Consider the following 57,042-nt stretch of genomic DNA (forward strand, 5'->3'; position numbering starts at 1 on the left):
AACCGCTACCGCGCCGTGGTCTGGCTCTATCTCGCGGACGAACTACGGCTGTTCGGCGACGACGAGAAGCATGCGGCGCTGCTGACCGGGCGCATGCCCGAAGGGCTGCGCGGTCTGCTGGACTCCGGGATCGACCTGCGGCCCCGCAACTGGCGCAGCAGGCACCTGGGTTTCCTGCTCCGGGAGGCGGAGGGCCCTTGGGCCCGTGCGGGCGCGGTCGCGTCGTTCCTCGACCCGCTGCACGTGGCGCAGGTGGTGCGTGACCCGTACGACCGGTCTCGTCTCCACACGTTCCGCCGCCGTCCCCCCGGCGGTGCGAACCCCGAATCGCCGGGGGCGCGGATCGCGGCGGACCTCATGACGGCCCGGGACGACGACGAGATCGCCTGGCTGCGGGCCGACCTGGCCCGCCTGGTGGACGAGGCCAGGACCCACCACCCGGCGCCCCGGCCGTCCACGTCGTGCCGCCCGACGTCCGCGCCCGAGCCACTTGTGTCCCGCCGGCCGGTACTCGGGCCTCCACCGGCCCGACCCGCCGCGTCAGCTCGCCCGGACACCCCGGCCGCCGCCGACCGCGCCAGACGCCGAGGCCTGCTCACCCGCTGGCGCCACAGGTCCGCCCGGACAGCGACACGTCCGTGAGGCCGGCTGGCTGGTGCCTCGGGGCGCCCGTGACGACTCACCTTGCCGCATCCAGCGGCGGCCGGAGCCGCCGACGGCCCGTGTGCGGACGGGACACCGGATGGCGCGAGTGGCGCGGGACGCCCGTGAACGGGCGACGCCGGGCGGTTCGCTTTGCACTCGGCGGCGGCCGGAGCGGCCGGCGGCCCGCGTGCGGGCGGGACACCGGTGGCACGGGCCGGCCCGGGCGCCCGTCCGCGCGTGCCGCTTGGCGGCACGCGATGCCGCACCCAGGGGCGCCCTGCCCCGTCCAGCGTCCGTTCGCGGGCGGGGCGCCCGTGCCGTGGGTGTCCGGAGCCGCCGCAGCGTTTCGGCGCCCCCGCGCCGTCCGCGGACCTACAGCGCCCGGAAGAGCCCCTCCTGCACGACCGAGACCAGCATGCGGCCCTCCCGGTCGTAGATCCGGCCGCGGGCCAGACCGCGGCCGCCCGTGGCGATGGGGGACTCCTGGTCGTACAGGAACCACTCGTCCGCACGGAACGGCCGGTGGAACCACATCGCGTGGTCCAGCGACGCCATGTCGAACCCGCGGGGACCCCACAGCGGCTCCACCGGGATCCGCACCGCGTCCAGCAGCGTCATGTCGCTGGCGTAGGTCAGCGCGCAGGTGTGCACCAGCGGGTCGTCGCCGAGCGGCCCGACCGCACGCATCCACACCGCGCTGCGCGGCTCCGCGCCCTCGACCTCGTCCGGCTTCCAGCGCAGCCGGTCGACGTAGCGGATGTCGAAGGGCTGGCGGCGCGCCATCCGCTCCAACTGCTCCGGCAGCGCGCCCAGATGCTCCCGGATCTCGTCCGCGACCGTCGGCAGCGACTCGGGGTCCGGCACCTCGCGGGCCGGAGGCAACTGGTGCTCGAAGCTCCCCTGTTCAGGCTTGTGGAAGGAGGCGGTCAGATTGAAGATCGTGCGGCCCTGCTGCACGGCGGTGACCCGGCGGGTCGTGAACGACCTGCCGTCCCGCACACGTTCCACCTGGTACACGATCGGCACCCCGGGCCGGCCCGGGCGCAGGAAGTACGCGTGCAGCGAGTGCACCGGGCGGTCGCCCTCAGCGGTGCGGCCCGCGGCGACCAGCGCCTGGCCGGCGACCTGCCCGCCGAAGACCCGCTGCAGGGACTCCTGCGGGCTGCGGCCGCGGAAGATGTCGACCTCGATCTGCTCCAGGTCGAGCAGGGCGACGAGGCTCTCGGCCGGGTTCGTCATGGGTGCGTCTCCCCTGTGCTCACAGCTGGCCGACGTCGGTGACCCGCACGACGGCGCGGCCCTCGGCGTCGGAGGCGGTCAGATCGACCTCGGCGCTGATGCCCCAGTCGTGGTCGTCGTTCGGGTCGTCGAAGATCTGGCGGACCCGCCACAGCCCGTTCTCCGGCTGCTCGTCGATGATGAGCAGCTTGGGCCCGCGCGCGTCGGGACCGGTGCCGAGTTCCTCGTACTCGTCCCAGTACTTGTCCATCGCCTCGCCCCACGCGTCGGCGTCCCAGCCGGACTCACCGTCCAGCTCGCCGAGCGCGTCCACCTGGTCGAGGGCGGCGAGTTCCACGCGGCGGAACATGGCGTTGCGGACGAGGACACGGAAGGCGCGGGCGTTGGCGGTGACCGGCTTGACCTGGTCGGCCTTCTCCTGGGCCTCCTCGGCGGTCATCTCCTCCGGGTTCGCCAGCTGCTCCCACTCGTCCAGCAGGCTGGAGTCGACCTGGCGCACCGTCTCGCCCAGCCAGGCGATCAGGTCCTCCAGGTCCTCCGACTTCAGGTCGTCGGGGATGGTGTGCTCCAGCGCCTTGTAGGCGCTCGCGAGGTAGCGCAGCACGATGCCCTCGGTGCGGGCCAGCTCGTAGTGGGACACCAGCTCCGTGAAGGACAGCGCCCGCTCGTACATGTCCCGGACCACGGACTTCGGCGACAGCGGATGGTCGCCGACCCACGGGTGGGACTTGCGGTACGTGTTGTACGCGTGGAAGAGCAGCTCCTCCAGCGGCTTCGGGTAGGTGATGTCCTGGAGGCGCTCCATGCGCTCCTCGTACTCCACCCCGTCGGCCTTCATCGCGGCGACCGCCTCACCGCGCGCCTTGTTCTGCTGGGCGGCGAGGATCTGCCGCGGGTCGTCCAGCGTGGACTCCACCACGGACACCATGTCCAGTGCGTACGACGGCGATTCGGGGTCCAGCAGCTCGAACGCGGCCAGCGCGAACGTGGACAGCGGCTGGTTGAGCGCGAAGTCCTGCTGCAGATCCACGGTGAGACGCACGATGCGCCCCTCCGCGTCCGGCTCGTCGAGCTTCTCGACGATGCCGCCGTCCAGCAGCGAACGGTAGATGGCGATCGCCCGCCGGATGTGGCGGAGCTGCTGCTTGCGCGGCTCGTGGTTGTCCTCCAGCAGGTGGCGCATCGCCTCGAAGGCGTTGCCCGGCCGGGCGATGACCGACAGCAGCATGGTGTGGGTGACGCGGAAGCGGGAGGTCAGCGGCTCCGGCTCGGACCCGATGAGCTTCTCGAAGGTCTGCTCGCTCCACGCGACGAACCCCTCGGGAGCCTTCTTGCGCACCACCTTGCGGCGCTTCTTCGGGTCGTCACCCGCCTTCGCCAGCGCCTTCTCGTTCTCGATGACGTGCTCCGGCGCCTGGGCCACCACGAAGCCCTCGGTGTCGAAGCCGGCCCGCCCTGCGCGCCCCGCGATCTGGTGGAACTCACGCGCCCGCAGCGTGCGCACCCGGTTGCCGTCGTACTTGGTGAGCGCGGTGAACAGCACCGTACGGATGGGGACGTTGACGCCCACACCGAGGGTGTCGGTGCCGCAGATGACCTTCAGCAGACCGGCCTGCGCCAGCTTCTCCACCAGGCGCCGGTACTTGGGCAGCATGCCGGCGTGGTGCACGCCGATGCCGTGCCGCACGTAACGGGACAGGTTGCGGCCGAACTTGGTGGTGAAGCGGAAGTTGCCGATCAGGTCGGCGATCTTGTCCTTCTCCTCGCGCGTGCACATGTTGATGCTCATCAGCGCCTGCGCCCGCTCCACGGCCTGCGCCTGCGTGAAGTGCACGATGTACACCGGCGCCTGCCGGGCCTCCAGGAGGTCGGTCAGCGTCTCGGTGAGCGGCGTGTACCGGTACTCGTACGACAGCGGCACCGGCCGGGTCGCGGAACGGACCACCGCGGTGGGCCGGCCGGTGCGGCGGGTGAGGTCCTTCTCGAAGAAGGAGACGTCGCCGAGCGTCGCCGACATCAGCACGAACTGCGCCTGCGGCAGCTCCAGCAGCGGGATCTGCCAGGCCCAGCCGCGGTCCCCCTCGGCGTAGAAGTGGAACTCGTCCATCACGACCTGGCCGACGTCGGCGTCCTTGCCGTCGCGCAGCGCGATCGAGGCGAGCACCTCGGCGGTGCAGCAGATCACCGGGGCGTCGGCGTTCACGGACGCGTCGCCGGTGAGCATGCCGACGTTCTCGGTGCCGAAGATCTTGCAGAGTTCGAAGAACTTCTCCGAGACGAGCGCCTTGATGGGGGCGGTGTAGAAGGTGACCTCGTCCCGGGCCAGCGCCGCGAAGTGGGCGCCCGCGGCGATCATGCTCTTGCCGGAGCCGGTGGGCGTCGAGACGATCACGTTCGCCCCCGACACCACCTCGATCAGCGCCTCCTCCTGGTGCGGATAGAGGGTGAGCCCGCGCTCCTGCGCCCACGACTCGAAGGCTTCGTACAGGGCGTCGGGGTCGGCGTTCGGCGGCAGCTGATCGATGAGGGTCACCACCCCATCTTGCCTGCCCACTCGCCCGATGCGGGAATCGGCTGTCGGCTCGAAGATCACTACCGCTACGCTGTGTCGCCGGCGCAGCGTCAGCGTCCCCGGTCAACCGGGCGGCGGCGAAAGAGGAATGGGGCGGGCACAGGCCATGATGGGACCAGCACACTCACTGTCGGGCGCCGCGGCCTGGCTCGGGGTCGGAGCGGCGACCGCCGCGGCCGGACACCCGATGCCCTGGCCCGTGCTGCTGGCCGGTGCGCTGATCTGCGCCGGGGCCGCACTCGCCCCGGACCTGGACCACAAGTCCGCCACCATCTCGCGGTCCTTCGGCCCGGTCTCCCGCTGGCTGTGCGAGATCGTCGACAAGCTGTCCTACGCGGTCTACAAGTCGACGAGGAAACCGGCCGACCCCCGTCGTTCGGGCGGTCACCGCACCCTCACCCACACCTGGCTGTGGGCGGTCCTCGTCGGCGGCGGCACCTCGGTGCTGGCGATCACCGGCGGCCGCTGGGCGGTCCTGTTCATCTTGTTCGTGCACATGGTGCTCGCGATCGAGGGCCTGCTGTGGCGGGCGGCGCGCGGCTCGAGCAGCGACGTGCTGGTGTGGCTGCTGGCGGCGACCAGCGCCTGGATCATCGCGGGCATCCTCGACGAGCCCGGGAACGGGGCGAGCTGGCTGTTCACCGATCCCGGTCAGGAGTACCTGTGGCTGGGCCTGCCCATCGTGCTCGGCGCGATCGTGCACGACATCGGGGACGCGCTGACCGTCTCCGGCTGCCCGATCCTGTGGCCCATACCCGTGGGCCGCAAGCGCTGGTACCCGATCGGCCCGCCGAAGGCCATGCGGTTCCGCGCCGGCAGCTGGGTGGAGCTGAAGGTGCTGATGCCGGCGTTCATGCTGCTGGGCGGGGTGGGCTGCGCGGCGGCGCTCAACGTCATATAGAGCGCGATTGTCGGAGGGCGGGTCAGCTGCCGCTCGCGCCGCCCTCGCCCCCTTCACCGCCGTAACGGCGCTGGAAGCGGGCGACGCGGCCCTCGGTGTCCACGGTCCTGGCCTTGCCCGTGTAGAACGGGTGGCTCTCCGAGGAGATCTCCACGTCCACCACCGGGTAGGTCTCGCCGTCGTCCCACTCGATGGTCTGCCCGCTGGACGCGGTCGACCGGGTGAGGAAGGCGTAACCGGCGGCCCGGTCACGGAAGACGACCGGGTGGTAGTCGGGGTGCTTGTCCTTCTGCATGGGTGCTCCTCGGGCGGCTGGGTTCCGCGAGCGCGGCCGGAAACGGCGGGGTCAGCCGGGCAGGCTGTCCTCGTCGACGATGTGCACGGCGGCCTCCTCGGCGGAGGCGGCGGCGCCGTCGATGCCCACGTCGTAGGCGACCAGCGCCTCCTCGTCGTCCTCGTGCGCCCCTTCGTCGGGGGCGACGAGCCGGCCGGAGCGTGCCGCACCGACCTCGTTGTCCAGGAGTTCCCCGTCGGTGCCGGTGGAATCACCGACGCCGTCGTCGTCCGGCACGGTCATGTCCGGCAGCTCCTCGGCCAGCCGCTGCTCCAGCGTCTCGCCCTCGTGCTGCTCGGCGGCGGTCACACCGTAGTGCTCCACGGCCAGGGGCCGCTCGGGAGGGGACCAGCCCCGGTCGAGGGGGTCGGCGACACCGTCGGTCTCCAGCGTGTCCTCGGCGTCCAGCAGTCCGGCGTCGTCCTGGATCTCGGACGCGTCGGGCTGGTAGACGTCGTCTCCCCAACCGTCACCGCTGTTCACGGACACCTCCAGGGGGTGGGGCGGGCCGCGTCGCCCGCCGTGGCCCGCACCGGGCCGTCTCCACGGGCATCGGACCCGCCAGGACCCGATCACCGGGCCCGGACGCTCCCGTAGCCGATGCCTGCTTCCAGCCTTCCACCGGATCTCCCGACCCCGCAACGCCACGCGTGACGACCGGCGCGGGCCGGCCCGCTGTCCCGCGCGCCGTCGCCGCCACGCTGTGCGGCGCACGGCAGGTGCCGGCCGGCCCGTTCACGAACCGTGCGCGGGGTGTGGGCCCACCCGCCGACGGCGGCGCGCCACACCGCCGGCCGACGGCGAGGCGCCTCGCCGCTCCGGGAGGCGAGCGACCCCCGTCGCGGGCCGCCTGCCCCGATCACCGGTTGCGGGCCGCCTGCCCCGATCACCGGTTGCGGGCCACCCGCCCCAATCACCGGTTGCGGGTCCCCGCCCCGATGCCTCCGGTCGCGGGTCACCTGCCCCCGGGGCCACCGAACTGCGGGACACCGCGCTCCGAGGTCACCGAGCTGCGGGTCACCGTGCCCCGAGGCCACCGGGTGTAGGGGCCGCGCCCCGCCCCCGGGCTGCCCCGCCCCGAGGACGCCGTGTCATGGGACGCCCGCCCTGAGGACGCCGTGCTGCGGGACGGCCGCCCGAGGGCGCTGTGCTGCGGGGCGCCCGCTCCGAGGACACCCGCCACCCCGGGGGCCGCCCTCCCCCCGGGCTGCCCCGCCCCGGGACGCCGTGCTACGGCACGCCCGTCCTGAGGACGCCGCGCTGCGGGACGCCCGCTCCAAGGACGCCGGGTCGCGGGGCGCCCGCTCCGAGGACGCCGGGTTGCGGGGCGCCCGCCCTGAGGACGCCGCGCTACGGCACGCCCGCCCCGAGAACACCCCCCTGGGGCCGCCCCGTCACCGAAGGTCGCCCTGCCCCTGGGCTGCCCCGCCCCGCGGACCCGCCGCCCGGGACGCCCCGCGATCGAACGGTCCCTCGCCCCAGGACAGCCCGGGGCGCGAGCCCCGGTTACCCGTGCCAGCTGCGCCACAGTGCCGCGTACGCCCCGTCCGCCGCGACCAGTTCCTCGTGGCTGCCCAGTTCGCTGATGCGGCCGTTCTCGACGACGGCGATGACATCCGCGTCGTGGGCCGTGTGTAGGCGGTGCGCGATGGCGACGACGGTGCGGCCGTCGAGGACGCTGGCCAGGGACCGCTCCAGGTGACGTGCCGCGCGCGGGTCGAGCAGCGAGGTCGCCTCGTCGAGGACCAACGTGTGCGGGTCGGCCAGCACCAGCCGGGCCAGCGCGATCTGCTGCGCCTGCGCCGGAGTGAGCGCGAACCCGCCGGAGCCGACCTCCGTGTCGAGGCCGTCCTCCAGCGCCCGCGCCCACGCGTCCGCGTCGACCGCGCCGAGCGCCGCCCACAGCTCGGCGTCCTCCGCGTGGGTGCGGGCGAGCCGCAGGTTGTCGCGGAGGGAGCCGACGAAGACGTGGTGCTCCTGGTTGACGAGGGCGACGTGGGAGCGGACCCGTTCCGCGGTCATGCGGGACAGTTCCGCGTCGCCGAGGGTGACGCGTCCCTCCCGGGGCGCGTAGATCCCCGCGAGCAGCCGGCCCAGCGTGGACTTGCCCGCGCCGGAGGGACCCACCAGGGCCATCCGGGTCCCCGGCGGCACCTCGAGGGACACCTTGCGCAGGACGTCAACGCCCTCCAGATAGCCGAAGTGCACGGTGTCCGCCCGCACCCGCCGCCCCTCGGGCGTCATGTCCGGGTCCCCGGCGTCGGGCTCGATGTCCCGGACGCCGACCAGCCGGGCCAGTGACACCTGCGCGACCTGCAGTTCGTCGTACCAGCGCAGGATGAGCCCGACCGGGTCCACCAGCATCTGTGCGATCAGCGCGGCCGTCGTCAGCTGGCCGACGCCGATCCAGCCCTGGAGCACGAACACCCCGCCGATCATCAGGACCGACCCGAGGACCGTGACGTGGGTGACGTTGATGACGGGGAACAGCACCGAGCGCAGCCACAGCGTGTAGCGCTCCCAGGCCGTCCACTCCCGCACCCGCTGGTCCGTCAGCGCCACGCGGCGCGGGCCGAGGCGGTGCGCCTCCACCGTCCGCCCGGCGTCCACGGTCTCGGCGAGCGCGGCGGCCACCGCCGCGTACCCGGCAGCCTCCGAGCGGTAGGCGCCGGGCGCCCGGCGGAAGTACCAGCGGCAGCCGGCCACCAGCAGCGGCACGGCGACCAGCACCGCCGGCGCCAGTTCCGGCGCGGTGACGATCAGGCCGCCGAGCAGCAGGGCCACCCACACCACGCCGATCGCCAGCTGGGGCACGGCCTCGCGCATGGCGTTGCCGAGCCGGTCGATGTCGGTGGTGATCCGCGACAGCAGATCGCCGGTGCCGGCGCGTTCCAGCACGCCCGGCGGCAGTCCGACCGACCGCACCAGGAAGTCCTCGCGCAGGTCCGCCAGCATCCGCTCGCCGAGCATCGCCCCGCGCAGCCGCACCTGCCGCACGAACCCCGCCTGCATCACGAGGGCGGCGACGAACACCGTCGCAGTGAGTCCCAGATGCAGGTCCCGCGCGCCGGACGAGACCCGTTCCACGAGCCCGCCCAGCAGGTACGGGCCGACCATCGAGGCGATCACCGCGACCGTGTTGACGGCGACCAGCAGCACGAAGGCCCGCCGGTGCCGGCGCAACAGCTCGGCCGCGTACGCGCGCACGGTCGCGGGCGCGCCCACCGGCAGCGTGCTGGCCGCCGTCGGGGCCGCCGGGTCGTACGCCGGTGGCGCGACGCCGATCATGCCGTCTCCTCGATCTCTTCGAGCGTTTCCAGTTCCTCGAGGCCGTCAGGCGCCTCGTCCGTGCGCCGCCCGCCCTCGTCGACGCGGAGCGCGGCGGACGACGCCGTCTCTCCCTCCGTCTCGCGGGTCACCACGGCCCGGTAGCGGGGCTCGGTGCGCACCAGCTCCCGGTGGCCGCCCACCGCGACGACCGTGCCCTCGTGCAGGAACACCACCCGGTCGGCGCGGTCCAGCAGGAGCGGGGACGAGGTGAACACCACCGTGGTGCGTCCGGACCGCAGGCCGCGCACACCCTCGGCGACGCGCGCCTCGGTGTGCGAGTCGACGGCCGAGGTCGGCTCGTCCAGCACCAGCACCTCCGGGTCGGTGACCAGGGACCGGGCGAGCGCGAGCCGCTGGCGCTGCCCCCCGGACAGCGACCGCCCGCGTTCGGTGACGCGGGCGTCCATCGGGTCCTCGGCGCCCAGCGACCCCTGGACCAGCGCGGCCAGCACGTCCTGGCACTGCGCGGCCTCCAGCGCCGCCCCCGGGGCCACCGCGCCGGACGCGGGCACGTCGAGCAGCTCCCGCAGCGTGCCGGAGAGCAGCACCGGGTCCTTGTCCTGCACCAGCACGGCCGTACGGGCGCTGTCCAGCGGCAGTTCGTCGAGGGGCACCCCGCCGAGCAGCGCCGAGGTGCCTTCCTCCGCGGCGTGCCCGCCGAGCCGTTCGGCCAGCCGTCCCGCCGCGTCCGGGTCCCCGCACACCACGGCGGTGAGCAGCCCGGACGAGGCGCACAGCCCCGTCTCCGGGTCGTACAGGTCGCCCGCCGGGGTCTCGGCGGCGCGTGTGCCGGCGGTGTCCGTGGCCCGCTCCAGCGACAGCACGCGCGCGGCCCGCCGGGCCGAGGGGCGCGAGAAGGAGTACGCCATCGCGATCTCCTCGAAGTGCCGCAGGGGGTAGGTCAGGAGCATCACCGAGCTGTAGACGGTGACCAGTTCACCGACGTCGATCCGGCCGTCGCGGGCCAGGCGGACGCCGTACCAGACCACGGTGATCAGCAGCAGGCCCGGCAGCAGCACCTGGACGGCCGCGATCAGCGACCACATGCGCGCGCTGCGCACGGCGGCCTGGCGGACCTCCTGCGAGGCGCGGCGGTAGCGGTCGAGGAACAGGTCCTCGCCGCCGATGCCGCGCAGCACCCGTAGTCCGGCGACGGTGTCCGAGGCGAGTTCGGTGGCCCGTCCGGCCTTCTCGCGCTGGACGTCCGCGCGCCGGGTGGCCCCGGGCAGCAGCGGCAGCACCGCGAGCGCCAGCACGGGCAGTCCCACGGCGACGACGACGCCCAGGGCGGGCTGGTGGACGAGGAGGCCGACGGTGACGACGACGATGGTGACCGCGGCGGCGGTGAACCGGGACAGGGCCTCCACGAACCAGCCGATCTTCTCCACGTCACCCGTGGAGACCGCGACGACCTCGCCCGCGGCCACCCGCCGGGTCAGCGCGGAGCCCAGCACGGCGGCCTTGCGGCCCAGGAGCTGCTGCACCCGGGCGGCGGCGGTGATCCAGTTGGTGACGGCGGCGCGGTGCAGGAAGGTGTCGCCGGCCGCGACGCCCGCGCCGGCCAGTGCCAGCAGCCCGCCCGCCAGCGCGAGCCCCCCGCCGGAGCGGTCGACCGCGGCCTGGACGGCGGCGCCGACGCAGAACGGCAGCGAGGCCACGGAGGCGAAGTGCAGCAGGCCCCAGGCCAGCGCCTTGAGCTGTCCGCCCAGCTGGTTGCGGAAGAGCCACCACAGGAATCGAGGACCCGAACGGGCGTCGGGCGCGCCCGGATCGGGATAGGGAAGGTCGTGAATCTGCATGGTGTCCCAGGGGCTCGGAGCAGGGCCGCGGACGTCCTCGGACGGCGGCAGCAAACCGTGACAGGTTGACTCCGTCACCAGCCCCTGGGCAACTGGTTTTCCCGGCCGCGGCCCGGGTGCGGGACACGTGCATCCCTCCTGGGACGTGTGCGTCCGGGGCGAGCGGGCGTCAGTTCCCGCCGTTGCCCGGCCGCTGAGCCGCGCCCTCCTCGCAAGGCGGTCCCGGCGGACCGTCGACCAGGGTGTTCAGAAGGTCCCCGAGTTGCTCCCGCTCCCGTTCGCCCAGCGGGGCGAGGATTTCCGACGCCGCCGCCCGCCGCGCCGCGCGCAGTTCGCGGAGCGTCTCGCGGCCCTCGTCGGTCAGCTCGATGCGGATCACCCGCCGGTTGGCCGGATCCGGGACCCTGCGCACCTTGCCGTGCGCCTCCAGCCCGTCGACCAGCGTGGTCACCGCGCGGGGCACCACCTCCAGCCGCTCCGCGAGATCGGCCATGCGGGGCGGCGAGCCGTAGTGCGCGAGGGTGCGCAGCAGCCGGGACTGGGCAGGAGTGATGCCGAGCTCGCGCCGCTCCAGATGGCGTTTCTGGATGCGATGCACCCGGCGGGTGAGCCGGAGCAGCTGCTCGGCCAGCAGGCCGTCGGGGTCGGGGGCGGTCATGCGGGAACATTATCAGGATGCCGTTCATTGTGAGTACAGGTAACAATGAATACTGTTCATCGACAACCGCCCCTCGAAGGAGACCATGCACCCCGATCACGCACCCGCGTGGACGCCGCCCGCCGGAGCCGAGCAGGAACCCCGGCAGGTGCGGCGCATCCTGCGCCTCTTCCGCCCCTACCGGGGCCGCCTCGCGATCGTCGGACTGCTCGTCGGGGCGTCGTCGCTCGTGTCGGTCGCCTCGCCGTTCCTGCTGAAGGCGATCCTCGACGTCGCCCTGCCCGAGGGCCGCACCGGGCTGCTCAGCCTGCTGGTGCTCGGCATGATTCTCGGCGCCGTGCTCACCAGCGTCTTCGGCGTGCTGCAGACCCTGATCTCCACGACCGTGGGCCAGCGTGTCATGCACGATCTGCGCACCGCCGTCTACGGGCGTCTGCAGCGCATGTCGCTCGCCTTCTTCACCCGCACCCGCACGGGCGAGGTGCAGTCCCGCATCGCCAACGACATCGGCGGCATGCAGGCCACCGTCACGTCGACGGCGACCTCGCTGGTCTCCAACCTCACCAGCGTGGTCGCGACGATCGTGGCGATGCTCGCGCTCGACTGGCGCCTGACGGTCGTGTCACTCGCGCTGCTGCCGGTCTTCGTCTGGATCAGCCGCCGTGTCGGCAACGAACGCAAGAAGATCACCACCCGGCGCCAGAAGCAGATGGCGGCGATGGCGGCCACCGTCACCGAGTCGCTGTCGGTCAGCGGCATCCTGCTCGGCCGCACGATGGGCCGCTCCGACTCCCTGACCGCGGCCTTCGCCGACGAGTCCGAGCGGCTGGTCGACCTTGAGGTGCGGTCGAACATGGCGGGCCGCTGGCGGATGGCGGTCATCACCATCGTCATGGCCGCCATGCCCGCGGTCATCTACTGGACGGCCGGCCTCGCCCTGCACTCGGGCGGCTCGGGGGTGTCGATCGGCACCATCGTCGCGTTCGTCTCGCTCCAGCAGGGCCTGTTCCGCCCGGCGGTCAGCCTGCTGTCCACCGGCGTGCAGATCCAGACCTCGCTCGCCCTCTTCCAGCGCATCTTCGAGTACCTCGACCTGCCGATCGACATCACCGAGCGCGCGGACCCGGTGCGCCGGGACCGCGTGAAGGGTGAGGTCCGCTTCGAGAAGGTCTCCTTCGGCTACGACGGCAAGGGCGGCCCGGTCCTCGACGGCATCGACATCACCGTCCCGCCGGGCGGCAGCCTCGCCGTCGTCGGTCCGACCGGCGCCGGCAAGTCCACGCTCGGCCACCTGGTGCCGCGGCTCTACGACGTCACGGGCGGGCGCGTCACCCTCGACGGGGTGGACGTGCGCGACCTCGACTTCGACACACTGGCCCGCGCGGTCGGCGTCGTCTCCCAGGAGACGTACCTCTTCCACGCGTCGGTCGCCGACAACCTGCGCTTCGCCAAGCCCGACGCCACCGACGAGGAGCTGCACGCGGCGGCGAAGGCCGCCCAGATCCACGACCACATCGCGGACCTGCCGGACGGCTACGACACCGTCGTCGGGGAACGCGGCCACCGCTTCTCGGGCGGCGAGAAGCAGCGCCTGGCGATCGCCCGGACCATCCTGCGCGACCCTCCGGTCCTCGTCCTCGACGAGGCGACCAGCGCGCTGGACACCCGTACCGAGGCGGCGGTGCAGGCCGCGATCGACGCGCTGTCGGCCGACCGGACCACCATCACCATCGCCCACCGGCTGTCCACGGTCCGAGGCGCCGACCAGATCGTGGTCCTCGACGCGGGGCGCGTCGTGGAGCGCGGGACCCACGAGGAACTGCTGGAGCGCGGCGGACGGTATGCGGCCCTCGTGCGACGGGACGCCCGACTGGAGCCGACAACCTGAAAATATGCCGGGTTTGTGACGGTATGCGGGTTACCGTGCCCGCATGCAGACGAACACTCCGTCACGGAACTCGATCCGACTGACGCGCCGCGGCCGATTCGCCCTGGCGACGCTCGGGGCCGTCGTGGCCGGCACCGCCGTGGCGGTGCCGCTGCTGATCATGGCCGACGAGGAGGAGCCCCGTCCCGAGGCCCTCGTCGTCCCCGCGGGATGGCGGGCGAGCCAGGTCTACGCCGCCATCGACAAGACCCTCGACCTGCCCGCGGGCACCACCAAGAAGTCCCTGGCCAAGGCCGACCTCAAGTTGCCGAACGAGGCCGACGGCAACCCCGAGGGTTACCTCTTCCCGGACACGTATCCGCTCCCGGAGAACGCCACCCCGCAGAAGCTGCTGGCCGGCATGGTCGACACGGCCAACAAGAAGTTCAACGGCGCCCCGGTCGCCGCCGGCGCGCAGCGCAACGCGATGAACGTCTACCAGGCGGTCACCGTCGCCAGCATCGTCCAGGCCGAGGCGGCCACCAAGGCCGACATGGGCAAGGTGGCCCGGGTGATCTTCAACCGCCTCGAACGCGGAATGCCGTTGCAGATGGACTCCACCGTCGACTACGCCCTCAACCGCAGCAAGGCGCGCACCACCCCCGCCGACACCGAGGTCGACAGCCCGTACAACTCCTACCGGCGCATGGGGCTGCCGCCGACCCCCATCGACAACCCCGGCGAGGACGCCGTGCGTGCCGCGATCAACCCCACCCCGGGCGACTGGCTGTACTTCGTCACGGTCCGGCAGGGGGAGACCCGCTTCACCGCGGACCTCGCGGAGCACCAGCGCAACATGGCGGAGGCGGAGGCCGAACGGAAGAAGGCGGCGGAGAGGTCCGCGCAGCCGTCCTCGACATGACCGCAGGTCAGGCCGCGGCGGGCTCCTCGGCCAGCAGCCGCCTGATGTCCCGCACGGCGGCCCGTCCGGCCCGGTTGGCGCCGATCGTGCTCGCCGAGGGGCCGTAGCCGACCAGGTGGATCCGCGGGTCGGCGACCGCCCTGGTCCCCTCCACGCGGATCCCGCCGCCCGGCTCCCGCAGCCGCAGCGGCGAGAGATGCTCGATCACGGGCCGGAAGCCGGTCGCCCACAGGATCACGTCCGCGGCGACCCGGCGACCGTCGTCCCACACCACGCCCTCGGGCTCGATCCGGTCGAACATCGGCAGGCGGTCGAGCACACCGTCCTCGAGCCCCCGCCGGATCGCGTCGTTCAGCGGCAGCCCCGTCACGGAGACCACGCTGCGCGGGGGCAGCCCCTGCCGCACCCGCTCCTCGACGAGGGCGACGGCCTCACGGCCCGCGTTCTCGTCGAAGGGCTCCTCCCGCCATACGGGCGGCCGTCGGGTCACCCAGGTGGTGGCCGCCGCGTACGGCGCGATCTCCAGCAGATGCTGCGTGCCGGACGCGCCACCGCCCACCACGACCACCCGCAGCCCGGCGAACGCCTCGGGTCCCGGGTACTGCGCGGTGTGCAACTGCCGCCCGCGGAACGTCTCCTGGCCGGGATAGCGGGGCCAGAACGGCCGGTCCCAGGTGCCGGTCGCGTTGATCAGCGCGCGGGTCGCCCAGGTGCCGTGCGAGGTCTCCACCAGCAGCTGCCCGCCGGGCCCCTCCCGCACCGCGCGCACGTCGACCGGACGGCGCACCCGCAGGTCGAACGTCCGCTCATAGCGGTCGAAGTAGGCGCCGATCACCTCGGAGGAGGGCCGCGTCGGATCGGCGTCCGTCAGCTCCATCCCGGGCAGCGCGTGCATCCCGTGCACCTTGCCGTACGTCAGCGAGGGCCAGCGGAACTGCCAGGCGCCGCCGGGGGCGGGGGAGTGGTCCAGCACCACGAAGTCGCGGTCCGGCTCGAAGCCGGTCCGCCGCAGGTGATAGGCGCTCGACAGTCCGGCCTGCCCGGCGCCCACGACGACCACCTCGACCTCGCGCACATTGTTCACGCTTCCACCAACACGCCGGGCGCGGTGGATCTTCCCGGACGCGCGCCCCGCCCGTGCGGTGCGGGACGCACGGGCGGGGCGCCGGGTGCGTCAGGATGGTCGTATGTCCGACGCCTTCACCACCCGAGTCCTGACCTTCACCACCGGCTCCGCCGAGCGGGTCGTCGACATCACCGGCGACTGTGAATCCTTCCTGAGGGAGGCGGCGGCCGGCCGGGACGGCCTGCTCAACGTCTTCGTGCCGCACGCCACGGCCGGCATCGCCGTCATCGAGACCGGCGCAGGCAGCGACGACGACCTGCTGTCCGCGCTGCACACCCTGCTCCCCGCCGACGACCGCTGGCAGCACCGCCACGGCAGCCCCGGCCACGGCCGCGACCACGTCCTCCCCGCCTTCGTCCCGCCCCACGCGACGCTCCCCGTGATCGACGGCCGCCTGGAACTGGGCACCTGGCAGTCGGTCTGCCTGGTCGACACCAACGTGGACAACCACAGCCGCCAGGTGCGGTTGAGTTTCCTGGGCTGATCCGGGGCGGAAGGCGACGCCGCTACGCTGACGGCACTTCCGCACGTGAACGAAGGACGCACATGGCCCGCCCCTACGCCCACGGACCGAAGCAGTTCGTCTTCGCCGCCGGTGACGGCAACGACCAGCAGGTGTCCGTGGGCGATCCGCAGGAGGCCTACGTGGCGTTCTCCGCGTTCTTCCGCGGCCGGGAGGCCGACGCCTGCAGCATCACCGACGAACCCGCCGGGCAGAGTCTGGTCCTCATGCCCGGGCGGGGCCTGATCGCACGGATCAAGGACACGGACCGGCCCCGGCCCGAATACCTCCGGGTCGAGCGGGCCAACCGCTACCTCCCGGGCGCGATGCTGTTCTTCGAGAACGGATGTGCCGGCCTCGACCACTTCGGACAGTGGTTCACCGACCTCGCCGACCTGGACCAGCCGCCGGAGACGCGCGGTGCCGCACGGGCCGCCGCGATCACCACGGAGACGGCGGCGCTCGAGGAGATCGGGCGGATCTGGGCGGACTCCGGCTGCGTGGATCCGAGCGACCGGTACTACGTCTTCTTCGAGTCGCAGGGGGCGGACGCCGACCGGGCCGAACGCGCCGTGGTGCTCGGGCTGATCGAGTTCCTCGGCCTCGAACGTGCCGACGCCCCGTCCGACGCGGCCGAGGGTGAGATCTGGGTGCGCGCCGACCCGCGCCTGCGAGCGGCGATCACACGGTGGTCGTGAGCCGCGTCCTCGCTACAGCGCCCGCACCACCGTCACCGGACACTCCGCGTGGAGCAGCAGCGCCTGGCTGACCGAGCCGAGCAGCATCCCGGCCACCCCGCCGTGGCCGCGTGCCCCGGCCACCACCAGCTGCGCCTCACCCGTCGCCTCGAGGAGCGCCTGGCGGACACGGCCCCGTTCGAGGCGCGGCTGGACCATGACGTCCGGGTGGGCGGCCATCCAGGGCTTCATGGCGTCCTCCAGCAGCCGCCGGTGACGCATTTCGAGCTGGTCGAGGTCCACCACCACGCTCAGCGGATCGCCCGGTTCCTCGTACGGTGTGGGCTCGCTCCAGGTGTTCCAGACGTGCATGGCCATCAGCGGCGCCCCGCGCAGAGCGGCCTCCGTGAACGCGAACGACGCGGCGGCGTTCCCGGCGGGGGAGCCGTCCGCGGCCAGCAGGACGGGGCCCTGCGGGTCGGGCCGCCCGCGCAGCACCATCAGAGGGCCGTGCCCGTGCGCCGCCAGCTGCATGGTCGTCGAGCCCAGCAGGAGATCGCCGAAACGGCTCCGACCGCGCCGCCCCAGCACGGTCAGCACCGCGTGCCGAGACTCGGTCCGCAGCACCGTCAGGGCGTCGCCGGACACCACGGTGCGCGTGATCTCCAGTCCGGGGACGCGCTCGTTGATTCGCTGCTCCGTCTCGGCCAGCACCCCGTGGATCATCGGATCCAGGTCGGAGGGCCGGGCGAACGCGTGCACGATGCGCAAGCGCGCCCCGCGCAGCCTCGCCTCCTCGGCCGCCACATCGGCGGCGGCGAGGCTGGAGGAGGAGCCGTCCACTCCGACGATCACCGTGTCGTCCACCACACACTCCCGTCCCCGGAAGGTGCCACCGAGTACCCACACGGGCGGTCCCCTACGCGCCCGAATCCCCTGCTTTGTCCGGTACACCCCGTTGACCTGCGACGACACGACGGCCTCGAAGATCCTTGCGGCGGCCCCGGAACCTGTCCATCCGTGGCAACACCCATGTTCCGGCCGAATGGCGGGATGGCACCATTACGGCAGTGGGGGTTGCCACCCGGTGCCGTGCGCCGGTCCGTTCAGCCCGCACGCCGGACGACATGAGAAGAAGACGGGAAGGGGACGGGCTGTGCCTGCTCCACGGATGAGCGCGACACCGCTGCCGGGCATCGGTGTGAAATACGACCTCACCACGCGTGAGCACGAGCACCTGTCCGTCATCGCGCACCGCGACGGCGCCCGGACGGTGAACGTCTACCGCTCCGACGACCCGGACGCCTGCGCCCGCTCGCTGCGGCTCAGCACCGCCGAGTCGGCCGCGCTCATCGACGCGCTGATGCCGGCCCACCACAGCCCCAACCTGCTGCACACCACCGACCTGGGGCTGGTCGCCGAGCGCATCGAACTGTCCTCGGTCTCCCACTGGAACGGCCGTCTCCTGGGCGAGACCCGGATGCGCACCGACACGGGCGCGTCCATCGTGGCCGTCCTCCGCCGCGCGGAGGCGATCCCGTCGCCCGCGCCGGACTTCCGCCTCGCCGGCGGAGACACCCTGATCGTCATCGGCACCCGCGAGGGCATCGACGCCGCCGCCGAGATCCTCGGGCGGGAGTGAGCGCGTGCACTCTTCCGCGATCTTCCTCATCGAGTTCGGCGCGATCATCCTCGGCCTCGGCCTGCTCGGCCGCCTCGCCGGACGCCTCCAGTTCTCGCCCATCCCCCTGTACCTGCTGGCCGGCCTCGCGTTCGGCGAGGGCGGCCTGCTGCCCCTCGGCGCCAGCGAGGAGTTCGTCGCGATCGGCGCCGAGATCGGCGTCATCCTGCTGCTCCTCATGCTCGGCCTCGAATACACGGCCAGCGACCTCGTCTCCAACCTCAAGACGCAGTACCCGGCCGGTCTCGTCGACATGACGCTCAACGCCCTGCCCGGCGCCGCCCTCGCCCTGCTCATGGGCTGGGGTCCGGTCGCCGCCGTGGTGCTCGCGGGCGTCACCTGGATCTCCTCCTCCGGCGTCATCGCCAAGGTCCTCGGCGACCTCGGCCGGCTCGGCAACAGAGAGACCCCGGTCATCCTCAGCATCCTCGTGCTCGAGGACCTGGCGATGGCCGTCTACCTGCCGATCATCACCGCCCTGCTGGCCGGCGTCAGCCTCGCCACCGGCAGCGTCACCCTCGCCATCGCCCTCGGCGTCGCCGGCCTCGTGCTCTTCGTCGCCGTCCGCTACGGCCGCGTGATCTCCCGCTTCGTCTCCAGCGACGACCCGGAGAAGCTGCTGCTCGTCGTGCTCGGCCTGACCCTGCTGGTCGCCGGCATCGCCCAGCAGCTCCAGGTCTCGGCGGCCGTCGGCGCGTTCCTCGTCGGCATCGCCCTGTCCGGCGAGGTCGCGGAAGGCGCGCACAACCTGCTCGCCCCGCTGCGCGACCTGTTCGCCGCGGTGTTCTTCGTCTTCTTCGGCCTGCACACCGACCCGCAGTCCATCCCGCCGGTCATCCTTCCGGCGCTGGGCCTGGCCGTCGTCACCGCCCTGACGAAGATCGCCACCGGCTGGTGGGCGGCCCGCAGGGCCGGCATCTCCGCCAAGGGCCGCTGGCGCGCGGGCGGCACTCTCGTGGCGCGCGGCGAGTTCTCCATCGTCATCGCCGGACTTGCCGTCACCGCCGGCATCGAGCCGCAGCTCGGCCCGCTCGCCACCGCGTACGTCCTCGTCCTGGTGATCATCGGGCCGCTCACCGCCCGCTACACCGAGCCGATCGCGATGTGGCTGGCCGGACGGCGGACGCCCGCGCCCGACACCCTGCTCGCCCAGCGCTCCACGCCCGCCGCGGAGACGCTGGAGCCGATGGAGGACAGCGGCCGCGACCGCTGACCCCCGCCGACCGTGCGTACGGCTCGGACGGCCCCCGTGAGGGAGCCGCCCGGGCCGTCGTGCGTTCCGGGACCGGGCCCGCCTCAGTCGGACAGCCGCACCGGCATCAGCAGCGAGAACGTGTGCTCGTCACCGGGCCGGCGGATCGCGAGCGGGGCCGTCGGGGCCCCGAACTCCAGGACGAGCCGGTCGTCGGCCGCCGCGGCGAGCGCGTCCAGCAGGAACGCCCGGTTCACCGCGACGAGGTCCGGTCCGTCGGCGCCCTCCGGCACCGGCGTGACCCGGCCGTCCTCCGACACCTCGAGCACCGTCAGCTCGGTTCTCGCGGCGCCGTCCTCGTGCAGACGCACCGGACCCGTGCGCACCGCCTCCGAGAAAGCAGGCACGTCCACCTCGGCCCGGCGCCCGGCGGGCAGCCGCACCAGGCGCCGGTAGTCCGGGAAGTCCTGCTCCGCGCACCGGCCGCCCGTCTGCCGGTCACCGGCCTCCAGGGTCACGCGCCCGTCGTCCACGGCGAGGCTCACCTCGTCCTCGCCGTCGAGCAGTGCCCGCATCGCGTCGACGAGCGGCAGCGGCACGGTCGTCCGCACCCGGCCGCCCCCGTGCCCGCCGGCCGTGGTGCGCGCCACCGCCATCCGGTACCGGTCGGTCGCCACGACGTGCAGCGCGTCGCCCTCGACGTCGAGATGGACGCCGGCCAGCACCGGCAGCTCCGGGTCGGTCCCGGCGGCGAAGCGGACCGCGTCCAGCGCGGCGGCCAGACCGGGACCGGACACGGACAGCCGGGTGGCGGAACGGGGTGAGGTCATGAGGGGGTTCTCCCTGTCGTCGAGAAGATCACGAAGCGCGGAGAACTCGACGCGGGCGGCCGACAGCCCTTCCTCCAGCCGGCGCAGATGCGCCTCCAGAAGCCGGCGTACGAGATCGGTGTCGGCGGCCGTCCAGCCGGCCAGCACCAGCCGGACGTCCGCCAGCGGCATGCCCGCACGGCGCAGCCGGGCCAGCACCCTGGCCTCACCGAGCTGCTCCGGCGCGTACCAGCGGTAGCCCGTGACCGGGTCGACCTGGTCGGGGACCAGGACCCCGGCACGGTCGTAGAACCTCAGGGCGCTGACGCCCAGCCCGCTCTCGCGGGCCATCTCACCAATGCTGCGCATCTCGCTCTCCACACCCGGGACCCTGCCGCCTCGACCAGGTCGAGGGTCAAACCCCGCCTCCCCGACGCGTACGGCCGACCGGGTGACGATGTCACCCCCGCGGGCGGAGGTGGAACCCACGGCGTACCACCGGCGCACGGAGGCGCGTTGCTCCGGCATGGACAGCACTGAGACGGCGCGGCGCCTTCTCGGGCACGGCGCCGTGAGCCGGCCGTACGCGCAACTGACCGGCGGCCATGTGGCGAACACGCCGATCTACGCGGAACTCGTCGCGGAGTGGCGGGCGAAGGGGCACACCGTGCCGGGACACCGGGAGGGGGTGTGGGCGTCCTTCGCGGTAGTGACCGTGGGCGACCGCGGCCCGGCGCATGCCGTACCGTTCCGCGTTCCCGTTCCCTTGCTGGCGGCGGGGGCATGGGAGGGGGAGCCCGGTGGGGCGTCCGAGGAGACGCCGGAGGCCAAGCCCCCCGACGAGACCTCGGGCGAGGGACAACAGGCGGCACCGGAGGGAAAGCCCTCCCCGGCGACGCGCGGGACGACGCCGTCCGGTAAGGCGTCGGAGGACATGCCGGGGGAGCGGCCCTCTCACGGCGCGCCCGAGGTCGTGCCGTCGCGCGAGCGCCCGCGAGGGACACCTGAGGGGACGTCCGAGGCGAGCCTTCCGGAGGAGACACGCGGGACCGTGCCGTCCGGCGGGACGCCTGAGGCCGGGTCCGAGGAGCCGCGCTCCCGGGGGCCGTCGGAGGCCATGCGTCTGCGCGAGCAGTTGGAGGAGACGTCGGGCGGGGCGTCCGAGGAGGCGTTCGAAGGGAGCCCCTTCGAAAGGACACGCGGGACCGTGCCGTTTGGCGGGACGCCCGAGGCAAGGCCCGAGGAGCCGCCCTCCCGACAGCCGTCGTCGAAGGCCGAGTCTCTGCGCGAGCCGTGGGAGGAGACGTCGGGCGGGACGTCTGAGGTGGCGTCCGGGGGGACCCTTCCGGAGGACACGCGCGGGACCGTGCCGTCCGGCGGGGCGCCTGAGGCCGGGTCCGAGGAGTCGCGCTCCCCGGAGACACCCGAGGCGGCCGTGAGGACGCCCTCCTGGGCGGTGGGCGGCCGGGCGTCCTCGGAGGAGAGGCCCGGTACGGCGGCGCAGCCCCGCGCCGCCGTACCCGAACAGGCGCCGGAGCCCGGCGTCACCAGCAGTCCGGACTCGGCTCCGCGCTGACCGGCGCCAGCACCGCCAACGTGCCCGTCGCCCGTCGCAGCGCCCGTTCCAGCGGCTCCGCCGCGTGCAGCGTGCCGGTGCCGTCCGGCGGGACCAGCCACTCCAGCCGGCCGGAGGGCCGGTACGGCGGCGGCACCGCGATCCACGACCCGCGGCCCACATGACGTACCCCGAAGCCCACCCACTCGCTGTCCGGGTCGGGCGGCAGGAAGAACCCCACCCGGCGGGCCGTGACGTCCACCAGCGTCGGTCCGGGCAACTCCAGCGGATCGCTCCACAGCAGGTCCAGGGCCAGCAGCCCGAGGCGGTCGGGCACGCTCAGCACGTCCCAGTACCGTCCGGCCGCGAGCAGGGCCGTCCCCTGGCCGTGGTCCCACTGGCGTTTGCACTCCTGCGGGTCCGTGGCCGCCGCGGCCAGCCATTCGACGGCCTGCTTCCACCTGGTGTCGTGCATGTCCCACCCCGGGCGCGGTCGGGCGCGCCGCCACGGGCGCGTGCGATAGCGCCACATGGTGGTGCATATATCTGTTCCGCGGAAGAGGTGGGGCGGCGCCCGATGCCCCGGCACACGAGAGACGGAAAAGGAACACCCCCGGACCGGCAACCCGGCCGGGGGTGTCTGAACGGTCGAGGGGGACCTCAGTCGCCGTTCTCGGCGCTCTCCGCGTTCTCGCGGTCACGCTGCTTCAGCCGCGCCGCCTCCTTGCGGACCTCGGCCTGGGTGGCGCGCTCCCGCTCCAGCCACTCGGGGCGCTCCTGCTTCAGCGCCTCGATCTGCTCGGTGGTGAGCGGCTCGGTCAGACCGGCACGGGCCAGACCGGAGATCGAGACGCCCAGCTTGGCCGCGACCACCGGGCGGGGGTGCGGGCCGTCGCGCCGCAGGTCCCGCAGCCACTGCGGGGGATCGGCCTGGAGCGCGTTCAGTTCCGCGCGCGAGACCACGCCCTCCCGGAACTCGGCGGGGGTGGCCTCGAGGTACACACCCAGTTTCTTCGCCGCGGTCGCGGGCTTCATCGTCTGGGTGCTCTGGTGCTGCGTCATGGCGTCCAGGGTATCGAGCGTGGGCGCGGCCGCCGACCACGGCCGTGGTGAACGGCCGCCGGCCGCGGCCGGTAGCCTGGCCAGGTGACCGGCCCGGAAGTGTCCCCCTCGTTCCGCCTCGTGTACGTCCCCGGTGTGATGCCCGACAAGTGGGTGCGCGTCTGGAACGAGCGGCAGCCCGACGTTCCGCTGACCCTCACCCAGGCGCCTCCACAGCCGGCGCACGGGATGCTGCTGGACGGCGAGGCCGACGCGGGTCTGCTCCGGCTCCCGGTCGACCGGACGGTGCTCAGCGCCATCCCCCTCTACACCGAGCAGACCGTCGTCGTGGTCCCCAAGGACCACCTGGTCACCGCCGCCGACTCGGTCACCGTCGAGGACCTCGCGGACGACATCGTGCTGCACCCCCTCGACGACGTGCTGCACTGGGAGACCCTGCCAGGACGCCCCGCGCTGGAACGCCCGGCCACCACCGCCGACGCGATCGAGCTGGTCGCCGCGGGCATCGGCGTGCTCGTGGTGCCCCTGTCGCTGGCCCGGCTGCACCACCGCAAGGACCTCACCCACCGCCCGCTGGAGGACGCGCCCGCCTCGAGCATGGGCCTGGCCTGGCCGGAGGCGGCGACCACGGACCTGGTCGAGGACTTCATCGGCATCGTGCGCGGCCGCACCGTCAACAGCACGCGCGGCCGCCGCCCGCAGCCCGCGCAGGAGAAGAAGGCGGAGCCGAAGAAGGACCGGTCGGGCCAGGGAGACGGCGGACGCCGCCGGCAGCCGTCCGCCGGGGCCGCGGGCCGCGCCCGGCGGGGAACCGGCGGAGGCGGCGGAACGGCGAAGAACCCGCGACGGGGCAAGCCCCGCCGCAGGTCCTGAACCGCGGGCCGCGTCCCCGTCAGCGCACCGTGCCGGACGGCGACGGCGCCGGGGAGGCCGTGTTGAGGTCCTCCAGCTCCTTCGGGATCGGCAGGGCGATCACCGGCGCGCCCGCCTGCGGCGCCGGCGGCGTGACCTGCTCCTGCGGCAGCTTCGGCGGGCTCGTCTGCTGGAAGTTGACCTGCTCGTGATTGACCAGGCCCGTCTTCTCCAGCACCGTGATGTGGTCGAGCACGGTGTCGTTGGCCTGGTCCGCGAGCTGCCGGATCAGCGTGTTGCGGGTGTTCGCCCGGATGTTGGCGATGGCGGGGAAGATCTGCCCGTGGGTCACCCGCATGATGTTCACCGCCGTGGAGTCGAACTCCTTGCCACTCGTCGCCTTGACGGTCTCCACGAAGCCCTGCTGCTGCGGTGACGCCTGGTTCGGCAGCGTGATGCCGAGCTCCAGGGAGATCTTGCGGCAGCTGGCGTCCAGCCGGCCGTGGCCGACGACCAGGTGTTCGCCCGCCTCCTTCATCTCGGGCGTCGTACCCCGCTCCATCGCCAGCAGCCCCAAGGGGTGCTCCCACAGTCCGGCCGCACGCACCTTCACCACGAAGTCGCGGTCCGCCTCGGTCAGCGGGCCGTAGTTGGTGTTGGCGACCACCCGGTCCGCCTTGGTCGAAGTGGTCTGTACGCCCAGCATGGTGGGATAGGCCAGCGCGGTGAGGGTGAGGATCATGGCTCCGCCCACGAACGCGGTTCCTGCCGTGCTGCGCGAGATGCGCATCGTGCCTCCTGGGTTAAGAACGGCCCAACACCAGGAAGTACGGACGCGGAGCGCGTAACAATCACCGTTCGGGAAAGAATTTTCGGCCGCTTCGGGGAGCGGCCCCCGCACGGCGTCCGAGGGCTCCCGCGCCGGTGCGGGTCAGCTCCGGCGGACGCTGTGGGCCCCGGTCCCGGTCAGCCACTCCCAGGCCGCCCGCGCCGTGAACTCCGACTGGCCGCCGCGCAGCAGCAGGCCCACCGTGGCGAACTCCGGCGCGTCGGCCTGCGCGGCGACGTAGGGGACGGCGATGCAGCGCATCCCGGCCGCGTGCGCGGCGGCCGCGCCCGGCGCCGCGTCCTCGACCACCACGCAGTCCGCCGGGTCCGCGCCGAGCCGCCGCGCCGCCTCCAGGAACACGTCCGGCGCCGGTTTGCCACGGGCCATCTCGTCGGCCGACACGACGGTGCGCAGATGTGCGTCCAGGCCGGTGCCGGCCAGGATCACGTCGATCGCCTCGGCCGACGATCCCGACGCCACGGCCATCGGGACCCCCGCGTCCGCCAGCCGCTCCACGAAGGCGCGCATCTCGGGGAACACCGTCGTCTTCGTCCGGGCCAGCTCCAGGTAGTGGCCGTTCTTGACCGCGACCAGCTCGTCCACCGACGCCGACAGGCCGTAACGGCGGCGCCAGTCGGCGATCGTCTCCCGGGTGCTGATTCCCACATACCGCTCGTGCTCCGCCCAGGAGAAGTCCGGGACGCCGTACTCGACGAGTGTGCGGCGCCCCGCCTCGTAGTAGTTCGGCTCGCTGTCCACGAGTGTTCCGTCGAGATCGAAGACGACCGAGAGGGTGCCGAGTGCGCTCATACGTCCAGCATGGCAGGGGCTAGCCGCGCGCCGACCGGCCGATCGACTCCACCAGCGGCAGCAGCCGGTGCGGCACCCGCTCCCGCAGCGCCACCTCCGTACGGGTGCGGACCACGCCCGGCATCCCGATCAGCTTCTGGATTACGTCCTCCAGGTGGGCGTTGTCCCGGGCCACCACCCGGGTCAGCAGGTCGCCGCCGCCCGTGATGGAGAACGCCTCCACGATCTCCGGCACCGCCGCCAGCGCGTCCCCCACCTCGTCCAGATGCCCCTGGGTGACCTCGATGTGCACGAAGGCCAGCACCGGGTGGCCCAGCGCGGCGGGGGAGAGGGCGGGGCCGACGCCGGTGATGACCCCCTCGCGCTCCATACGGTCGAGCCGCGCCTGGAGCGTGCCGCGCGCGACGCCGAGGATGCGCGCGTACTCGCGCACGGACGTACGCGGCTGTTCGAGGAGCAGGCGCAGGATGCGGGTGTCGAGTTCGTCCACGGCCACGGGGCGGTCGCTCCAAGGGCGGCCATTGGCACGGAGATGGCCGAAGGAATGCCGGACCGATTGTACCAATGGCCTACTCCTCCGTGGCTGAGTTGAGCCACTGGTGGCAGAGATGCTGATATGGGTGCGTCGATGGCGCTGCGGGACCCGCGGCGCCTTTCTCATGCCACGACACATGTCGTACGAGATGCCAGGGGGCGGTAGGTGCTGAAGAAGGTGTTCATGGCTCCGGATCCGGGACGGATCCGGCTGCGGTTCGCGACGCGGGCCGTGCTGGGTATCGGGCTGGCCGTCGTCGCCTGCGGGCTCGCCGGTCATTCGCTCACCGGCGCGATCACCGGCGGACTCGCCGCGCTCCTCGCCCTGTTCACCGTCACCGACGCCACCGTCCGGGGGCAGGCCGTCACCACGGCACTCCTCCCCGTCGTCGGCCTGCCCGTGCTGGCCACCGCCGCGGCGCTCCAGGACCACGCCGTGGCCCGCGACGTCGCCTTCCTCGCCGTCGTCGGACTCGGCGTGTACGCCAGGCGCTGGGGACCGCGCGGACACGCCCTCGGCATCTTCGCCTTCATGCTCTTCTTCGCGGCGCAGTTCCTGCACGCCCGCACCGGCCAGCTCGGCGAGCTGTCCGCCTCCGTGCTGCTGTCCGTCGCGACCGCGGGCGCGGTCCGCTTCGGCCTGTGGTGCTACGAACGGCGGCTGCCCCCGGCGGCCGCGCCCGCACCGCCCGGCGGCACCGGGCTCGCCCGCATCACCTCCCGCCAGGCCGTCCAGGCGACGGCCGGCGCGGGGTTCGCCCTGCTCGTGGGGCAACTGGTGTCCGGGGAACGCTGGTACTGGGCCGTCGGCGCGACGTGGTGGGCGTTCGTCAACACCACCTCGCGCGGCGAGACCCTGGTGCGCGGCTTCCGTCGCGTGCTGGGCACGGAACGTTGCGCCCGTGGTCTACTGGAGGGCGCGCGGCAAGCTGGACGTGCCCAAGGAGCGGTTCATCTCCTACGGCCAGACCAACGCCGCCACCCCCGAGCTGTACGGCTGGGCCGGCTGGGACCACAAGGAGCAGGCGCAGGCGCTGGCGACTTACTTCACCAACACCGCGCTGTCCACCGAGGAGATCACCCCATTCCTCGCCGGCCTGCTGGAACTCCAGCCGTGGCTGTACCAGTGGCACAACGAGTTCGACATGCTCTACAGCGGCTCCCCGGCGGACTTCTTCGCCGGTTACCGCCAGCAGAAGCAGGGCGAGCACGGGCTCACGGACGATGACCTCCGTGGCTGGCGTCCCCCGGCTGCGACCCGAGGTCGTCGCGCAGCAGCGAAGAAGTAGCCAGGAGTAGATCGACATCCGTCGGTTCAGGGGCCACCCGATGCGTCAGCGGGTGGCCCTTTGTCTGTGAGTGCAGCTCCGCCCACACGGTCTTGCCCGGGGCGGTCTTGCGAGGGTTGACGCCCCAGTCGTCCGCGAGGGCGGCGACCAGAAGCAGGCCCCGGCCGGACTCGGATAGCGAATCGGTCGCCGAAGGGCTGGCGGTCGGGGGCTGTTTCTCAGCGCGGGTGTCGGTCACCTCGATACGGAAGGTGCCCTCGGTCAGGGTGAGCTGGACGTGGAAGTCCCGGCCGGGGACGTGGCCGTGCTGGACGGCGTTGACGGTGAGTTCCGCCGTGATGAGGGTGTGTGTCTCGTTGACCGTGGTCGCGTACGGGTAGCCCCAGTCGTTCAGGCGGTGCGAGACGAGTCTGCGAGCGAGGCGGGCACCGCGTGGCGTTGACGTGAAGCGCATAGTGAACTCGCGTTCGAGCGCGGGGTGCTGCTGCATATGCCCATTCGGGGGAGTTGCTGACTTCATAGGGTCAACGGTGTCGAACTCTGCGTAGCGTTGACCAGGAGTGATGCACTGACGGGTGCGGGCTGTACACGCGGTCGGTGCGCTTGTACCTGGTGTTGGGCGTGACCGGTTCCCAGGACCCGAAGTTGGCTGGCTGGGCGGTTGCACGAGAGGAGTGCGGCGTGGACGACGAGGTTCAGCAGCCGGAACAGTATGAGGTCGGGACGGGCATGCTGTGCGTGTTCGGGAGGCAGTTGAAGCTGTTCCGGGAGCGGGCGGGCCTGGACCGCGCGGGGCTCGGGTCCCTGACCGGGTACTCGGCCTCGACGATCGCGTCGTTCGAGCAGGCAAGACGCATTCCGCCGCCAAAGTTCATCGACCAGGCAGATGAAGTGCTGGCGGCAGGTGGGGTACTGAGAGCGAGTAAGGAAGAGGTGGCTCGGGCTCAGTATCCAGCGTTCTTTCGCGACGCGGCCAAGCTGGAGGCCGAGGCCGTTGAACTTCATGTGTACGCCAACCAGGCAGTGCCTGGACTCTTGCAGACCGAAGAGTACGCGCGGGCAGTGTTCACCAACTGGCGGCCCTTGCTGCACGAGGATGTGGTCGAGCAAAGGGTGACGGCGCGCCTGGCTCGGCAGGAGATCTTCTCTCGGATGCAGCTGCCCACCATCAGCTTCGTCATCGAAGAGTCGGTCCTGCGGAGGCCACTGGGCGGATGGGGCATCATGCGCGGGCAGTTGGAGCAGATCTTGCTTCATGGCCAGCGGCGTAACGTGGAGGTCCAGGTGTTGCCGACCGAGCGGAACGAGCATGCCGGACTGGCTGGTCCGTTCACCTTGATCGAGACGAAGGAAGGGCGGAGGATCGCGTATGTGGAGGCTCAGCAGGACAGCCGCCTCTACACAGCGCGGAAGCCCGTCCGGGAGATCGAGGAGCAGTACGGACTCCTTCGGGCCCAAGCGCTCACTCCCCGCGAGTCGCTGGCCTTCATCGAGAAGTTGCTTGGAGAGAGATGAACGTCGAACAGACTGTTCCTGAGTCGGCTTGGATTAAGAGCAGTTACAGCAGCGGAGCAGGCGGCGAATGCGTCGAGGTCGCCGCACGCCCCGCCACCGTCCACGTCCGCGACTCGAAGGACACCACCCGCGCCGTACTCGCCGTTGGACCCACCACATGGGCCGTCTTCGTAGAGTTCGTGGCACGCTGACAGAGGTGGCGCCGATCGCGGGGGCCCTCGGCGGGCGTGTGCTTGCCGAGGGCCCTGCGTATCCCACCCCTACGGCACACCTTCAGCAGACCCAGCGCCTTGCTCGCCCGCGATCGCCTTCCCGGACAGTGATCGGCATCGTGAAGGAAGCCGGCTCTCACGCCACCGCCACTCTCGTAACGAGCTCTCAACGAAGTCGATCCATGCTGATCCCCGCAACTCGGAGGCACTGTAGGTTCCTGCCATGAAGCAGGGTAAAGAGGTCGAGAACCCCGAGTCGCGTTTCTTCGCGGTGCTGATGGCGGCGGCGAAGCTCCCCGGTGTGCGGATCAACAGGGAGGCGTACCTCCGCAGTGCGCTCGCTCGCCACTGCTCCGAGGAAGAGATCCGACGAGCGATAGAGGAGACTCCCGCTGCCGCCGGCATCACGGTCGAGCTCCTCGACAAGGTCGCCAACGACTCCATCCGCTACGAAACCGCCAAGGTCAGCGCTCTCTCGGCCGCAGCCGGGATGCCCGGCATCTTCGCCCTGCCCGCCACGGTGCCCGCCGACCTGGCCCAGTACGTCGGCCACATGTTGCGCATCGCGCAGAAGCTCGCCTACCTCTACAGCTGGCCCGATTTGTTCGCCGATGAGGGGGAGGGCGTCGATGACGCGACGATGGGGGTGCTCACGCTGTTCTTCGGCGTGATGTTCGGTACCCAGTCGGCGAACGCCGCCGTGGGCCAGGTTGCCGGCATGCTGTCGAAGCAGGTCGCGAAGAAGCTGCCTCAGAAGGCGCTCACCAAGGGTGTCATCTACCCGATCGTGAAGAAGTCCGCGGCTTACCTCGGCGTCCAGATGACCAAGCAGTCCTTCGCCAAGGGCGTCTCCAAGGCCATCCCCGTCATCGGGGCCGTCGTGTCCGGCGGGCTCACTCTCTCGACGTACCTCCCGATGGCCAAGAGGCTCAAGAAGCACCTCGCCGGCCTGCCCCTGGCGGATCCGTCACACCGAGCGCCGGAAGGAGACGTCGTGGACGGCGAAGTCGTGGAAGAACACGAGACGTTCGCCCCGGCGGACGCCGAACTGCACGACGCGGACACCGCTGCCGTCAAGCTGGAGAAAACCAGGGACTGACGCCGCGCGTGCCCGCCGCCGGGACGGGGATCCGCCCCGCCGGCCTGCGGGCTTGCTCATCACCCCGTCCCGCCGTTCGCCGCTACCCGTCACCACCCGTTGCAGATCCGTCCCCTCCGGGCGGGGCCAGGGGGACGATCTCCCGGTCGAAGAAATCGTAGAACCCCTCACCACGCTCATACAGCGCATCGAATCCGGCGTTCGTTTCCCGGATCAGTGAGCTGTCCGTATAGCGATGGGCGCCCGCCGCGTTTCCGTCCTCGTCGTACACGACCTCGTACATGACCACATCGCCGAGAATCACCACTTCCGGAACCAGGCGATGCTGCTCGACGCCGGCAATGTCCCGAGCGTCGATGACCTTGATCGCGTCGCCCACGTCCACCCGCACGCGCAGCACGTACAACTCCCACTGCACATACGGCGTCACCGGGAACTCCACCACCCGGAGACGGCGGTGCGTGACGCCCAGGTCCGACGCCCGCCGGATTTCCCGGGCGTAGTCCTCGCGCCTCCCGTCGGCCAGGGACAGGGCCCGCTCCCAGTCGCCGCCGGCGAAGGCCTCCCAGCTCGGGAAGCCGCGCTCCTGGAAGTGCTGGCCGCGCTCGAGCTTGTTGAGGAAGCCGATCCCGCTGGAGTAGATCCGGCCGAGTTCCGCGTGGTACGTGGGGCGGTTCAGACGTTCGGAGACGCCGTAGGGGAAGGAGTCAAACACTGGGGATGTCCGGCTTCGCCGCGATGAGCATGTTCCTGGGGATGACCACGAGGCGCTCGTCCGACCCGATCGAGACCCCGTCGGGAAGGTTCCTGCCGAGCGACTGGGTGAGGTCCCGGCCGATGACGGCGACATCGCCGTTGGCGAGTTCCCAGATGTCCGGGCAGTCAGGAGTTCCGGTGGTGTTTCCCAGTTCCTGGGGAGTTTTTCCCAGGCGTCGCTTGAAACTCGTGGCGGGATCCGCTTCCCACGGCCTGGCCATTTCCCTCGCCCCCTCGATCGGTCGCGAGGCCTCACCGTACCGCGCGAGAAGCCTGTCTGACCATGTGTCAGAGCAGGTCCTTGGGGGTATTGGCGAGGATTGATTCCTCCTTGTTCCCTGCCGTGCAGGGGTGGAATGATATTGATCGCACTGAAGATCGCGCAAAAATCTGACAGGTGACATTTTCCATCTGATGCTGTCGGAAAATAGGGTGAGCGGAGGGGTGTCTGTGGACGCTGAAGTGGCCTTGCTCGCGCAGAGCGCGGGAACCACCTTGGTCGCGTTGATGGCGACCGATGCCTGGCACCACGTGCGTGACGGGATCACGCAGCTCTGGCGCCGGACGCAACCAGAGCGCGCCGACACCGTCGCCGCCGAGTTGGAGGCCGGCCGCGAGGACGCGCTCGCCGCCGCGGCCGCGGACGACCAGGAGACCCTCGACGAACTACGGCTTCAATGGCAGGGGATGGTACGGCGGCTGCTCGTCGCCCGGCCCGCCGCCGTACAGGAACTGCGTGCACTGCTGGACCAGCTCGACCCTGACGGTTCGGCCGCCCGGCGGATCGCCCAGCACGCCACCGCATCCGGTCAGGCCCGGGTCTACCAAGCGGGACGTGACCAGCACATCACAGAGCGATGACGGGCGGGACGGACGGTCACGCCGAGGACCACGGACGCGTCTACCAGTCGCACGGCGACCAGCACATCAGCGAGCACCACCACTACAACGACGACGGGCCGGACAACGGCGGGCCGGACTCCGTGCGACGCCCGGCGGTCGGCCGGCTCCCCGTCGCGCTCCGCGACCGCAGCGAGGTGATGGAACGCCTGCGAGCGAGCGTGAAAGCGGAACGCGGCGGCCAGGTCTACGTGCTGTACGGGATGGGCGGCTCGGGCAAGACGGCAGTCGCCTGCGCCCTGTTCCAGGAGGTCACCGCGGAAGCGGGCCGGGTGGGTCTGTGGGTCAACGCCTCCGACCGCGCGAGCCTGCGCGCCGGCATGCTCGCCGTCGCCGCCGACCGAGGGGCGGACGACGGTGAACTGCTCGCCGCACGCAACGGTCTCAGACCCGCTGCCGACCTCGTATGGAGGTACCTCGACCGCTCCGCCGAACCCTGGCTGCTGGTCCTGGACAACACCGACGAGCCGGAGATCCTGCGGGACGGCGACTGGCTGCGCACCAGCCCCCGCGGCACCGTGCTGGTGACCACGCGGCGCGCGGCGGCCCGATGGTGGCCGGGCGCCGAGCTGCAATACATCGGTGTCCTGCCCAGGGAGGACGCGGCGCTCGTGCTGCGCGATCTCGCACCGCACAGCGGCACGACCGAGCAGGCGGCGCGGGTCGCGGACCGGCTCGGGCGGCTGCCCCTCGCCCTCACCCTGGCGGGCGGCTTCCTCTCCCGGCAGGTCATCGACCCCTGGACGATGGACGCCTACGGCGACCAGCTCGACTCGGACGAACGAGTCCAGCTCATAGACCGAGGAGCCGACGCCCTGTCCGAAGCGGACCCCCGCCACCTGGTCGGCCTGACCTGGCAGCTCACCCTTGACGCCTTCGAAGCGCGCGGACTGCCCGAAGCGGCGGCCCTGCTCAGACTGCTCGCCCGGTTCGCCGCGGAGCCGCTGCCGCTGGCTCTGCTCAACCACGCCGACATCGGCGCCGTACTGCCTCGTGCCCGGACCGAGACAGCCCTCAGAGCGCTCCTCGACCAGTCACTGTCCGAACTCGTCGAGGCCGCAGGCACACGCTGTGCACAGAGTCACGGCATCCTGCTCGACAGCGTCTCGGCGGCGACCCCCGCAGACCTCGTGCCGGCCCTCGACACGACAGCCGTCCGGCTGCTCGACGGGGCCGTGCCCGCAGTACCCGATGCCGGTCCGCACGACCCCCGGCTGCGGCTGCTCGTTCCTCACGCGCTGGCCCTGCTCGGGCACGCCGGCGAGTCGTCCGCCGCCGACGCCCTGGCCGTCACGACGCGGCTGGCCACCGCCCTGCACCGGACCGGTGACTACGTCTCCGCCTGGGAGACCGCCCGGAACGCCGCCGATCTCGCGCAGCGACACCTCGGCGCGGATCACCGTGCGGTCCTCGCCGCCCGGTCCAGGGCAGGGCGGGCACTGTTCCGGCTGGGCCGGTACGCCGAGGCCGAGGCGGCGCTCCGCGCGGTCCGGGACGCCCAGGAGCGCCTGTTCGGCGCCGACGACCCCGACACCGCGGACAGCGGTTACGGCCTCCAGCTCGTGCTGGCGAACCTCGGCCGACGGGAGGAAGCCGTCGCGCTGCTCCGCGACACCGTCGCCGCGCGGCGCTCCGCTCTGGGCGCCGCGCATCCGCTGACCCTGCGGGCCCGCGCCGGCCTGCTGGAGATGCTGCCCGCCGCCGACGTGGTCACCGAGGAAGGCGGCGCACTGCTCTCGCTGCCGTCGGAGTGCGAGCGCCTCCTCGGCCCCGACCACACCGTGACACTCGGCGCCCGGCACAACCACGCATGGGCGCTCTACCTCCTGGGCCGCTTCGACGAGGCAGACCGTGAGATCCGGCAGGTCGCCGAGGCGTACGAGCGGCGCTTCGGGCCCGAGTACCCGATCGTGCTCGCCGCCCGGCAGCTCCTCTCCCGGACCCGAGCCGCGCTCGGACACAGGGAGGAGGGGATCGCGCTGATGACCGACGTCGTCGAGCGGCGGGACCGCGGCCTGGGCCCCGAGCACCCCTTCACGGTCGCGAGCCGGAACCTGCTGGACGCCTACCGGTCGGGGCGATGGCGGCCGTAGCGCCCCACCGTGGGGACCGGGCGATCGGTACGGGCGGTGAGGGCATACGGCACCGGGTGGAGGGGGAGGGACCGATGTAGGGTGCTATGCGCAGGCCGTACGGGTGATGTTCAGTGCGAGGGGGACGAAGAGTGCAGACGCCGCGAATCCACCCGACCTGACTTCTCCGGCGCCGTGAGCGTGGTTGCCGTCCGCTCACCGCATGACCGGATCCGTCCGCGCCGCCGACCATGACAGCCGGCCCGCCGCACCGGCCGTCCGTACTTCTGAGCGCCCTGGCCCCACCCCTCGGACCGGCCCCGGGCCTCGGCGGCGGACCCCGCGCGGCACCGAGTACGAGCAGCAGCAGCGACCACCGTCAGGGAGAGCGAGAACCCGCAATGGCCCAGCAGCCCCTCCTCCGCGATGTCATCGACATCAAGGAGTCCATCTCCACCTCGGACTTCGTGCTGTCCCTCGCCGAGGCGACGACACCCGAGGGCGCCCAGCACGCGCTCAAGGACTACGTCGTCACCGAGCGGCTGCTGGAGAACTTCGACGAGGCGCTGGACCTCATCAAGTCCGCGCTGGACGGACACCGCTCCAAGGCGGCGTACCTCCACGGCTCGTTCGGTTCCGGTAAGTCGCACTTCATGGCCGTGCTGTACGCACTGCTCAGCGGCGATCCGGCCGCCCGTGCCCGCACCGAGTTCGACCCGGTGCTGACCAGGCACGAGTGGCTGACCACGGACGGCAAGAAGTTCCTGCTCGTGCCCTACCACATGCTCGGCGCGAAGGCGCTGGAGCAGCGGGTGCTCGGCGGGTACGTGCACCACGTCAAGAAGCTGCACCCGGACGCGCCGACCCCGCAGGTGTACCGGACCGACTCCCTCTTCGCCGACATCCGCGCCATGCGCGCCAACATGGGTGACGAGGCCGTCATCCGAGGCCTGGGCACCACCGGCGCGGACGACGGTGAGGAGGACGAGTGGGGCGAGGGCTTCGCCTGGACCCCGCAGCTCCTGGACACCGCGCTCGCCGCCGAGGAGAACCACGAGGCGGGCGTCCACCTCAACCTCACCAACCCCTCCACCCCGGCCGAGCTGCGCGCCAAGCTCGTCAACGACGCCGGTACCAACATCCTCCCCGGCTTCACCAAGAACGCCGCCGAGGACGAGCACGGCTTCATCTCCCTGGACGCCGGTCTGTCCGTCATCGCCGAGCACGCCAAGTCGCTCGGCTACGACGGCCTGATCCTTTTCATGGACGAGCTGATCCTGTGGCTGGCCACCCTCATCCACGACCAGAAGTTCGTGGCCCGCGAGGCCAGCAAGATCACGAACTTCGTGGAGGGCGGCGACGCCCGCCGGGCCATCCCCGTCGTGTCGTTCATCGCCCGCCAGCGGGACCTGCGCGAGCTGGTCGGCGAGGAGGTGTCCGGCGCGGCCGAGTCGTCCATCCAGGACACCCTGAACCTGGCCTCCGGCCGGTTCGACAAGATCACCCTGGAGGACCGCAACCTCCCGCAGATCGCCCACGCCCGCCTCCTCAAGCCCAAGGACGACGAGGCGGCCAAGCTGGTCGACGCGGCCTTCGAGCAGACCAAGCGGGTCGGCCCCCAGGTCTGGGACACCCTGCTCGGCTCGGAGAAGGGCACCACCGGCGCAGACGCGGAGTCGTTCCGGCTGACGTACCCGTTCTCGCCGGCGTTCATGGACACCCTCGTCCACATCTCGTCCGCGCTGCAGCGCTCCCGCACCGGTCTGAAGCTGATGGGCCAGCTCCTCGCCGACCACCGCGACGAGATCCGGCTCGGCCAGCTCGTCCCCGTCGGTGACCTGTACCCGGTGATCGCGGGGGGCGGCGACAAGCCGTTCACCGACAGCCTGAAGGTCGTCTTCGAGGCCGCCGACAAGCTCTACAAGACCAAACTGCGGCCCTACCTGCTCAGCTCGTACGACATCACCGAGGACGACGTCGAGCAGTACCGCAACCGGCCCGAGTCCCTCACCGACCAGAAAAAGGTCAACGGCTGCCGGATGTTCCTCGGGGACAACCGGCTCGTGTGCACGCTGCTGCTGTCCGCGCTGGCGCCCAGCGTGCCCGCGCTGTCGGAGCTGACCATCCGGCGGCTCGGCGCGCTCAACCACGGGTCGGTTCTCGCGCCCATCCCGGGTGCCGAAGTCGGCATCATCAAGAACAAGGTCGCCGAGTGGGCGGCGAGGTTCCCCGAGATCAAGGAGACCGGCACCGACGCCAACCCCGGCGTCCGCCTCGAACTCTCCGGCGTCGACGTGGACTCCGTCATCGCCAACGCCCAGGTCAACGACAACCCCGGCAACCGGGTCGCCCTCGCCCGTCGCCTGCTGTCCGAGGAACTGGGCGTCGAGCATGGTCAGCTGAGCGACCTGCTCAACTTCACCTGGCGCGGCACCGCACGCACAGCCGAGATCGTCTTCGGGAACCTCGCCGACGAGGACGAGTTGCCCGACCATGACCTCATGCCGCAGGAAGACGGCCGCTGGCGCATCGCCATAGACCTGCCTTTCGACGAGGGCGAGTGGGGCCCGGTCGAAGACGTCAACCGCATCCAGCGGCTGCGCGAGCGTCAGCAGGGCGAGCGGTCCCGCACCGTCGCCTGGCTGCCCGCGCACCTGTCCGCGCAGCGCTTCCAGGACTTCCGTCGCCTCGTCGTCATCGACAAGGCCCTCGCCGACGAGCACCGCTTCGACACCCAGTACGCCGGCCACCTCAACGCCGACAACCGCAGCCGCGCCAAGGGCCTCCTCGAAACCCAGCGCGAGGCGCTGCTCAAGCAGGTCAAGGGCGCCTTCAAGCAGGCGTACGGACTCGCCCAGAAGCAGGCCGCCGATGTCGTCCCCGACTTCGACGACCACCTCGTCGCGCTGCCCGACGTCGACGGACTCACCCTGTCCTTCGGGCAGAGCCTGCACGACGGCATCCGGCACGTCGCGGGCAAGCTGCTCGCCCACCAGTACCCGGCCCACCCCGACCTCGACCCCGAGGCCACCGGCACCGCCGTCAAGCCCGCCGACATCAAGAAGGTGTTCCCTCACCTCAGGGCCGCCGCCGAGGCGCGCGACGGGCGGGTGGAGGTTCCGGCGAGTGACCGCGTACACATGCGGCGCATCGCCGAACCCCTGCGCCTCGGACAGCAGAAGGAGGCGTACTTCGAGCTGTCCCGCTACTGGGCCGACCACTTCCGCCAGCTCGCTCGCTCCCAAGGTGTCACTGGGGACCTGTCCCTGATCACGCTCACCGACTGGACCGACAAGCCCGACCCGCGCGGTCTGCCCGACCTCCTCGCCCGGCTCGTCGTCGCCTCCTTCGCCGAGATGGACGACCGGGTCTGGGTGCGCGGCGGCACCGTCCTCGACCCCGCGCCCGAACTGTCCGCGATCAAGGACCACGACGCGCTGCGCAGCCAGCCGCTGCCCGCCGAGTCCGACTGGGACACCGCCCGGCAGCGCTTCGAGACGATCTTCGGGGCGAAGCCGCCCGCGCTGCGGCGCGGCCGGATGGTCAACCAGTTCGCCCGCCAGATCATCGAGGCCGCCCGCGACCACCGGGACCACGCGGCCGATCTGGTGCACCAGTTGGAGGCCCACGCCTTCTTCCTCGGCCTCGACCAGACCGCCGATACCGGACGCCTCGCCCTCGCCCGCCGCTCCCTGGAACTGCTGGACGCCCTCACGGCGGAGGCCGGCAAGGGCGCGGCCGGGGCGAAGAAGACGGTGGAGGCGCTCGCCTCCTTCGACCTGGGCGAGACCAGCGCCGACCGGTACGGCACCTCCATCAAGAAGGCCCGCGCGGTCGCGGAGGCCGTCGCCTCCGCCCCCTGGAGCACCCTGGAGCTGGCAGCCGGACTCGGTCCCGAGGGCGAGGCGCTGCTCGACTCGCTGCGCAACGTGGCCCGCGACGACCAGCGCACCGCCGACCTGCGCGATGCCCTGGCCCACACCCAGCGCGAGGTCGTCGCCCTGATCAAGCGCGCCCAAGCCGCGGCCGCCCCGTCGCCCGCACCTGTCGCTCCGCAGCCCAGGGCCGACGACCTCTCCCTGAACACGTCGACCAGCGACCCGCGCATTCCGTACACCCCGTCGCAGGAGACGCCCTCCCCGGCGAGCGTCGGCGGTACGGGCCGGAAGTCCGGGCGTCGCAGCACGACCGCGTCCCGGGCCGTCGACGACCTCCAGGCGGAGCTGGCGGACCTGGCCGCGCGCAACCCCGACGCGACCATCGAGATCACCTGGCAGGTCATCGAATGACGGACACCGTCGCCGCAGTCCCCGGTGCGGTGCGGCTGAACACCGCGACCGTCACCCAGTACCTGTCCTCGCAGTCGTCTCTTGCCGCCCCCCTCACAGGAGGCGGCGAGGGCAGGCGCCGGGTCGTGCTGCTGCGGTCCGCACCGCAGTGGGACGGGCCTGCCGAGCCCGCCTGGGGCGAGGGCCGTACGGCCGGCGTGGCGGTGGCGCCGTCTCCCCTCGCCGTCCACGAACTCGTCCTCGATCACCTGGCGGGCCGCCGTCCCGGCCCCGCAGTGCTGGTCGTGCTCACCGACCGGGAGCAGAACGAACTCGACCCGGCGATCCTGGCTCGCGTCCACAAGCTGCGCATCGACACGGTCGACAGCTGGGACGTCGTCCGCGAGGCGTTCGGCGCCCGGCAGATAGACCCCAGGCTCAAGGACGTCAACTGGGCTGCCGAGGCCCTGCTCGACGCCACGCCGCCCGGTGGTTGGTCGGCCGTGCCCGGTGGCTGGCTGTCCCGCCAGTACGCCCTCACCGCGCTCGCGCAGCGCCGCCTGCGCCTCGGCCGCTATGACACCGAGGGCGGCACGCGTCGCCCCGGCGACGACCGGCTCGACGCCCAGGCCCTGCTGCATTGGTCGACGCGACCCGGAGCGCCCGAACGGCTCCTCGCCCTGCGTGGCCCCGAACACGCCGGCCTGTCCGCCTTCCTCGGTGAGGAGGACCAGGCGGGCCTCGCCGGCCGTGCCCTGCTCGCGCTCGTCGATGCCGAGCGTGGTGGGGACGCCGCCGCCTTCGGCCTCGTGTGCGCGGCGCTGTGGCAGCACGCCGAGCCCACTCCCGAGACCTACCGGGCCCGGGGCCGCGCTGAACGCTACTTCGGCGATCAGCCTCCGGCGAACGGCGACCAGCTCGACGCCCTGGTGACCGTTTTCGGCCGGGCCGCCGAAGAGTATGTGACCACACTGCTGGCGTCCGGGCACCGCACGGGCGGCAGCGACGCCGACCAGGCACGCGAGGCACGCCGCACCACCGGCATCGTGCTCGACCGGGCGTCCGCCCTGGCCCGTCAGTTCGGCGCGGAGGATGCCGTGGCGGCGAGCCCCGTCCTGCGCGGTGGACTCGAGGCACGGTTCACCGCCGTCGGCCAGGCCCTCGCGTCGGGCGACACGGCCGCGGTGGCGGACGCCGTCCGCCGCCTGAAGGACCACCGGCTCGCCACCGAGCCGGAAGAGGCCGCCCGCATCGAACGTGCCCGCATGGGCCAGCGCCTGGCCCGCTGGCTGGCCACCGACCCGCCCGCAGACGCCCCCACCGTCGCCGACGCCATACAACGGCATGTCTCGGATACCGGCTGGGTGGATCTCGCCCTGGAGCACATCGAGGCCGGTGGCGACCCGGACCCCGTCCTCAAGGCCGCCTACGACACCCTCGGCACTCGCATCAGAGAACAGCGTCGGCAGATCGACGCGTCGTTCGCGCGCGCCCTGGCGGCATGGACGGAGGCCGGCACGCAGCCCGGCTCCATGCTGACCGTCGAGACCTTCCTCGACCGCGTGGTCGGCCCGGCCGTGCGACGCGGAGAGGAACGGCGGGTGCTGCTGCTCGTGCTGGACGGCATGAGTGCGGCCATCGCGAACGAACTGGGAGAGGAACTGCGCCGGTCCTGGGCCGAGTTCGACCCCCTGCCGGAGGGCAACGCCCCGCGCCGACGGGCGATGGCTGCCGCCTTGCCGACCGTGACGGCCGTGTCCCGTACCTCCCTCTTTGCTGGCGCCCTGATGAAGGGCGCCCAAGCGGACGAGAAGCGGCTCTTCCCCATGCTGAAGCTATGGGGCGGAGCCCCAGCAGCCGTGTTCCACAAGGACGACCTGCGCACCGAGACCGCGGGCGACACCTTCGGCCCGGCGCTCACGGAGGCGCTGGCCGACGGCAAGACCCATGTCGCCGTCGTTCTCAACGCCATCGACGACCGGCTCGCCAAGGAGCAGAAGCTCGGCGACGGCGCCTGGCGCATCGACGACGTGCCCGGGCTGCGCGACCTGCTGCGGGTGGCGGCCACCCAGGGCATGGCGGTCGTCCTCACCAGCGACCACGGCCACGTCGTGGACCGGCACGGCACCAAGGTCGACACCGCCGCCGACCCCTTGTCCGCCCGCCACCGTCTGCCCGGCGGCAGCCCGCTCGCCGAACGGGAGATCGCTCTGTCCGGCCCGCGCGTGGTCTGGCCCGAACCTGGGGCGTCGATCGTCGCGCTGTGGGACGCCGACTCCCGCTACACCGCCCTCAAGGCCGGCTACCACGGTGGGGCATCGCTCGCCGAGGTCACCATCCCCGTGCTCGCTTTCCTGCCGTTCGGCGCGGAGCCTCCGCAGGGATGGCGGGAGCTGGGCGACCAGCGGCCGGCCTGGTGGGCTCCGGAGGAGGCCGGTAAGGCACCGCTGCCGGACGGGCACCTTGCTCGACCGGTGACCGCAACGGCTCCCGCTCCCAAGAAGCCGACGGGCAAGGCCAAGAAGCAGCAGGCGGAAGTCGCTCGGACGCACGACACGCTCTTCGACGTCGCGCTGACGACCGGGGGAGACGACGCTCTCCTCACCCCGACCGTCGTCTCCCGCACCGAGACCCTGGTGACGGCACTGCTCGAATCGGAGACGTACCAGGCTCAGCTCGGCGGGCTGGCACGCAAACCGCCGCAGGAGCAGGTGCACAAGGCGCTTGCCGCCCTGCTGGACGCGGGCGGCACGTTGCCTGTGACCGCACTCGCCCAGCGCGTCGGCATGCCTGTCGCCCGGGGCGACGGTTTCGCCGCCGTCCTGCGGCAGCTCCTCAACTACGACGGCGTACAGGTCCTGGAGACTCTGCCAGACGGACGCACCCTGCGGCTCCACGAGGCGTTGTTGCGAGAGCAGTTCGCTCTCGGAGCCGGCTGACCACGCGGCTCGGGGTGCCTCCGGATTCGATCCCGAGACACCCCGAGCGGCGAGCTGCCCCCTACCTCACGACGCGAAGGCCCGCAGCACCTTCGCGAAGGTCGTGAGATCGTCGATCATCTCCTGCGGGAGCGGCTTCTCGTCGAAGTGCGCGATCCTGTTGCGGATGTCCTTCACCCGCTTCAGCAGGCCGACGAACTGCTCCCGAGGCATGTTGGGCCACTTCAGCGCCTCCCAATTGCGGTCGGCGCGCTCGGCGAAGGACTGCTTCGTCTGATCGCCGTCCAGGAGCCGCAGGTAGTCGCCGAACATCAGGTCCGACACCTGGCCGGTACGCTGCTCCGGCTTCTTGTTCGTCTGGACCGCCTTGATGGCCTCTTTGTCCAGTGCTGCGCCCAAGCAACGGCGCAGCAGGGACTCGATCTCGCCCACGATGAAGAAGGGACGCGCCGCCCCTTCGAAGCGGTCCGTCACGTCCGCGGCGGTGACGATACCCGAGAAGCAGCCGTCGTCGCCGCGGACAAGCAGGTAACCGTGTTCGCGGATGCTCGGGAGGACGGCGAAGAATTCCTGCCGGGAGTCGAAGACGGGTAGCGAATCCTTCTCCATCGCGTTGTCGAGGGTGGCCTCCTTGCCCGCCTCGTACATCTTGGCCACCGATCCCCACGTGACGACCCCGTGGACCTGCGCCATGCCGGTGGTCACCGGGATCTGAGAGAAGCCCTTGGTACGCATCAGGAAGGTTGCCTGTGACAGCGGCGTGCCCGGACCCACGGACATCAGGCCGCGCCGCGCGGAGGGGATGTCGCCGAGCAGCAGTCGCTGCGGTAGGGCGTTCGAGGGCAGGGCCTCGTCCGCTTCGTCGGCCTCGCCCTCCGGTTCCGGGGGCGTACGCTGTGCGGGAACGGCTGCCAGGGACACGACGTCGACGGTGCTGCGCAGACCGCAGACGGCGAAGTCCGGCAGCGTGGTCAGCCCGGCATCCTTGAGTGCCTGCGAGATGTGGTGCACCGTCCGGTGATCACGCACCCTGACCTTGAAAAGATCGAGGATCTCCTGCACGGACACGGTCCTGCCCTTGAGCGTGGCCACGTCCCACTCGTGCGGCCTGGTCGTCATCGGGCGTCGCCCTCCGGCAGGTCACGGAGCATCGTCCTCTTGCCCATGGCGGAGTGCACGAGGTCCTGCAGTTGCTTGGAGCGGTCGCGGTAGAAACGCTCGTAGTCGTTCTCGCGCAAGGCGTCCGGATCGATGAGGTGGGTGGTCAGGACGTCGTCGAACCACTCGGGGCGCATGTCGGACGCGGCGATCATCGTCGCCAGGTACGACGACGGTGCCCCCGTCATGTCCATCGCGGCGCGGTAGGACAACGGAGTCTTGTTCACGATCGAGTTCGTCGGCAGATCACCGCTGTTGCCTCGCCGGAACCACGTCTTGGGGAAGATCTGCCGGATGTCCACGCCGTACTCGCTGAGGCGGCCGGGACTGAGGGGCGCACCCGTGTAGTGCCAGTCCACCGCACCCTGTTTGATCAGCAGGGCGTAGATGCCCTTGTAGGCTGCGCTGTTCCGAGTGGTGAGCGTGTCCAACCGGTCGGCGAAGAAGAACGCCTCCGTGACGGTCTCGGGCGCCCTGTCGTCGTGTGCGATCCAGGGGACGAGCTGCTCGACGTCCTTGGTGAAGCGTGTCTCCGTGGACCCGCCGTACATCTCTCCGAGGACCCCGCACCAGTACCACTGCTCGATCCTCTCCTCCGCTCCCAGGCCGTCCATCCTCGTGTCCAGGATGGCGCGGACAGCCGCGAGCGGGACGAGCTGCGTCTTGTACGGCAGATCGGCCGGCCGGACGATGCACTGACGCTCCAGGAAGTCACCCACCCAGGCGAAGGCGTCGGCGAGCTTGGGCGCCAGGCGTACGAAGTCAGCCAGGGGAAGGTCCAGCAGGTCGCGGCGTTTGCAGGACACGGTGGTACCGAGTCCTTCCTGCTTGCGCTCCCAGGTGCGGACGAGCGCGATGGCCTGCAGGAAGTCGATACTGCTCAGGCCGTTCTCCAGGCCACTCTCGACGCGGCCGAAGACTGGGTACTTGGCGGCCAGCTGCTGCTTGATCTCCCGCCAGACTTCCGGGAGCTGGTAGTAATCACCGGTCTCCTCCACGTAGTCCCGGTCACCGGCGTACGTCGCGGTGAGCAGCTCGAAGACGTTCAGGGGGACGCCCCCCGTGTTGACCCGCTCGAACACCGCACAGACGGCGTCCATGGAGGTGGAGGCGGCCAGCCGGATCATCGGCACCTGGAAGGCGCGCACCTGCTGGAGAACCGCCTCGTCGAACTGACCCCACAGGTCCCAGTTCCGGTCCTCGTCCGCCTTGATGTACGCCTTCTTCCACTCGTTGACACGCTGGGCGTCGAAGACGAAGTGGAGGGGGAAGAGGCCGGCCGCGCACTCGGCCTCGGTGGTGCTCAGGTCCAGCACGACTGTCCGGTTGAAGTCTGTTCGCAGCACCTTGTCGGCCGGGACCGACACGATGGCCTCGTCACGATCGGCGGAGGGCCCCACTGCCTTCGCGATGTCGACGTAGTACCAGCGCTGGATGGCCTTGCCTCGGGCGTCCGCTGTCTCCACCGGGGCGTCCAGCCACAAGGACTGGAAGAGCGAGGTAAGGCGCTGCTGCCCGTCCAGCAGCAGGAGGTCGGCCTCCGGGTCCCCCTCCGGCTGGGCACCGGTGAGGGTCCGGGAGCGGAACCGAGTGGCGCCGCCGGTCTGCAGCGTCATGACCACGCCGAGCGGATAGTCCAGTGTGACCGTCGCGATGATCGCCCGGATCCGGTCGTCGTCCCACTTCCAGTTACGCTGGAAGTCGGGCAATTGTAAGGAGCCCGAGGCGACTTCCGCCAAGACGTCCTTCAGTTTCACGTTGTCGAGGGCTGCCATGTGACTCCACTCCCCGCCCTGATTCCTGTACGGAGAGTGATTCCAGCAGCGCTCTGTGGTGCCGGTCAAGCCGGTTGGCAGATACGCGAGGGCGCCCGTTCCTATCGGGTTTCCGTCGAGACCGGGTCGAGATGGAAGAGGCACTGGACGGCGTTGAAGTCGCCCACCTCGGCGACGAAGCGGAACTTGTCGCCCACACCGATGGCAGCGGGCACGTCCTTGCCGGTCAGGCTCAGTTCGGCCACGTTGACGTCCTCGTACTTGAAGGCCGGGCCGACCGTCGTGTTCGGCCCCTTGTCGCCGGGGCCCAGAAGGAAGTCGTAGCGGGTCTTGTAGTCGCCGTGGGGTGTCATGTGCACGATCGAACCGTCGAAAGAGATCGTCCGGCCCGCATACTTGGTCGCGAAGTCCGCGTTAGCGGCGTCGCAGGTGTCCGCCTTCAACAGTGCCGCGAACTCCGAGTTGTTCTCCGGCGTGATCACTTCGACGGCCGCGCGCTCGGCTGCGGGCGGGGTCGAGGTCGGCGTAGCGGAAGGCTCCTCGCTCACGGCGGCCGAAGGCTTGGCCGCCTCGTCCTTCTGCTCACCCCCGTCGCTGAGTGCGGCGGCAGTGGCGATGACGACGGCGATGATCGCAAGTACAGTGGCTCCCGCGCCGACCAGTGGCCAAGGTATCGGCTTCTTCGGCCGACGGAAGGTGAGGGTGGAGCGAAGCGTGCCCTGGGACTGCTCGACGAACTCCCAGCCGTCCTTCTGCATCCTGGAGATCACCAAGCCGTCGGTGCCGCGAACGGTCTGCACGGTCTTGTGCTCATACTTGATCTCGTCGGCCATGTGCCACGCCCCCCGAATGCGCTGTCACCCCAACTGCCCCGTGATCATAAGGTACTGAGGTGGGAGCTCCGGCATCATCGGTGCACCATAGGGCGCGAATGCGGAACCTGAACCAACGGGCACTTGTCCACATACCGGGCAGCATGGTCTCTTCGTCCTGGCAGAGATGCGAGGAGATGGAACACTGTTGCTCGTGAGCACCACCGGATCCAAGCGTCCCGCACAGGTCAGCGCGGCCCGCCGCCGTACCGTCATCGATGCCCTGCGCCGCGGGGCCGTACCCGAGAGCGGGCTCGACCTGCTTGCCACCGGGCTCGACCGGTTCGAGGCGGCCCTTGACGCGGAACTGGACGCCGTCGCGTCCGGCGGGTCCGTGTTCAAGGCCGTGCGCGGTGAGTACGGATCCGGCAAGACCTTCTTCACCCGCTGGCTGGGGGAGCGGGCCAAGCGCCGCAACTTCGCCGTGGCCGAGATCCAGATCTCCGAGAACGAGACTCCGCTGCACAAGCTGGAGACGGTCTACCGGCGGCTCACCGAGCGCCTCACCACCTCCAGCTTCCCGCCCAGCGCCCTGCGGCCAGTGGTCGACGCCTGGTTCTACGCCCTGGAGGAGGACGCTCTCGCTGCCGGCGCGACCGAGGAGGAGCTGCCCAGCGAGGTGGAGAAGCTGCTCGTCGCGCGGCTCGCAGAGGTGTCCCGGCATGCCCCCTCCTTCGCCACCGCCCTGCGCGGCTACCGGGCCGCCCTCGCCGCCGGCGACGAGGCGACCGCCGCGGCTGTGCTGGCATGGCTCGGCGGCCAGCCGCACGTCGCCGCCTCGACCCGCCGGTCCGCAGGCGTACGCGGCGACCTGGACCACTTCGGGGCGCTGGGCTTCTTGCAGGGCCTGCTCACCGTGCTGCGCGACTCCGGGCACACCGGTCTCTTCGTCGTCCTCGACGAGGTGGAGACGCTCCAACGGGTCCGTTCCGACGCGCGGGACAAGGCGCTCAACGCACTGCGTCAGCTCATCGACGAGGTGCACTCCGGCCGCTTCCCCGGCCTGTACCTCGTCATCACCGGGACGCCGGCCTTCTACGACGGCCAGCAGGGTGTGCAGCGCCTGGCTCCGCTCGCCCAACGGCTCGCCACCGACTTCACCACCGAGCCGCGTTTCGACAACCCTCGCGCTGTGCAGATCAGGCTGCCCGGCTTCACCCAGGAGTCTCTGATCGGTCTCGGCGTCACCATCCGGGACCTGTACGCGGACGCCGCTACATCGCCTGAGCGCGTCCTAACGGTCGTCGACGACGCCTACGTCGCCGACCTTGCGCGGGCCGTCGGCGGAGCCCTGGGCGGGAAGGTCGGTGTGGCGCCCAGGCTGTTCTTGAAGAAGCTCGTCGGGGATGTTCTCGACCGTGTGGACCAGTTCGACGACTTCGATCCGCGACAGCATTACAAGCTGACGGTCGCGAGCAGCGAGCTCACCGACGTGGAACGCAACCTGGCCGCCACGGTTACCGGCGGGTCCGCGTCCGCCGACGACATCGACCTGGAGTTGTGATGGGGGACGCCGACAGACCGTCCGAGGCGGAGCCGACCAGGGGAGAGGCCGACGTACTCGACAGGCTGGACCCTGTCGTCCTGCATCACATCGTCAACACCCTCGGCTGGCCCGACCTGCGCCCCCTGCAGAGGGCGGCGATCCCCCCGCTGATGGACGGCGAGGACGCTGTCCTGCTGGCACCCACGGCCGGTGGCAAAACCGAGGCTGCCTGCTTCCCGCTGCTGTCGGCCATGGCCGAACACCGGTGGACCGGCACCTCGGTGCTGTACCTGTGTCCCCTCAAAGCACTGCTCAACAACTTGGTCGTCCGCGTCGACACGTACGCCCAGTGGCTGGGACGGCGCGCCGCACTCTGGCACGGCGACACCAAGGAGTCGCAGCGGCAACGTATTCGGACCGAGGCACCGGACATCCTGTTGACCACGCCCGAGTCGCTTGAGGCGATGCTGATTGGGGTCAAGACCGACCACGCGCGGCTGCTGGGTGGCGTCCGTGCTGTCGTCGTCGATGAGGTGCACGCCTTCGCGGGTGACGACCGCGGCTGGCACCTGCTCGCCGTGCTGGAGCGACTGGAGAGAGTCACAGGTCGGCCCATCCAGCGCGTCGGACTGTCTGCGACCGTGGGAAACCCTGACCAGCTGTTGCACTGGTTGCAAGGAGCCAAGGCGGGCGACCGCACCGGACGCGTGGTCGCGCCGGGTGTCCACCTGCCCCCCACCGGTGCGGAGGCCGAACACGGAGAGCAGACCGCCGAAGCACCGTCCCGCAGACCCGCCGGCGAGGTGGAACTCGACTACGTGGGTTCCCTCGACAACGCCGCCAAGCTCATCGCCGCCTTGCACCGGGGGGAAAAGCGCCTCGTCTTCTGCGACTCGCGCCGCCAGGTCGAGGAATTGGGTGCTGCGCTCCGCGCCCGTGAGGTGACCGTCTTCCTGTCCCACGCCTCCCTCTCCGTCGATGAGCGCACCCGCTCGGAGCAGGCCTTCGCCGAGGCGCGTGACTGCGTCATCGTCTCCACCTCCACCCTCGAACTCGGCATCGACGTCGGTGACCTGGACCGTGTCATCCAGATCGACTCCCCGGCCTCCGTCGCCTCCTTCCTGCAGCGCATCGGACGCACTGGCCGGCGCGCGGGCTCGGTGCGCAACTGTCTGTTCCTCACTACCCGCAAGGACACGCTGCTTCAGGCGGCCGGGCTGTTGCTCCTCTGGTCGCGCGGCTGGGTCGAACCGGTGGTCCCACCGCCTGAGCCGCGTCACCTCGTGGCCCAGCAACTTCTCGCCGTCACCCTGCAGCAGCACAAGCTCGGCGATCAGCTCTGGGAGCAGCAGTGGAACGGACTCGCCCCCTTCGACCGGTCCGCCGCCCCGATCCTGCGACACCTCACCGAGGAGGGCTTCCTCGACAACGACGGCGGCATGCTCTTCGTCGGCCCCGAGGCGGAGCGCCGCTTCGGCAAGCGGCACTTCATCGAACTCACCGCGTCCTTCACCGCGCCGCCGCAGTTCACCGTGCTGTCCGGACGCACCGAGATCGGCCGTACCGACCCGAGCGTGCTCACCGAGGAGCGCCCTGGGCCGCGCCGATTGCTGCTTGGCGGACGCAGCTGGCAGGTCACCTACATCGACTGGCTGCGTCAACGCGTCTTCGTCGAACCTGCCGACGGCGGCGGCGTCGCCAAGTGGATGAACGGCGGCATCGTGGGGCTCTCGTACGCCCTCACCCGTGCCATGCGCGAGGTGCTGCTGGGCGCCGACCCGCCCGTCTCCCTCACCCACCGGGCCGAGGCATGCCTGACCGAGCAGCGAGAGAGCGACGCACCCGACACCGTGCACCCTGGCGGCACCTTGGTCACGCGCGTCGGCAGCGATGTCCGGTGGTGGACCTGGGCCGGCTATCGCGCGAACGCCACCCTCGCGGCCACGCTCCAACCGGTGACCGACCCTTTGCAACGTCCCACCGACTGTTGGCTGCGGCTTCGTGAGGACCTCACTCCGGCCGACTGGCGCACGGCCCGGCAGAACATCGGCGAGAATCTCGTGCTACCCGACGTGGACCCCCGTGCCGTGCGCGGTCTGAAGTTCTCCGCAGCCCTCCCGGAGCGGCTTGCCGTCGCCACGGTCGCGGCCCGCTTGGCCGACTTCGAAAGCGCCCGCAAGGTGCTGTCCGAACCCGTGCGGTTGCAAGCGTCAAGCGAGCTCGCCTGAAGGGCTTTCGCTGGAGAACGCACCGTCGATCCCGCTCATCACAGCATGTCCGGAGCCCGACCATGCCTATCGAAGAAGAGGACACCCGCAAGGTCCAGACAGCGGTTGCCGGTTCCCCCGGTGCTGACCGCCCGGTGTACCTGCCCATGGACGCGGCCTCATACGACCACTTCATCCGTGAGTACCCTAGCCGGGACTTCTACTGCGGGACACTGCTCGGCGGGTGCGGCAAGAAACTGTCGGCCCGCAAGTACCGCGACAAGAAATGCCACTTCGCGCACGTTGTATCGGGTCAATGCCGACGGGTCTCCACGAATGAGGCGAGCGCGGACCACCTTTACATAGGCAGGGCGCTGGCGGCTTGGATGAAGAAGCAGAAGTACAAGAACGTCCAGGTGCGCTACAAGCAGCGTGGACAGAGCCTGCGCGAGCTGGTCGACATCAGCTACACCCGCGGGGGAAGTCCTCGCCGCCATCTCATGCGCGTCCAACTGGCCAGAAGGTCCAAGACAGAGTGGGAGCGGAGCGACACTGAGCTGCACGGGCAGTGGGCCGGCGTGCAGTGGCTGTTCGGACCCGACAGTATGCTCGCCAACTGGCAGGTGGACAGGCAAGGATACGCCATCCGGATCCAGTGCCGCCCCGCCGGGATCACCCGCGTCGTAGAGGTCGGAGTGCAGTTCGCGGATGCCCCAGTGGAATGGATTCCTCTTTCCCGGTGCCGCATGACCGCATATGGCATACACGCTCCTGCTCTGGAACTCACCCCGACCGGGCTCAGCCGCCTTGACCGGGAACCCCGGCCGTCTCCCTCACGCCTTGCTGAGGTTCCCCCATCCGTCTCACACCGCGCGCAGGACGTCGGGCTGTCGCCGTCCGGGGAGAGCAGCTTGGCACCTGTCATCGCACCGGCTGCCGACCTTCTTGTCCGAAAGCGACGGACGCTCGAAAGACCCAAGCCTGTGGAGTCTCACCATGCGCAGCGGGAGGCCCTCGCCGGACTCGTCCGGGTGCCACACAGCATCCTGGGGGCACCGGGGCCGTCGCTGGAGCAGTTGCGTGCGGAGGACGACCGAAGAGGCACCGAACGCGTGTTGTCGCTTCTCGATCGCCTCGACCAGATCGGAGACGACCTTCACCTGGATCAGCTGCAGAAGGTTCTGCGAGAGATCGCATTCTGCGAGGAAGCCATGTGGAGCCCCCTGATTACCTCCCTGAGGCAACGTACGGCCGCATGGCGTGCACACGTCGAGGCCATGGCGGAGCGCCCCACGTTCCGGCAGATATGTGCCTTGGCCGATCTCGTGCGGTGGGTTCTTGACATGGCCGCCCGCCGGTCGGCTCGTCCCTTCACCTGGGTGGAGCTGGGGGAACGGTTGAGCAGGCCGTTGGCCCCTCTTCACCCGGAGGACAAGGTGTCCATTCTGGTCGAAGTCGACCGTGCTACATGCTCCGGCCGGCCCCCTCTGTCGGCGCTCGTAGCAGCGCGCAGCAATCGCGTGCACCCGCTGTACGCCCAGGTATTGGACCACCTTGGCCGTCCAGTCCCAGCTCCCGACGCTTCGCAGACCTCATGGGAGGCGGACGTCCGGGAACACCGACGCTTCCAATGTCTCAAGGAGAAGCAGTACAGGGTCACGGTGCAAGGCCGACCCGCGCAACACCGCTGATCACGCAATCGCGACAACCTCCGGCTCGACTCCCTGCGCACACGACCGAAGGGTTGGATCAGCGAGGCGCTCCCTTGAGCGCGGTGACCAGCTTCGATCCGGGAAGACCGGAGCTGGTGTCCATGCGCAGCGTCGGGGGCAGGGGAGGAGGCATCACCATTGGAGATACCCGGTACGCGCGCGTCGATGCCGTCAATGCCGCGCTCATACGCGCATGAGCGCCGCGCGAAGAAGCCGCCGTTCCAGCCTCTGCTCACCAGCTCGGGCGAAGAGAGACGGGAACGGCGGCTGACCGCCCGTCAGTGGGCTGCGGCGGGTCCCTCCAGGGGTACCAGTCCCGACGGCCCTTCCTCGACCGCGTTCCTGGCGGCCGAGCGTGGTGATTGACGGACGGTGGTCTGCCCGTGAGATCGAGCTCCAGGCCGGACAACCGGGTGCAACGGGCCCAACCGCACAGCGCGCAGCAGTGTCGGCGCCCGCGTGGTGCGGATGAGCCACCGCGCCAGCAACCGTCCCAGCGCAGTCTGCGCGAGGTTGACGGTCACGGTTAGCGTCAGGTTGTTGCCAGCCGCGCTGGTGAACGTGTCGTCTCCGGTGGCGAGCCGGGTGAAGCTGCGCAGCCCGACGTCGGCGTGTTCCGCGCTGTAGCTGTCCCGTTCGGTGAGCGGGTACCGCGCACCGTCTGGATCACCGGGTAGACGAAGACGAGGAGGCAGAGGGCGGGGGTCGGCACCGCCTTGCCGCGCATCCAGGACGCGTGATCGGATGGGAACAGCATCGCGTGCCGGTGACGGTCAGCGTCAGGCATGGAGGTGCGGAACCGAAGGGACTGCCACCCGTGGCCTCCCGCAACACCGACCGTGCGGCTGCACTCAGCCTGCAACTCTCCCAAGCCCATCACGAACTGCGTCGACGGCTGAACGACGTCAGGACGGGTCTCGGACGTCGGCACTCGAACGACGACACACGTGCCACGCACTGCCTGGCCTTCTGTGAGGCGTTGACCACGCACCACGAGGGGGAGGACGCAGGGTTGTTCGCCCAACTGCTGCGTGAGCGCCCCGACCTCGCCGGGACCGTCACGAAGCTCGTCCAGGACCACGGACTGATCGCTTCGATCCTGACCCAGGTGCGCGAACTCGCCGACTGGGCCCTTGGCACGCAGGGGCCGGATCTGGAAGCGATCGGCCGTGAACTCGACGGACTCGCGGCCATCATGGAGAGCCACTTCCGCTACGAGGAGCGGGCCATCGGCGAGGCGTTGGACGACCATGGTGACGACACCGACTGGGCCGACCCCGTCTTCCGCTTCCAAGGACGGGTGACGCCGGCCCCCTGAGGAGAGCCGGCGTCACCTCGCCGTCACGCGTCGGCGAGCAGGGCCTCCAGGGCCTCGGCCGAGGCGGGGTGGCCGGCTGCCAGGGCCGCGCCCGGCGCACCGCCGTCGCCGGCCGCCGCCCAGCCCTCCTCGCACCCGAGCAGCTCCGCCACCGCGTCGCACGTCGCCGGGTGGGCGGTGAGCAGGGCCGCGCCCGTGTGCGGCACGGGGGACGGGCCCAGCCGCTGCCAGCCGTCCTCGCACCCGAGCAGCCCCGCCACCGCGTCGCACGCTGCCGGGTGGGCCGCGAGCAGGGCGAGGCCCCGGGGTGCCTGGGCCGCGGTGTCCGAGTGGCGGGCGCGGGAGGCCGCGAAGGGGTCCTCCTGCGGCTGCCGCCACGGCGGCACCCACGAGTCCAGCGCCGGCAGCCGGCCGGGGAAGACACGGCCCGCCTCGCGTATGAGCAGCGGGGCGAGGTCCGCCGCGCCCTTGCGCAAGGTGGTGATCAGCAGCGGCAGCCACGGCAGCAGCACCGTGTCCGGCAGGCGGCCGAACGCGTTCGACACCGCCTCCACCACCACGTCCGCCAACCCCGGCACCGGCTCCAGCGCGTGCACGAAGCCGCTGAGGTAGCGCGGGTAGGAGGGCACCACCAGCGGGTTGTCCAGCAACGCGTCGCACCGCGCGCGCAGTTCGGCGCGCGACAACGTGCCGAGCTGCACCTGCGCCGCCCACAGCAGAGCCGTCTTCGACGGGTCCTCCGGATGCGACTGGGCCACCGCCAGCTCCAGCTGCGTACGGTCGCAGCCGAGGGACAGCGCCAGGCTCTCCATGCTGAACAGGAAGCCCAGCATCGCCGCGACCTGCCCCACCGTCGCGTCCTCGTCGCGGAACGCCGTCGGCAGCAGCGTGCAGTAGTGCGCGTACCCCGTCCTCACGAACGACTCGATCCACGCCGGCAGTTCCGGCCGGCTCGTCCGGTAGTACGCCAGCAGCGCCCGCGCCCGGCGCAGCACTTCCGGCGCACCGTCGACCGTGCGTTCCGCCGACAGCACCTTCAGCGCGTGCGTGCCCAGCTCGTCCGCCAGACGCCCACTGCGCAGGTACAGCAGGCTGTCCTCGACGGCCGCCAGCACGCCCGCCGTGGTCGCCCGCGGACCGTACGCCTCCCGTCGCAGCCGCTGCTCCAGCACCTGCTCGATGCTGACGCCCTCGTAGCCCAGCTCGATGAGCGCCCGTTGGTGCGTGCCGAGGGACAGGTCCCAGGACTCCTGGATCGACCGCTCACCGAGCCGCCGCTCACCCATGATCGGCCGGGCCGCGGCCGGCGGCATCAGCCGCCGCAGCATCCACAGCACGTCCGAGCACGCCTCCAGCTCCGGCCGCCCGGCCACGTCCAGCAACGCCCGCTGCACACCACGCTGCCGCAGCTTCAGCCCCAGCGGCTCCAGCCGGTCGTACACGTCCCGGGCGAGCGGCGGCAGCGCCTCGTAGCCCACCTGACCGATCCGGTCGCCGCCCATCATGATCTCGACGAGCCGCCGCACGTCCCGCCGCCCGGGCACCCGGTCCTTCTCGATGCAGGTGACCGCCGCGTCCTGGAAGTCGTACGGCGTCGGCTTCGCCCGGTCCCGCATGCCGGCGAGCAGGATCGACGTCTCGAAGACGGCGATGGCGTCCGCGGTGGAGGCCAGATAGCCGTTGCGGCGGGCCGCGCGCACGATGTCCACGGACCAGCCGAGCAGCTCCGCCTCGTCCAGGCCGTCCAGCACGGGCGGCTGCCGCAGGAACCCGGACAACCGGTCCGCCGCCGGCGCCGCGACCGCCGGCGCGACGGCCGGCAACGCCTTCTTCGCACGTGACGTCCGCGCCCCCGCCTGGCCCTCCAGCCGGTACGGCTGCACTCGCGTCCGCTTCAGGCTCTTCTGCCACTGCGTCGCCGCGATCGACACCGAGCCGGGCACCAGGCCGAACTGCGCCTCGATCGCCGCGTGGCTCGACGGGATCAGCCCGTACTGCCAGGTGGTCGCCGTGCGCGGCGAGATCGTGAACGAGTCCGAGCGCCCCTCCACGCCGAACTCCTCCACCCGGCTCGCCGCGTGGAACGCCCCGCACACGTACAGACAGTCCGCCGGGTCCGCGCCCGTCGCCGCCATGTGCTCGCGCATCCGCGTCCACATGTAGCGCTCGCGGTCCTCGTCCACCCGGACCCGGTCGCCGTCGCCGGGCGCGAGCCGCCGGAACAGGCTGCCGACGAGGAACATGACCTGGCGGTAGGTGTCGTGGTCGCTGTCCCCGAGCGGGACCTCGACGTACTGGTGCCACCACTCCGACCAGTGCCGCACCTTCCCGTGGCGCAGCAGATGCTCCTCCAGCTCGGCGAACCGGGGACGCAGGTCGCCGATCTCGACGCCGACCGCCTCGCCGTGCAGCGCCGCCTCCTCGGACTTCGGCTCCTCGTCCGCCTCGGCCGAGGCCTCGGCCTTGGAAGCGGTGTCGCTCCACTGGAAGACGTGGTCGGAGGACCGGTCGACCAGCACCAGTTCCACGCCCGGCGTGTCCAGGGCGTAGGCGATCGCCTGGTACTCGGCGGACGCCTCGGTGACCGGCGCGACCACCGACAGCGGCGCCCACTCCTGAGGGAACCCGTCGATGTCACCGGCGAACGCCTGCACGGCCACGGGGAGCCGGCAGTTGCGCAGCTCGGTCAGCAGCGGCGCCATGTCCTCGCACAGCTCCAGGTACACCACCTTGGGCTGCTTCTCTCGCAGGCGGCGAGCCATGGCCAGGGCCGAGGCGGGGGAGTGGTGGCAGACCGGGAAGATCTCCAGCGGCTCCCGCACCGCCCGGTCGACGTCGTCGACCAGGCCCAGAAGGATGCCCTCCAGTGCGTCGGGCCCGCCCGCGAACTCGGTCGCCGCCTCCTGCAGTTGCGTACGCAGCGCGGTGAACACACCGCTCGCCCGGGACCCGCTCACGACAGGGTGGCGATCGCGTCGCGGCCGCCCTCGAGGAACTCGGGCCAGGCGCCGCCCTCCTCCTTGCTGCGCGGCTCGACGACCCCGTGCAGGTACTTGTTGAGTATGGCGAGGTCCTCCGGCTCCCGCCGGGTCAGCGAGCCGACCAGCGAGGACGCCAGGGTGCGCGCGGTCAAAGCATGCTCACCGAAGAAGTTGCCGTGCAGCACCGCGTCCTCCAGGACGCCGATCTGCTCGGCCGTCGACAGCGCGGACTCCAGCTTCTCGTCGTCGCTGCCGGCCGCCGCGGCGGAGGCGCGCAGATCGGCGAAGCTCTGCAGCAGCACGTCGAGCAGCGTGGGCGGCACGTCCAGCTCGATCGCGTGCCGGCGCAGCAGTTCCTCGGTGCGGAAGCGGACGATCTCCGCCTCGCTCTTCTTGTTCGTCACCACCGGGATGCGGACGAAGTTGAAGCGGCGCTTCAGCGCGGACGACAGGTCGTTGACGCCTCGGTCGCGGCTGTTGGCGGTGGCGATGATCGAGAAGCCCGGCTTCGCGAACACGATGTTGTCGTCGCCGCCCCCGCTCTCCAACTCAGGGACGGAGATGTACTTCTCCGACAGGATCGAGATCAGCGCGTCCTGCACATCACTGGTGGACCGGGTCAGCTCCTCGAAGCGGCCGATGGCGCCGGTCTCCATCGCGGTCATGATCGGCGAGGGGATCATCGACTCCCGCGACTGGCCCTTGGCGATCACCATCGACACGTTCCACGAGTACTTGATGTGGTCCTCGGTGGTGCCGGCCGTGCCCTGGACGACCAGCGTCGAGTTGCGGCAGATCGCCGCGGACAGGAGCTCGGCCAGCCAGCTCTTGCCCGTGCCCGGGTCGCCGATCAGCAGCAGACCGCGGTCGGAGGCGAGGGTGACGATCGACCGCTCCACGAAGCTGCGGTCGCCGAACCACTTCTGCGAGATCTCACGGTCCAGCCCGTCGGCCCGCTCCGAGCCGAGAATGAACAGCCGCACCATCTTCGGCGACAGGCGCCACGAGAACGGCTTGGGGTTGTCGTCGATCGACTCCAGCCAGTCGAGCTCCTCGGCGTACTTGATCTCGGCGGGGGCGCGCAGCAGTTCGGACATGAGTGATGGGCCTTTCGAAGGTCTCGATATCGAGAAGTCGGAGAGTCGGTAAGTCGAGAAGGTGAGAAGACGGGACCTCAGAACGTCGGGACGCCGCCGACGCTCACGTCAGGAACGTCTTGAGCTCGTGCACGAGCTTTTTGATGTGGCCGGATATCACCGGCGTGCCCAGGTCCTTGAACTTCTCCCGGAACCACGGGTTGACGCTGCCGCGGCCGGAGCTGGTCACCGACCCGACCGGGATGAACTTCGCCCCGGAACGGTGGATGGCGGCCATGCTCTCGAAGAGCTCGTCCGTGCGCCATTCGTAGAAGTCGGAGATCCACACCACCACGGTGTTGCGGGGCTCGGCGATCTTGGGCTGGGCGAGGGCCATGGCGACCGTGCCGTCCGTGCCGCCGCCGAGCTGGGTGCGCAGCAACGTCTCGAACGGGTCGTGCGCCCACGGCGTCAGGTCCAGCGCCTGCGTGTCGTACGCGATGAGGTGCACGTCCACCTTCGGCAGGCCGGCGAAGATCGACGCCAGGATCGTGCAGTTGACCATCGAGTCGACCATGGACCCCGACTGGTCCACCACGACGATCAGCCGCTGCGGCGTCGTCTTGCGGCTGGTGTGCCGGTAGTAGAGCCGGTCGACGTAGAGCCGTTCCTCCTCCGGGTCCCAGTTGGTGAGGTTCTTCCAGATGGTGCGGTCCAGGTCGAGGTTACGGAAGACCCGCTTGGGCGGGACGGACCGGTCCAGCTCACCGACCGTGGCCTTCTCCACCTGCGTGCGCAGCACCTCCGTGACCTCGTCGACGTAGCGCCGGATCAGCGCCTTGGCGTTGGCTAGGGCGACGCCGGAGAGGTTGTTCTTGTCCCGCAGCAGCTGCTCGATCAGCGACATGCTGGGCGTGAGCCGCGAGGCGAGCGCCGGGTCGGCCAGCACCTCCCGCAGATGCATCCGCTGCACCAGGCCGGCCTCGATCGAGCCCAACTCCGGGCCGATCTCGGGGATCAGCCTGCTCAGGTCGGGCGCGGGCGTGCCGACACCCGTGCCGGTCGGACTGACGCCTCCGCCGGCGCCCGCCCGGCCGGTGCCACCCCGGCCGCCCCGCACGTCACCGGGCCGGCAGCCCAGCGCCCGCTCCAGCCAGCCGGCGTCGGACTGCCAGCGGGCGAGCTGCTCGGCGGTGACCGTGCCGTTTCCGGTCGAGAAGACGTTGAGCAGCACCTTCGACGCCAGCGCGGCCCGCCTCACCTCGGCGGCCCGGTCCCGCTCGCCGTCCGCGTCCGGCTCCGGCGTCATCAGCCCGTCGAACTCGGCCGCCAGCTCGGGATGCCGCTGCACCACGGAGTCGACCGACGCGGCCGGGTCGAGCAGCGCGACCGGCAGCCCGATGTCCTCGACCACGGCGACACTCGCCGACTCCAGCGACGCCTGCTCCTCCGGGTCGAAGAGCCGGGCCAGCAGCCGCCAGTACAGGACCTGCCGCCGGTTCTCGTCGGAG

General features: G+C 71.2%; 45 protein-coding genes and 2 pseudogenes (2 of these 47 cut by a window edge). 23 read left to right on the plus strand and 24 right to left on the minus strand.

Annotated elements, in window-relative coordinates:
- Positions 1–642: the 3' portion of a DUF6397 family protein gene (locus ACQZOG_RS12675; RefSeq protein WP_058915632.1), read on the plus strand. The gene continues 381 nt to the left of window position 1, outside the view; the window shows 642 of its 1,023 coding nt (coding positions 382–1,023); its start codon lies off the left edge, out of view; it ends in the stop codon at positions 640–642.
- Positions 643–1,017: 375 nt separating this feature from the next.
- On the opposite strand, the gene ACQZOG_RS12680 is transcribed toward ACQZOG_RS12675, so the two are convergent.
- Positions 1,018–1,884 (minus strand): acyl-CoA thioesterase, encoded by an 867-nt coding sequence (locus ACQZOG_RS12680; RefSeq protein ID WP_365164680.1) that lies wholly within the window; start codon positions 1,882–1,884, stop codon positions 1,018–1,020.
- A 19-nt stretch (positions 1,885–1,903) separates the two neighbouring features.
- Entirely contained in the window at positions 1,904–4,417 is a 2,514-nt protein-coding gene (locus ACQZOG_RS12685; protein WP_037643657.1) for a DEAD/DEAH box helicase, read from the minus strand.
- Between the two features lie 145 nt (positions 4,418–4,562).
- On the opposite strand from ACQZOG_RS12685, the gene ACQZOG_RS12690 reads away from it, so the two are divergent.
- On the plus strand, positions 4,563–5,357 hold the full coding sequence (locus tag ACQZOG_RS12690; RefSeq protein WP_058915631.1) for a metal-dependent hydrolase: 795 nt from the start codon (positions 4,563–4,565) through the stop codon (positions 5,355–5,357).
- A 22-nt stretch (positions 5,358–5,379) separates the two neighbouring features.
- Here ACQZOG_RS12690 and ACQZOG_RS12695 read toward each other — a convergent pair whose 3' ends face one another.
- From ACQZOG_RS12695 to ACQZOG_RS12715, 5 genes are all read right to left on the minus strand, one after another.
- The gene (locus ACQZOG_RS12695; protein WP_033277223.1) at positions 5,380–5,652 is read right to left on the minus strand and encodes a type B 50S ribosomal protein L31; all 273 of its coding nucleotides are present in this window, start codon (positions 5,650–5,652) and stop codon (positions 5,380–5,382) included.
- Between the two features lie 51 nt (positions 5,653–5,703).
- A complete protein-coding gene (locus ACQZOG_RS12700; RefSeq protein ID WP_033277224.1) occupies positions 5,704–6,174 on the minus strand; it encodes a DUF5709 domain-containing protein in 471 nt (156 codons plus the stop codon).
- Between the two features lie 1,023 nt (positions 6,175–7,197).
- Positions 7,198–8,979 carry an ABC transporter ATP-binding protein gene (locus ACQZOG_RS12705; RefSeq protein WP_033277225.1) on the minus strand — a complete coding sequence of 594 codons (1,782 nt, stop codon included), beginning with the start codon at positions 8,977–8,979 and terminating at the stop codon, positions 7,198–7,200.
- Positions 8,976–10,820 (minus strand): ABC transporter ATP-binding protein, encoded by a 1,845-nt coding sequence (locus ACQZOG_RS12710; RefSeq protein WP_359670972.1) that lies wholly within the window; start codon positions 10,818–10,820, stop codon positions 8,976–8,978. Before ACQZOG_RS12710 ends, ACQZOG_RS12705 begins: the two co-directional genes overlap by 4 nt.
- A gap of 169 nt (positions 10,821–10,989) precedes the next feature.
- Positions 10,990–11,478: a MarR family winged helix-turn-helix transcriptional regulator gene (locus tag ACQZOG_RS12715; protein ID WP_037638312.1), complete on the minus strand. Its 489-nt coding sequence runs from the start codon at positions 11,476–11,478 to the stop codon at positions 10,990–10,992.
- 85 nt (positions 11,479–11,563) lie between these two features.
- Between ACQZOG_RS12715 and ACQZOG_RS12720 the strand changes: the two genes are divergently transcribed.
- The gene (locus ACQZOG_RS12720; RefSeq protein ID WP_359670974.1) at positions 11,564–13,366 is read left to right on the plus strand and encodes an ABC transporter ATP-binding protein; all 1,803 of its coding nucleotides are present in this window, start codon (positions 11,564–11,566) and stop codon (positions 13,364–13,366) included.
- Positions 13,367–13,409: 43 nt separating this feature from the next.
- The gene (mltG, locus tag ACQZOG_RS12725; RefSeq protein ID WP_033277229.1) at positions 13,410–14,267 is read left to right on the plus strand and encodes an endolytic transglycosylase MltG; all 858 of its coding nucleotides are present in this window, start codon (positions 13,410–13,412) and stop codon (positions 14,265–14,267) included.
- Between the two features lie 7 nt (positions 14,268–14,274).
- Here the strand turns inward: mltG and ACQZOG_RS12730 are convergent, their stop codons facing one another.
- Positions 14,275–15,351, minus strand: a complete 1,077-nt coding sequence (locus tag ACQZOG_RS12730) for an NAD(P)-binding domain-containing protein (RefSeq protein WP_033277230.1) — start codon at positions 15,349–15,351, stop codon at positions 14,275–14,277.
- A gap of 103 nt (positions 15,352–15,454) precedes the next feature.
- On the opposite strand from ACQZOG_RS12730, the gene ACQZOG_RS12735 reads away from it, so the two are divergent.
- Positions 15,455–15,877: a secondary thiamine-phosphate synthase enzyme YjbQ gene (locus tag ACQZOG_RS12735; protein WP_033277231.1), complete on the plus strand. Its 423-nt coding sequence runs from the start codon at positions 15,455–15,457 to the stop codon at positions 15,875–15,877.
- A gap of 62 nt (positions 15,878–15,939) precedes the next feature.
- A complete protein-coding gene (locus tag ACQZOG_RS12740) occupies positions 15,940–16,593 on the plus strand; it encodes a hypothetical protein (RefSeq protein WP_033277232.1) in 654 nt (217 codons plus the stop codon).
- Between the two features lie 12 nt (positions 16,594–16,605).
- Here ACQZOG_RS12740 and ACQZOG_RS12745 read toward each other — a convergent pair whose 3' ends face one another.
- A complete protein-coding gene (locus ACQZOG_RS12745) occupies positions 16,606–17,439 on the minus strand; it encodes a universal stress protein (protein ID WP_261674665.1) in 834 nt (277 codons plus the stop codon).
- Between the two features lie 304 nt (positions 17,440–17,743).
- On the opposite strand from ACQZOG_RS12745, the gene ACQZOG_RS12750 reads away from it, so the two are divergent.
- Both ACQZOG_RS12750 and ACQZOG_RS12755 read left to right on the plus strand, forming a co-directional pair.
- The gene (locus ACQZOG_RS12750; RefSeq protein ID WP_033277233.1) at positions 17,744–18,214 is read left to right on the plus strand and encodes a cation:proton antiporter regulatory subunit; all 471 of its coding nucleotides are present in this window, start codon (positions 17,744–17,746) and stop codon (positions 18,212–18,214) included.
- A 4-nt stretch (positions 18,215–18,218) separates the two neighbouring features.
- The gene (locus ACQZOG_RS12755) at positions 18,219–19,466 is read left to right on the plus strand and encodes a cation:proton antiporter (RefSeq protein WP_033277234.1); all 1,248 of its coding nucleotides are present in this window, start codon (positions 18,219–18,221) and stop codon (positions 19,464–19,466) included.
- A gap of 83 nt (positions 19,467–19,549) precedes the next feature.
- Here the strand turns inward: ACQZOG_RS12755 and ACQZOG_RS12760 are convergent, their stop codons facing one another.
- Positions 19,550–20,623 (minus strand): MerR family transcriptional regulator, encoded by a 1,074-nt coding sequence (locus ACQZOG_RS12760; protein WP_033277235.1) that lies wholly within the window; start codon positions 20,621–20,623, stop codon positions 19,550–19,552.
- Between the two features lie 157 nt (positions 20,624–20,780).
- Between ACQZOG_RS12760 and ACQZOG_RS12765 the strand changes: the two genes are divergently transcribed.
- Positions 20,781–21,830 carry a hypothetical protein gene (locus tag ACQZOG_RS12765; protein WP_359497701.1) on the plus strand — a complete coding sequence of 350 codons (1,050 nt, stop codon included), beginning with the start codon at positions 20,781–20,783 and terminating at the stop codon, positions 21,828–21,830.
- Here the strand turns inward: ACQZOG_RS12765 and ACQZOG_RS12770 are convergent.
- On the minus strand, positions 21,799–22,284 hold the full coding sequence (locus tag ACQZOG_RS12770; protein ID WP_037638303.1) for a hypothetical protein: 486 nt from the start codon (positions 22,282–22,284) through the stop codon (positions 21,799–21,801). The genes ACQZOG_RS12765 and ACQZOG_RS12770 overlap by 32 nt on opposite strands.
- Before the next feature lie 185 nt (positions 22,285–22,469).
- Complete coding sequence (locus ACQZOG_RS12775; protein WP_033277237.1) at positions 22,470–22,871, minus strand: DUF5997 family protein; 402 nt, start codon at positions 22,869–22,871, stop codon at positions 22,470–22,472.
- Between the two features lie 84 nt (positions 22,872–22,955).
- Here ACQZOG_RS12775 and ACQZOG_RS12780 point away from each other — a divergent pair, with 84 nt between their 5' ends.
- A complete protein-coding gene (locus ACQZOG_RS12780) occupies positions 22,956–23,744 on the plus strand; it encodes a LysR family substrate-binding domain-containing protein (RefSeq protein ID WP_037638300.1) in 789 nt (262 codons plus the stop codon).
- A 19-nt stretch (positions 23,745–23,763) separates the two neighbouring features.
- On the opposite strand, the gene ACQZOG_RS12785 is transcribed toward ACQZOG_RS12780, so the two are convergent.
- The 3 genes from ACQZOG_RS12785 to ACQZOG_RS12795 form a co-directional block, all read right to left on the minus strand.
- The gene (locus tag ACQZOG_RS12785) at positions 23,764–24,513 is read right to left on the minus strand and encodes a DUF4142 domain-containing protein (RefSeq protein WP_033277239.1); all 750 of its coding nucleotides are present in this window, start codon (positions 24,511–24,513) and stop codon (positions 23,764–23,766) included.
- A 141-nt stretch (positions 24,514–24,654) separates the two neighbouring features.
- A complete protein-coding gene (locus ACQZOG_RS12790; RefSeq protein WP_359497695.1) occupies positions 24,655–25,362 on the minus strand; it encodes an HAD family hydrolase in 708 nt (235 codons plus the stop codon).
- 19 nt (positions 25,363–25,381) lie between these two features.
- Positions 25,382–25,858: an Lrp/AsnC family transcriptional regulator gene (locus ACQZOG_RS12795; protein ID WP_033277921.1), complete on the minus strand. Its 477-nt coding sequence runs from the start codon at positions 25,856–25,858 to the stop codon at positions 25,382–25,384.
- 204 nt (positions 25,859–26,062) lie between these two features.
- On the opposite strand from ACQZOG_RS12795, the pseudogene ACQZOG_RS12800 reads away from it, so the two are divergent.
- Both ACQZOG_RS12800 and ACQZOG_RS12805 read left to right on the plus strand, forming a co-directional pair.
- Positions 26,063–26,785, plus strand: a pseudogene (locus ACQZOG_RS12800) (FUSC family protein); the annotation flags it as partial.
- 19 nt (positions 26,786–26,804) lie between these two features.
- Positions 26,805–27,185: pseudogene (locus ACQZOG_RS12805) on the plus strand (DUF7008 domain-containing protein); the annotation flags it as partial.
- Here ACQZOG_RS12805 and ACQZOG_RS12810 read toward each other — a convergent pair.
- Entirely contained in the window at positions 27,112–27,675 is a 564-nt protein-coding gene (locus ACQZOG_RS12810; protein ID WP_430741498.1) for an ATP-binding protein, read from the minus strand. The pseudogene ACQZOG_RS12805 and the gene ACQZOG_RS12810 sit on opposite strands and share 74 nt — an antisense overlap.
- A 191-nt stretch (positions 27,676–27,866) precedes the next feature.
- Here ACQZOG_RS12810 and ACQZOG_RS12815 point away from each other — a divergent pair, with 191 nt between their 5' ends.
- The 3 genes from ACQZOG_RS12815 (at position 27,867) to ACQZOG_RS12825 (ending at position 30,011) form a co-directional block, all read left to right on the plus strand.
- Positions 27,867–28,700 carry a helix-turn-helix domain-containing protein gene (locus tag ACQZOG_RS12815; RefSeq protein ID WP_430741499.1) on the plus strand — a complete coding sequence of 278 codons (834 nt, stop codon included), beginning with the start codon at positions 27,867–27,869 and terminating at the stop codon, positions 28,698–28,700.
- On the plus strand, positions 28,697–28,891 hold the full coding sequence (locus ACQZOG_RS12820) for a DUF397 domain-containing protein (protein WP_430741500.1): 195 nt from the start codon (positions 28,697–28,699) through the stop codon (positions 28,889–28,891). Before ACQZOG_RS12815 ends, ACQZOG_RS12820 begins: the two co-directional genes overlap by 4 nt.
- Positions 28,892–29,135: 244 nt before the next feature.
- Positions 29,136–30,011: a hypothetical protein gene (locus ACQZOG_RS12825; RefSeq protein ID WP_430741501.1), complete on the plus strand. Its 876-nt coding sequence runs from the start codon at positions 29,136–29,138 to the stop codon at positions 30,009–30,011.
- Between the two features lie 82 nt (positions 30,012–30,093).
- Here ACQZOG_RS12825 and ACQZOG_RS12830 read toward each other — a convergent pair whose 3' ends face one another.
- Both ACQZOG_RS12830 and ACQZOG_RS12835 read right to left on the minus strand, forming a co-directional pair.
- The gene (locus ACQZOG_RS12830; protein WP_430741502.1) at positions 30,094–30,726 is read right to left on the minus strand and encodes a DUF6879 family protein; all 633 of its coding nucleotides are present in this window, start codon (positions 30,724–30,726) and stop codon (positions 30,094–30,096) included.
- A complete protein-coding gene (locus ACQZOG_RS12835; RefSeq protein WP_391606086.1) occupies positions 30,719–30,988 on the minus strand; it encodes a hypothetical protein in 270 nt (89 codons plus the stop codon). Before ACQZOG_RS12835 ends, ACQZOG_RS12830 begins: the two co-directional genes overlap by 8 nt.
- A 229-nt stretch (positions 30,989–31,217) precedes the next feature.
- Between ACQZOG_RS12835 and ACQZOG_RS12840 the strand changes: the two genes are divergently transcribed.
- The 4 genes from ACQZOG_RS12840 to pglZ all read left to right on the plus strand — a co-directional run bounded on the left by ACQZOG_RS12840 (position 31,218) and on the right by pglZ (position 40,946).
- A complete protein-coding gene (locus tag ACQZOG_RS12840; RefSeq protein WP_391606087.1) occupies positions 31,218–31,628 on the plus strand; it encodes a hypothetical protein in 411 nt (136 codons plus the stop codon).
- A complete protein-coding gene (locus tag ACQZOG_RS12845) occupies positions 31,625–33,760 on the plus strand; it encodes a tetratricopeptide repeat protein (protein WP_430741503.1) in 2,136 nt (711 codons plus the stop codon). The genes ACQZOG_RS12840 and ACQZOG_RS12845 overlap by 4 nt, the downstream gene beginning before the upstream one ends.
- Positions 33,761–34,140: 380 nt before the next feature.
- Entirely contained in the window at positions 34,141–38,028 is a 3,888-nt protein-coding gene (gene pglY / locus ACQZOG_RS12850; RefSeq protein ID WP_430741504.1) for a BREX-2 system ATPase PglY, read from the plus strand.
- The gene (gene pglZ / locus ACQZOG_RS12855; protein WP_391606090.1) at positions 38,025–40,946 is read left to right on the plus strand and encodes a BREX-2 system phosphatase PglZ; all 2,922 of its coding nucleotides are present in this window, start codon (positions 38,025–38,027) and stop codon (positions 40,944–40,946) included. Before pglY ends, pglZ begins: the two co-directional genes overlap by 4 nt.
- A gap of 66 nt (positions 40,947–41,012) precedes the next feature.
- On the opposite strand, the gene ACQZOG_RS12860 is transcribed toward pglZ, so the two are convergent.
- The 3 genes from ACQZOG_RS12860 to ACQZOG_RS12870 all read right to left on the minus strand — a co-directional run bounded on the left by ACQZOG_RS12860 (position 41,013) and on the right by ACQZOG_RS12870 (position 44,712).
- Positions 41,013–42,065, minus strand: coding sequence for a CBS domain-containing protein (locus ACQZOG_RS12860; RefSeq protein WP_193456603.1), 1,053 nt, complete (start codon positions 42,063–42,065; stop codon positions 41,013–41,015).
- Positions 42,062–43,879: a GmrSD restriction endonuclease domain-containing protein gene (locus ACQZOG_RS12865; RefSeq protein ID WP_359518333.1), complete on the minus strand. Its 1,818-nt coding sequence runs from the start codon at positions 43,877–43,879 to the stop codon at positions 42,062–42,064. Before ACQZOG_RS12865 ends, ACQZOG_RS12860 begins: the two co-directional genes overlap by 4 nt.
- Positions 43,880–43,980: 101 nt before the next feature.
- On the minus strand, positions 43,981–44,712 hold the full coding sequence (locus ACQZOG_RS12870) for a DUF4839 domain-containing protein (protein WP_359672697.1): 732 nt from the start codon (positions 44,710–44,712) through the stop codon (positions 43,981–43,983).
- A 193-nt stretch (positions 44,713–44,905) separates the two neighbouring features.
- Here ACQZOG_RS12870 and brxD point away from each other — a divergent pair, with 193 nt between their 5' ends.
- From brxD to ACQZOG_RS12890, 4 genes are all read left to right on the plus strand, one after another.
- Positions 44,906–46,255, plus strand: coding sequence for a BREX system ATP-binding protein BrxD (gene brxD, locus ACQZOG_RS12875; protein WP_359518337.1), 1,350 nt, complete (start codon positions 44,906–44,908; stop codon positions 46,253–46,255).
- Positions 46,255–48,465 carry a DEAD/DEAH box helicase gene (locus tag ACQZOG_RS12880; RefSeq protein WP_359518338.1) on the plus strand — a complete coding sequence of 737 codons (2,211 nt, stop codon included), beginning with the start codon at positions 46,255–46,257 and terminating at the stop codon, positions 48,463–48,465. The genes brxD and ACQZOG_RS12880 overlap by 1 nt, the downstream gene beginning before the upstream one ends.
- A 62-nt stretch (positions 48,466–48,527) precedes the next feature.
- Positions 48,528–50,135, plus strand: a complete 1,608-nt coding sequence (locus ACQZOG_RS12885) for a competence protein CoiA family protein (RefSeq protein ID WP_359672699.1) — start codon at positions 48,528–48,530, stop codon at positions 50,133–50,135.
- A gap of 838 nt (positions 50,136–50,973) precedes the next feature.
- Entirely contained in the window at positions 50,974–51,474 is a 501-nt protein-coding gene (locus tag ACQZOG_RS12890; RefSeq protein WP_359518343.1) for a hemerythrin domain-containing protein, read from the plus strand.
- A 23-nt stretch (positions 51,475–51,497) separates the two neighbouring features.
- Here ACQZOG_RS12890 and ACQZOG_RS12895 read toward each other — a convergent pair whose 3' ends face one another.
- The 3 genes from ACQZOG_RS12895 to ACQZOG_RS12905 form a co-directional block, all read right to left on the minus strand.
- Positions 51,498–54,431, minus strand: a complete 2,934-nt coding sequence (locus tag ACQZOG_RS12895) for a hypothetical protein (protein ID WP_391606092.1) — start codon at positions 54,429–54,431, stop codon at positions 51,498–51,500.
- A complete protein-coding gene (locus ACQZOG_RS12900) occupies positions 54,428–55,552 on the minus strand; it encodes an ATP-binding protein (protein WP_033273656.1) in 1,125 nt (374 codons plus the stop codon). Before ACQZOG_RS12900 ends, ACQZOG_RS12895 begins: the two co-directional genes overlap by 4 nt.
- A 103-nt stretch (positions 55,553–55,655) precedes the next feature.
- Positions 55,656–57,042 carry the 3' portion of a vWA domain-containing protein gene (locus ACQZOG_RS12905; protein WP_193467359.1) on the minus strand. Its footprint extends 56 nt past the window's final position, so only the last 1,387 of its 1,443 coding nucleotides appear in the window; its start codon lies off the right edge, out of view; its stop codon occupies positions 55,656–55,658.

The organism is Streptomyces sp. P13-3-3 (genome assembly GCF_050571355.1).
GTDB lineage: Bacteria > Actinomycetota > Actinomycetes > Streptomycetales > Streptomycetaceae > Streptomyces > Streptomyces althioticus.

What these genes read in the sequence shown, in the direction of transcription:
- ACQZOG_RS12680 (WP_365164680.1), bottom strand. Translation starts at nt 1,884, where the DNA reads ATGACGAACCCGGCCGAGAGCCTCGTCGCCCTGCTCGACCTGGAGCAG.
- ACQZOG_RS12690 (WP_058915631.1), top strand. Translation starts at nt 4,563, where the DNA reads ATGATGGGACCAGCACACTCACTGTCGGGCGCCGCGGCCTGGCTCGGG.
- ACQZOG_RS12695 (WP_033277223.1), bottom strand. Translation starts at nt 5,652, where the DNA reads ATGCAGAAGGACAAGCACCCCGACTACCACCCGGTCGTCTTCCGTGAC.
- ACQZOG_RS12705 (WP_033277225.1), bottom strand. Translation starts at nt 8,979, where the DNA reads ATGATCGGCGTCGCGCCACCGGCGTACGACCCGGCGGCCCCGACGGCG.
- ACQZOG_RS12710 (WP_359670972.1), bottom strand. Translation starts at nt 10,820, where the DNA reads ATGCAGATTCACGACCTTCCCTATCCCGATCCGGGCGCGCCCGACGCC.
- ACQZOG_RS12715 (WP_037638312.1), bottom strand. Translation starts at nt 11,478, where the DNA reads ATGACCGCCCCCGACCCCGACGGCCTGCTGGCCGAGCAGCTGCTCCGG.
- ACQZOG_RS12720 (WP_359670974.1), top strand. Translation starts at nt 11,564, where the DNA reads ATGCACCCCGATCACGCACCCGCGTGGACGCCGCCCGCCGGAGCCGAG.
- mltG (WP_033277229.1), top strand. Translation starts at nt 13,410, where the DNA reads ATGCAGACGAACACTCCGTCACGGAACTCGATCCGACTGACGCGCCGC.
- ACQZOG_RS12735 (WP_033277231.1), top strand. Translation starts at nt 15,455, where the DNA reads ATGTCCGACGCCTTCACCACCCGAGTCCTGACCTTCACCACCGGCTCC.
- ACQZOG_RS12740 (WP_033277232.1), top strand. Translation starts at nt 15,940, where the DNA reads ATGGCCCGCCCCTACGCCCACGGACCGAAGCAGTTCGTCTTCGCCGCC.
- ACQZOG_RS12750 (WP_033277233.1), top strand. Translation starts at nt 17,744, where the DNA reads ATGAGCGCGACACCGCTGCCGGGCATCGGTGTGAAATACGACCTCACC.
- ACQZOG_RS12760 (WP_033277235.1), bottom strand. Translation starts at nt 20,623, where the DNA reads ATGCGCAGCATTGGTGAGATGGCCCGCGAGAGCGGGCTGGGCGTCAGC.
- ACQZOG_RS12765 (WP_359497701.1), top strand. Translation starts at nt 20,781, where the DNA reads ATGGACAGCACTGAGACGGCGCGGCGCCTTCTCGGGCACGGCGCCGTG.
- ACQZOG_RS12770 (WP_037638303.1), bottom strand. Translation starts at nt 22,284, where the DNA reads ATGCACGACACCAGGTGGAAGCAGGCCGTCGAATGGCTGGCCGCGGCG.
- ACQZOG_RS12775 (WP_033277237.1), bottom strand. Translation starts at nt 22,871, where the DNA reads ATGACGCAGCACCAGAGCACCCAGACGATGAAGCCCGCGACCGCGGCG.
- ACQZOG_RS12785 (WP_033277239.1), bottom strand. Translation starts at nt 24,513, where the DNA reads ATGCGCATCTCGCGCAGCACGGCAGGAACCGCGTTCGTGGGCGGAGCC.
- ACQZOG_RS12790 (WP_359497695.1), bottom strand. Translation starts at nt 25,362, where the DNA reads ATGAGCGCACTCGGCACCCTCTCGGTCGTCTTCGATCTCGACGGAACA.
- ACQZOG_RS12810 (WP_430741498.1), bottom strand. Translation starts at nt 27,675, where the DNA reads ATGCAGCAGCACCCCGCGCTCGAACGCGAGTTCACTATGCGCTTCACG.
- ACQZOG_RS12820 (WP_430741500.1), top strand. Translation starts at nt 28,697, where the DNA reads ATGAACGTCGAACAGACTGTTCCTGAGTCGGCTTGGATTAAGAGCAGT.
- ACQZOG_RS12825 (WP_430741501.1), top strand. Translation starts at nt 29,136, where the DNA reads ATGAAGCAGGGTAAAGAGGTCGAGAACCCCGAGTCGCGTTTCTTCGCG.
- ACQZOG_RS12835 (WP_391606086.1), bottom strand. Translation starts at nt 30,988, where the DNA reads ATGGCCAGGCCGTGGGAAGCGGATCCCGCCACGAGTTTCAAGCGACGC.
- ACQZOG_RS12845 (WP_430741503.1), top strand. Translation starts at nt 31,625, where the DNA reads ATGACGGGCGGGACGGACGGTCACGCCGAGGACCACGGACGCGTCTAC.
- pglY (WP_430741504.1), top strand. Translation starts at nt 34,141, where the DNA reads ATGGCCCAGCAGCCCCTCCTCCGCGATGTCATCGACATCAAGGAGTCC.
- pglZ (WP_391606090.1), top strand. Translation starts at nt 38,025, where the DNA reads ATGACGGACACCGTCGCCGCAGTCCCCGGTGCGGTGCGGCTGAACACC.
- ACQZOG_RS12860 (WP_193456603.1), bottom strand. Translation starts at nt 42,065, where the DNA reads ATGACGACCAGGCCGCACGAGTGGGACGTGGCCACGCTCAAGGGCAGG.
- ACQZOG_RS12865 (WP_359518333.1), bottom strand. Translation starts at nt 43,879, where the DNA reads ATGGCAGCCCTCGACAACGTGAAACTGAAGGACGTCTTGGCGGAAGTC.
- ACQZOG_RS12870 (WP_359672697.1), bottom strand. Translation starts at nt 44,712, where the DNA reads ATGGCCGACGAGATCAAGTATGAGCACAAGACCGTGCAGACCGTTCGC.
- ACQZOG_RS12880 (WP_359518338.1), top strand. Translation starts at nt 46,255, where the DNA reads ATGGGGGACGCCGACAGACCGTCCGAGGCGGAGCCGACCAGGGGAGAG.
- ACQZOG_RS12885 (WP_359672699.1), top strand. Translation starts at nt 48,528, where the DNA reads ATGCCTATCGAAGAAGAGGACACCCGCAAGGTCCAGACAGCGGTTGCC.
- ACQZOG_RS12900 (WP_033273656.1), bottom strand. Translation starts at nt 55,552, where the DNA reads ATGTCCGAACTGCTGCGCGCCCCCGCCGAGATCAAGTACGCCGAGGAG.